General features: G+C 70.1%; 54 protein-coding genes and 4 pseudogenes (2 of these 58 only partly in view). 23 read left to right on the top strand and 35 right to left on the bottom strand.

The genetic code is table 11. The features are described 5' to 3' along the window. Positions 1 to 177: the end of a phosphatidylglycerol lysyltransferase domain-containing protein gene (locus CES90_RS20815; RefSeq protein WP_373313502.1), read on the top strand. It extends 1,692 nt beyond the left edge of the window; only the last 177 of its 1,869 coding nucleotides appear in the window; its start codon lies beyond the left edge, outside the window; its stop codon occupies positions 175 to 177. Positions 178 to 312: 135 nt separating this feature from the next. On the opposite strand, the gene CES90_RS20810 is transcribed toward CES90_RS20815, so the two are convergent. From CES90_RS20810 to dacB, 11 genes are all read right to left on the bottom strand, one after another. Next, the gene (locus CES90_RS20810) at positions 313 to 798 is read right to left on the bottom strand and encodes a DUF3180 domain-containing protein (RefSeq protein WP_189785568.1); all 486 of its coding nucleotides are present in this window, start codon (positions 796 to 798) and stop codon (positions 313 to 315) included. 70 nt (positions 799 to 868) lie between these two features. Next, entirely contained in the window at positions 869 to 1,480 is a 612-nt protein-coding gene (gene folK, locus CES90_RS20805) for a 2-amino-4-hydroxy-6-hydroxymethyldihydropteridine diphosphokinase (RefSeq protein WP_189785567.1), read from the bottom strand. Then, complete coding sequence (folB, locus tag CES90_RS20800) at positions 1,477 to 1,836, bottom strand: dihydroneopterin aldolase (RefSeq protein ID WP_149829232.1); 360 nt, start codon at positions 1,834 to 1,836, stop codon at positions 1,477 to 1,479. Before folB ends, folK begins: the two co-directional genes overlap by 4 nt. Before the next feature lie 249 nt (positions 1,837 to 2,085). Continuing rightward, positions 2,086 to 2,589: a nuclear transport factor 2 family protein gene (locus CES90_RS20795; RefSeq protein WP_189785566.1), complete on the bottom strand. Its 504-nt coding sequence runs from the start codon at positions 2,587 to 2,589 to the stop codon at positions 2,086 to 2,088. Then, a complete protein-coding gene (gene folP, locus CES90_RS20790) occupies positions 2,586 to 3,452 on the bottom strand; it encodes a dihydropteroate synthase (protein WP_189785565.1) in 867 nt (288 codons plus the stop codon). The genes CES90_RS20795 and folP overlap by 4 nt, the downstream gene beginning before the upstream one ends. Positions 3,453 to 3,510: 58 nt before the next feature. Next, positions 3,511 to 4,116, bottom strand: coding sequence for a GTP cyclohydrolase I FolE (gene folE / locus CES90_RS20785; protein ID WP_189785564.1), 606 nt, complete (start codon positions 4,114 to 4,116; stop codon positions 3,511 to 3,513). A gap of 175 nt (positions 4,117 to 4,291) precedes the next feature. Then, a complete protein-coding gene (ftsH, locus tag CES90_RS20775; protein WP_189785624.1) occupies positions 4,292 to 6,310 on the bottom strand; it encodes an ATP-dependent zinc metalloprotease FtsH in 2,019 nt (672 codons plus the stop codon). A 234-nt stretch (positions 6,311 to 6,544) separates the two neighbouring features. Continuing rightward, positions 6,545 to 7,105, bottom strand: coding sequence for a hypoxanthine phosphoribosyltransferase (gene hpt / locus CES90_RS20770; RefSeq protein ID WP_149829228.1), 561 nt, complete (start codon positions 7,103 to 7,105; stop codon positions 6,545 to 6,547). Positions 7,106 to 7,194: 89 nt separating this feature from the next. Further along, the gene (gene tilS / locus CES90_RS20765) at positions 7,195 to 8,388 is read right to left on the bottom strand and encodes a tRNA lysidine(34) synthetase TilS (RefSeq protein ID WP_189785563.1); all 1,194 of its coding nucleotides are present in this window, start codon (positions 8,386 to 8,388) and stop codon (positions 7,195 to 7,197) included. Between the two features lie 192 nt (positions 8,389 to 8,580). Further along, positions 8,581 to 9,705 carry a zinc-dependent metalloprotease gene (locus CES90_RS20760; protein WP_189785562.1) on the bottom strand — a complete coding sequence of 375 codons (1,125 nt, stop codon included), beginning with the start codon at positions 9,703 to 9,705 and terminating at the stop codon, positions 8,581 to 8,583. Positions 9,706 to 9,884: 179 nt separating this feature from the next. After that, complete coding sequence (gene dacB / locus CES90_RS20755) at positions 9,885 to 11,567, bottom strand: D-alanyl-D-alanine carboxypeptidase/D-alanyl-D-alanine endopeptidase (protein WP_189785561.1); 1,683 nt, start codon at positions 11,565 to 11,567, stop codon at positions 9,885 to 9,887. A gap of 79 nt (positions 11,568 to 11,646) precedes the next feature. Between dacB and CES90_RS20750 the strand changes: the two genes are divergently transcribed. Together CES90_RS20750 and CES90_RS20745 are read left to right on the top strand one after the other, a co-directional pair. Next, positions 11,647 to 12,138 (top strand): inorganic diphosphatase, encoded by a 492-nt coding sequence (locus tag CES90_RS20750; RefSeq protein ID WP_055520960.1) that lies wholly within the window; start codon positions 11,647 to 11,649, stop codon positions 12,136 to 12,138. A 164-nt stretch (positions 12,139 to 12,302) separates the two neighbouring features. Beyond that, positions 12,303 to 14,015 carry a threonine/serine exporter family protein gene (locus tag CES90_RS20745; protein ID WP_189785560.1) on the top strand — a complete coding sequence of 571 codons (1,713 nt, stop codon included), beginning with the start codon at positions 12,303 to 12,305 and terminating at the stop codon, positions 14,013 to 14,015. A gap of 132 nt (positions 14,016 to 14,147) precedes the next feature. On the opposite strand, the gene CES90_RS20740 is transcribed toward CES90_RS20745, so the two are convergent. Then, positions 14,148 to 15,065 (bottom strand): DedA family protein, encoded by a 918-nt coding sequence (locus tag CES90_RS20740; protein ID WP_189785559.1) that lies wholly within the window; start codon positions 15,063 to 15,065, stop codon positions 14,148 to 14,150. Positions 15,066 to 15,217: 152 nt separating this feature from the next. Further along, a complete protein-coding gene (locus CES90_RS20735; protein ID WP_189785558.1) occupies positions 15,218 to 15,979 on the bottom strand; it encodes a MerR family transcriptional regulator in 762 nt (253 codons plus the stop codon). 384 nt (positions 15,980 to 16,363) lie between these two features. Between CES90_RS20735 and CES90_RS20730 the strand changes: the two genes are divergently transcribed. Beyond that, positions 16,364 to 16,708: a hypothetical protein gene (locus tag CES90_RS20730; protein WP_189785557.1), complete on the top strand. Its 345-nt coding sequence runs from the start codon at positions 16,364 to 16,366 to the stop codon at positions 16,706 to 16,708. 82 nt (positions 16,709 to 16,790) lie between these two features. On the opposite strand, the gene CES90_RS20725 is transcribed toward CES90_RS20730, so the two are convergent. From CES90_RS20725 to CES90_RS20695, 7 genes and pseudogenes are all read right to left on the bottom strand, one after another. After that, a complete protein-coding gene (locus tag CES90_RS20725) occupies positions 16,791 to 18,764 on the bottom strand; it encodes a helix-turn-helix domain-containing protein (RefSeq protein WP_229914114.1) in 1,974 nt (657 codons plus the stop codon). Positions 18,765 to 18,852: 88 nt separating this feature from the next. Next, on the bottom strand, positions 18,853 to 20,040 hold the full coding sequence (locus CES90_RS20720; RefSeq protein ID WP_189785555.1) for a beta propeller repeat protein: 1,188 nt from the start codon (positions 20,038 to 20,040) through the stop codon (positions 18,853 to 18,855). Positions 20,041 to 20,151: 111 nt separating this feature from the next. Continuing rightward, positions 20,152 to 20,603 (bottom strand): annotated as a pseudogene (locus tag CES90_RS20715) (hypothetical protein). A 98-nt stretch (positions 20,604 to 20,701) separates the two neighbouring features. Beyond that, complete coding sequence (locus tag CES90_RS20710) at positions 20,702 to 21,343, bottom strand: PadR family transcriptional regulator (RefSeq protein ID WP_189785554.1); 642 nt, start codon at positions 21,341 to 21,343, stop codon at positions 20,702 to 20,704. A 311-nt stretch (positions 21,344 to 21,654) separates the two neighbouring features. Further along, positions 21,655 to 21,918 carry a type II toxin-antitoxin system prevent-host-death family antitoxin gene (locus tag CES90_RS20705; RefSeq protein ID WP_189785553.1) on the bottom strand — a complete coding sequence of 88 codons (264 nt, stop codon included), beginning with the start codon at positions 21,916 to 21,918 and terminating at the stop codon, positions 21,655 to 21,657. Positions 21,919 to 21,983: 65 nt separating this feature from the next. After that, a complete protein-coding gene (locus CES90_RS20700) occupies positions 21,984 to 23,444 on the bottom strand; it encodes an aldehyde dehydrogenase family protein (RefSeq protein ID WP_189785552.1) in 1,461 nt (486 codons plus the stop codon). 145 nt (positions 23,445 to 23,589) lie between these two features. Then, positions 23,590 to 24,414, bottom strand: a complete 825-nt coding sequence (locus CES90_RS20695; RefSeq protein ID WP_189785623.1) for a helix-turn-helix domain-containing protein — start codon at positions 24,412 to 24,414, stop codon at positions 23,590 to 23,592. 363 nt (positions 24,415 to 24,777) lie between these two features. On the opposite strand from CES90_RS20695, the gene CES90_RS20690 reads away from it, so the two are divergent. Further along, positions 24,778 to 25,275, top strand: a complete 498-nt coding sequence (locus tag CES90_RS20690) for an ATP-binding protein (RefSeq protein WP_229914113.1) — start codon at positions 24,778 to 24,780, stop codon at positions 25,273 to 25,275. Positions 25,276 to 25,347: 72 nt separating this feature from the next. On the opposite strand, the gene CES90_RS20685 is transcribed toward CES90_RS20690, so the two are convergent. From CES90_RS20685 to rpmG, 5 genes are all read right to left on the bottom strand, one after another. Beyond that, the gene (locus CES90_RS20685; RefSeq protein WP_189785550.1) at positions 25,348 to 25,614 is read right to left on the bottom strand and encodes a DUF397 domain-containing protein; all 267 of its coding nucleotides are present in this window, start codon (positions 25,612 to 25,614) and stop codon (positions 25,348 to 25,350) included. A 403-nt stretch (positions 25,615 to 26,017) separates the two neighbouring features. Next, complete coding sequence (gene rpsR / locus CES90_RS20680; RefSeq protein WP_149829112.1) at positions 26,018 to 26,251, bottom strand: 30S ribosomal protein S18; 234 nt, start codon at positions 26,249 to 26,251, stop codon at positions 26,018 to 26,020. A 6-nt stretch (positions 26,252 to 26,257) separates the two neighbouring features. Next, on the bottom strand, positions 26,258 to 27,511 hold the full coding sequence (locus CES90_RS20675; RefSeq protein ID WP_189785549.1) for a CobW family GTP-binding protein: 1,254 nt from the start codon (positions 27,509 to 27,511) through the stop codon (positions 26,258 to 26,260). A 5-nt stretch (positions 27,512 to 27,516) separates the two neighbouring features. Further along, positions 27,517 to 27,768 carry a type B 50S ribosomal protein L31 gene (locus tag CES90_RS20670; protein ID WP_141570159.1) on the bottom strand — a complete coding sequence of 84 codons (252 nt, stop codon included), beginning with the start codon at positions 27,766 to 27,768 and terminating at the stop codon, positions 27,517 to 27,519. Positions 27,769 to 27,773: 5 nt separating this feature from the next. Then, positions 27,774 to 27,938, bottom strand: coding sequence for a 50S ribosomal protein L33 (gene rpmG / locus CES90_RS20665; protein ID WP_189785548.1), 165 nt, complete (start codon positions 27,936 to 27,938; stop codon positions 27,774 to 27,776). A 62-nt stretch (positions 27,939 to 28,000) separates the two neighbouring features. On the opposite strand from rpmG, the gene rpmB reads away from it, so the two are divergent. The 4 genes from rpmB (at position 28,001) to CES90_RS20645 (ending at position 30,027) form a co-directional block, all read left to right on the top strand. Next, complete coding sequence (rpmB, locus tag CES90_RS20660; protein ID WP_189785547.1) at positions 28,001 to 28,237, top strand: 50S ribosomal protein L28; 237 nt, start codon at positions 28,001 to 28,003, stop codon at positions 28,235 to 28,237. Continuing rightward, positions 28,237 to 28,542 carry a 30S ribosomal protein S14 gene (rpsN, locus tag CES90_RS20655; protein ID WP_189785546.1) on the top strand — a complete coding sequence of 102 codons (306 nt, stop codon included), beginning with the start codon at positions 28,237 to 28,239 and terminating at the stop codon, positions 28,540 to 28,542. The genes rpmB and rpsN overlap by 1 nt, the downstream gene beginning before the upstream one ends. A 233-nt stretch (positions 28,543 to 28,775) precedes the next feature. Then, the gene (locus CES90_RS20650; protein WP_189785545.1) at positions 28,776 to 29,312 is read left to right on the top strand and encodes a hypothetical protein; all 537 of its coding nucleotides are present in this window, start codon (positions 28,776 to 28,778) and stop codon (positions 29,310 to 29,312) included. A gap of 157 nt (positions 29,313 to 29,469) precedes the next feature. Then, positions 29,470 to 30,027: a DUF4232 domain-containing protein gene (locus CES90_RS20645; RefSeq protein ID WP_189785544.1), complete on the top strand. Its 558-nt coding sequence runs from the start codon at positions 29,470 to 29,472 to the stop codon at positions 30,025 to 30,027. Positions 30,028 to 30,040: 13 nt separating this feature from the next. Here CES90_RS20645 and CES90_RS20640 read toward each other — a convergent pair whose 3' ends face one another. Beyond that, complete coding sequence (locus CES90_RS20640; RefSeq protein ID WP_189785543.1) at positions 30,041 to 31,213, bottom strand: DUF2786 domain-containing protein; 1,173 nt, start codon at positions 31,211 to 31,213, stop codon at positions 30,041 to 30,043. Positions 31,214 to 31,446: 233 nt separating this feature from the next. On the opposite strand from CES90_RS20640, the pseudogene CES90_RS20635 reads away from it, so the two are divergent. The 4 genes and pseudogenes from CES90_RS20635 to CES90_RS20625 all read left to right on the top strand — a co-directional run. Beyond that, positions 31,447 to 31,891: pseudogene (locus tag CES90_RS20635) on the top strand (ABC transporter ATP-binding protein); the annotation flags it as partial. Between the two features lie 404 nt (positions 31,892 to 32,295). After that, positions 32,296 to 32,697, top strand: coding sequence for a LysE family translocator (locus CES90_RS51295; protein ID WP_268257037.1), 402 nt, complete (start codon positions 32,296 to 32,298; stop codon positions 32,695 to 32,697). Next, positions 32,694 to 32,945, top strand: a complete 252-nt coding sequence (locus CES90_RS51290; RefSeq protein WP_268257036.1) for a LysE family translocator — start codon at positions 32,694 to 32,696, stop codon at positions 32,943 to 32,945. Before CES90_RS51295 ends, CES90_RS51290 begins: the two co-directional genes overlap by 4 nt. Positions 32,946 to 33,013: 68 nt before the next feature. Then, positions 33,014 to 33,739, top strand: a complete 726-nt coding sequence (locus CES90_RS20625; RefSeq protein ID WP_189785542.1) for a Clp protease N-terminal domain-containing protein — start codon at positions 33,014 to 33,016, stop codon at positions 33,737 to 33,739. Between the two features lie 56 nt (positions 33,740 to 33,795). Here CES90_RS20625 and CES90_RS52000 read toward each other — a convergent pair. Then, positions 33,796 to 33,915, bottom strand: a pseudogene (locus CES90_RS52000) (transposase); the annotation flags it as partial. 48 nt (positions 33,916 to 33,963) lie between these two features. Between CES90_RS52000 and CES90_RS20620 the strand changes: the two are divergent. Beyond that, positions 33,964 to 34,170, top strand: a pseudogene (locus CES90_RS20620) (GP88 family protein); the annotation flags it as partial. 234 nt (positions 34,171 to 34,404) lie between these two features. Here the strand turns inward: CES90_RS20620 and CES90_RS20615 are convergent. Further along, positions 34,405 to 35,892: an alginate lyase family protein gene (locus CES90_RS20615; RefSeq protein ID WP_308437889.1), complete on the bottom strand. Its 1,488-nt coding sequence runs from the start codon at positions 35,890 to 35,892 to the stop codon at positions 34,405 to 34,407. A gap of 351 nt (positions 35,893 to 36,243) precedes the next feature. On the opposite strand from CES90_RS20615, the gene CES90_RS20610 reads away from it, so the two are divergent. Together CES90_RS20610 and CES90_RS20605 are read left to right on the top strand one after the other, a co-directional pair. Next, positions 36,244 to 36,660, top strand: coding sequence for a hypothetical protein (locus tag CES90_RS20610; RefSeq protein WP_189785629.1), 417 nt, complete (start codon positions 36,244 to 36,246; stop codon positions 36,658 to 36,660). 100 nt (positions 36,661 to 36,760) lie between these two features. After that, positions 36,761 to 38,461, top strand: coding sequence for a bifunctional 3'-5' exonuclease/DNA polymerase (locus CES90_RS20605; RefSeq protein ID WP_189785541.1), 1,701 nt, complete (start codon positions 36,761 to 36,763; stop codon positions 38,459 to 38,461). 19 nt (positions 38,462 to 38,480) lie between these two features. Here CES90_RS20605 and CES90_RS20600 read toward each other — a convergent pair whose 3' ends face one another. Together CES90_RS20600 and CES90_RS20595 are read right to left on the bottom strand one after the other, a co-directional pair. Beyond that, complete coding sequence (locus CES90_RS20600) at positions 38,481 to 41,567, bottom strand: AfsR/SARP family transcriptional regulator (protein WP_189785540.1); 3,087 nt, start codon at positions 41,565 to 41,567, stop codon at positions 38,481 to 38,483. Between the two features lie 316 nt (positions 41,568 to 41,883). Next, on the bottom strand, positions 41,884 to 42,792 hold the full coding sequence (locus tag CES90_RS20595; protein WP_189785539.1) for a glycosyltransferase family 2 protein: 909 nt from the start codon (positions 42,790 to 42,792) through the stop codon (positions 41,884 to 41,886). Between the two features lie 166 nt (positions 42,793 to 42,958). Here CES90_RS20595 and CES90_RS49730 point away from each other — a divergent pair, with 166 nt between their 5' ends. After that, entirely contained in the window at positions 42,959 to 43,435 is a 477-nt protein-coding gene (locus tag CES90_RS49730) for a DUF6000 family protein (protein ID WP_189785538.1), read from the top strand. A 118-nt stretch (positions 43,436 to 43,553) separates the two neighbouring features. Further along, on the top strand, positions 43,554 to 44,300 hold the full coding sequence (locus tag CES90_RS20585; protein WP_189785537.1) for a phosphotransferase family protein: 747 nt from the start codon (positions 43,554 to 43,556) through the stop codon (positions 44,298 to 44,300). 75 nt (positions 44,301 to 44,375) lie between these two features. Here CES90_RS20585 and CES90_RS20580 read toward each other — a convergent pair whose 3' ends face one another. Both CES90_RS20580 and CES90_RS20575 read right to left on the bottom strand, forming a co-directional pair. After that, complete coding sequence (locus CES90_RS20580; RefSeq protein WP_229914120.1) at positions 44,376 to 45,239, bottom strand: IS5 family transposase; 864 nt, start codon at positions 45,237 to 45,239, stop codon at positions 44,376 to 44,378. Positions 45,240 to 45,386: 147 nt separating this feature from the next. After that, complete coding sequence (locus CES90_RS20575) at positions 45,387 to 46,559, bottom strand: RNA-guided endonuclease InsQ/TnpB family protein (protein WP_189785536.1); 1,173 nt, start codon at positions 46,557 to 46,559, stop codon at positions 45,387 to 45,389. A gap of 378 nt (positions 46,560 to 46,937) precedes the next feature. Here CES90_RS20575 and CES90_RS49725 point away from each other — a divergent pair, with 378 nt between their 5' ends. Beyond that, positions 46,938 to 47,174, top strand: coding sequence for a DUF6000 family protein (locus CES90_RS49725; protein WP_308437892.1), 237 nt, complete (start codon positions 46,938 to 46,940; stop codon positions 47,172 to 47,174). Between the two features lie 7 nt (positions 47,175 to 47,181). On the opposite strand, the gene CES90_RS20570 is transcribed toward CES90_RS49725, so the two are convergent. Both CES90_RS20570 and CES90_RS20565 read right to left on the bottom strand, forming a co-directional pair. After that, positions 47,182 to 48,600 (bottom strand): Tat pathway signal sequence domain protein, encoded by a 1,419-nt coding sequence (locus CES90_RS20570; protein ID WP_189785535.1) that lies wholly within the window; start codon positions 48,598 to 48,600, stop codon positions 47,182 to 47,184. Positions 48,601 to 48,904: 304 nt separating this feature from the next. Further along, positions 48,905 to 49,795, bottom strand: coding sequence for a carbonic anhydrase (locus CES90_RS20565; protein ID WP_189785534.1), 891 nt, complete (start codon positions 49,793 to 49,795; stop codon positions 48,905 to 48,907). A gap of 348 nt (positions 49,796 to 50,143) precedes the next feature. Between CES90_RS20565 and CES90_RS20560 the strand changes: the two genes are divergently transcribed. From CES90_RS20560 to CES90_RS20540, 4 genes are all read left to right on the top strand, one after another. Then, on the top strand, positions 50,144 to 52,462 hold the full coding sequence (locus CES90_RS20560) for an ATP-binding SpoIIE family protein phosphatase (protein ID WP_229914112.1): 2,319 nt from the start codon (positions 50,144 to 50,146) through the stop codon (positions 52,460 to 52,462). 449 nt (positions 52,463 to 52,911) lie between these two features. Further along, positions 52,912 to 53,823, top strand: a complete 912-nt coding sequence (locus CES90_RS20555) for a LacI family DNA-binding transcriptional regulator (protein ID WP_189785532.1) — start codon at positions 52,912 to 52,914, stop codon at positions 53,821 to 53,823. 88 nt (positions 53,824 to 53,911) lie between these two features. Beyond that, on the top strand, positions 53,912 to 54,028 hold the full coding sequence (locus tag CES90_RS51995; RefSeq protein WP_189785531.1) for a twin-arginine translocation signal domain-containing protein: 117 nt from the start codon (positions 53,912 to 53,914) through the stop codon (positions 54,026 to 54,028). 805 nt (positions 54,029 to 54,833) lie between these two features. Continuing rightward, entirely contained in the window at positions 54,834 to 55,457 is a 624-nt protein-coding gene (locus CES90_RS20540; RefSeq protein ID WP_189785530.1) for a superoxide dismutase family protein, read from the top strand. A gap of 150 nt (positions 55,458 to 55,607) precedes the next feature. Here CES90_RS20540 and CES90_RS20535 read toward each other — a convergent pair whose 3' ends face one another. Then, positions 55,608 to 55,761, bottom strand: the end of a protein-coding gene (locus CES90_RS20535; RefSeq protein WP_332836399.1) for a dihydrofolate reductase family protein. 215 nt of this gene lie beyond the right edge of the window; only the last 154 of its 369 coding nucleotides appear in the window; its start codon lies beyond the right edge, outside the window; it ends in the stop codon at positions 55,608 to 55,610.

The following is a 55,761-nucleotide window of genomic DNA, read 5'->3' as shown; positions in this document are numbered from 1 at the left end:
GTCGTCTACGCCGCCTCCCGCGACCTCCCCCGCATCGGCCTCGCCGCCATGCAGGCCGAGGGCTTCGTCAACCTGACCCTCCCCCGCGCCCTGCGCCGCCGCACAAAATCCCCGGCCCCGTGCACCCACGCACTGCCGGACCACGGCATGAGCGAACACGGGGTACGCGCGGCCTAGCCCGGCCGCACCTGAACAGACCTGAGCGAGGGCCCCACAACTACCCCGTGCCCGGGGCCCTCGCTCAGGTCGAAGACAGTCGTTCGAAGAGCGGCGTGACTCGAAGAACCGACGAACAGCGGTCGCCCGACAGCTCTACGCCGCCCGCGCCGCGCCCCCGTTGTTGTCGTCGTCCTCCGGAAGCTTGCACACCCGCTCCAGGAAGAAGGCGGCCACTATGACGCCGATGCCCGCGACGACGGAGAAGCCGGCGTAGATGGCCTGGTCGCGACGGGCCGGAACCTCCAGGTGCTCCAGGAGGAAGGCGCCGACGCCGCCGTACACCCCGGCGACGAGGGCGGCGACCAGGGCGCTGGCCTGCCCGAACACGACCGCGCGGGCGGCCATCAGGGGGTCGACGCCCTTGGCGTCCGGCCGGCGCTCCCGCTGGGCCTTGAGCCGGGTGCGGATCGACAGTGCCGTGGCCGTGAGGACGGCGGCGATCAGGGCGAGGACGATGGGTGCGGCCAGCGGGACGCTGGGCAGGGTTCCCACCGAGTTCCACAGCCGGGCTCCCGCCCAGGACAGCACCCCGGCCACGACGAACACCGTGGCAAGCGTCCTGATGCGCAGCTCTTTCACGATGCCCCTTCGGTGAGCCAGGCGGTCCGACGGCGTCGGGGGACGACCCCGACCCGGTAGACCTTAACGACTACGCGGGCAGTTGAAGTTCCAGGTCGGCGCGGGGCGACACGCCCGCCCGGGTGACGTCGGCGAGGAGCTCCGCCACGGCGCCTCTCCCGGGAAGCTGTGCCTCGGGCTCCACGTCGTACCAGGGGGCGAGGACGAACGCCCGCTCGTGCGCGCGCGGGTGGGGCAGGGTCAGCACCGGGTCGTCGGAGACCACGTCGGCGTAGGCGACGATGTCCACGTCGAGCGTGCGCGGCCCCCACCGCTCGTCCCGTACGCGGTGGAAGGCCTCCTCGACGGCCTGGGCGCGCTCAAGGAGGGACGACGGCGGCAGTGTGGTCTTCAGGACGACGACCGCGTTGAAGTAGCTCGGCTGGCTGCCGGGCGCGACGCCCCACGGCTCGGTCTCGTACACCGGCGAGACCGACTTGATGCGGAGGCCGGGGGTGTCCTCCAGGGCGTCGATGGCGCCCTGAAGGTTCTCCAGGCGGTTGCCCAGGTTCGAGCCGAGGGAGATCACGGCCCGCCGGGGGTTGTGCAGGGTCGTGTCGGCCTCGTCCACCTTCTGCACGACGGAGGCGGGCACCGGCTGTACGGTCGGGTCGCTCTGACCCTCGGTGAAGAACGCGGTCATACTCGGCTCCGGGTGATGGTGACGGTCACGTCGTCGAAGGGGACCGTGATCGGCGCGTTCGGCTTGTGGACGCTGACCTCGACCTCCTGGACCCCGTCATGCTTCAGACAGGCCTGGGCGATGCGCTCGGCGAGCGTCTCGATGAGGTTCACCGGCTCGCCCTCGACGATCCCCACGACCTCCTCCGCCACGATCCCGTAGTGCACGGTCTTCGCCAGGTCGTCGTCGGCCGCGGCCGGTCGGGTGTCCAGGCCCAGCGTCAGATCCACGACGAAGGTCTGGCCCTCCTCGCGTTCGTGCGGGAACACACCGTGGTACCCACGGGCCCTCAGGCCGCGCAGCGCGACACGATCCACGCGAATCACTCCTGCAATCGTCGGTATCGACCGATGTCTTCCGTGTGCGGGCGGCGCACCGGCCACTCTCGAATCTACCTGCGGGCACTGACAGCACCGCCCACCAAAGGCCTGTGGTGCGCCCCTGTACAGGCAGGGTTCATCGAGCGTTTTCCCCGGGAAACACGGCAGCTCACGGGTCGGATGCCGCGTATACCCGCGGTCCCGTGTTCCCAATCACTTTTCCGCCCGCGAAGAACACCCGCCCCCTCAGGAAGGTGATGCGTCGCCCTCGTCGCTGTCGGATTCGGTCAGTACGGGAGAGGCATGGTGCGACCAGAGTTTCCACCCGTCGGCCGTGCGCCGGAACAGGTTCGTGGCGACGACCAGCTGTCCCACGAGCGGCCCCAGCTCATTGCTGCCGTCCGGTGCCGGGCCACCACTGAGGATGTTCTCGGTACAGGTCACCAGGGCGGTGTCGCCCGTGACCGAGACATGCACGTCGGTCAGGAAGAACTGGATGTACTCGGTGTTCGCCATGATCAACGCGTACGACCGCAGCACCTCGCCACGGCCGGTGAGCACCGGCCAGCCGGGGTGCACGCAGGAGATCACGCCGGTCTCCGCCGGGTCGTGGTACTCCTCGTCGACGCCCAGGTCGGCGGGGTCCAGCCAGAGCGAGGAGAGCGTGTCGAAGTCGCCCTGTTCCAGCGCCTCGTAGAAGGCCGTGTTGGCGAGTTCGACCTGTTCGACGTCGGTGTGGGCCGAGCTCACCGCTCCCGGGCCCCTTCGATCGCGCGGGCGACGCGGACCGCGTCGGCGGTGGCGCGCACCTCGTGCACGCGGACCGCCCAGGCGCCCTGCTGGGCGGCCAGGGCCGATACGGCGGCGGTCGCGGCGTCGCGTTCCCGCGCGGGCGGCGGGGAGCCCTCCGGCCCCGCCAGGACACGGCCGAGGAACCGCTTGCGGGAGGCGGCGACCAGCAAGGGGTGGCCGAGGCCGTGCAGCCGGTCGAGGTGGGCGAGGAGGACGAGGTCGTGCTCGGCGTTCTTGGAGAAGCCGAGACCCGGGTCGACGACGATGCGGTCCGGCGCGACACCGCCCTCGCGAACGGCCTGCACGCGCGCGTGCAGTTCGTCGACGACCTCGCGGACGACATCGTCGTACACACCCTTGACGTTGCCGCCCTCCAGGAAGCCGCGCCAGTGCATGACCACGAAGGGGGCACCGGACGCCGCTACGACGGGGATCATCGCGGGGTCGGCGAGGCCACCGCTGACGTCGTTGACGAGGGCGGCGCCGGCCGCGAGTGCCTGTTCGGCGACGGAGGCGCGCACGGTGTCCACGGAGACGGTGACGCCCTCGGAGGCCAGGCCCTTCACGACGGGGATGACGCGCTTGAGTTCCTCGGACTCGTCGACACGGGTGGCGCCGGGACGGGTCGACTCACCGCCGACGTCCACCAGGTCCGCGCCCTCGCCGACCATGTTCAGCCCGTGCTTGACCGCCGCCGTGGTGTCGAACCAGCGTCCGCCGTCCGAGAACGAGTCCGGGGTGACATTGACGACGCCCATGACCGCGCAACGGTCCCACACGGGCAGCCCAGCCACTTGGCCGCGCCGGTTCTGGTTGCTCATGGACCAAGCCTAGGCCCACTGGTAGTCGTGGTCCGCCGCTCCCGGTGTGCGGGGCAGGTCAGTGGGCCATGATGAGGCTCATCGCCTCGTTACGGGTCGCCGCGTCGCGCAGCTGTCCCCGGACCGCCGACGTTATGGTCTTCGCGCCGGGCTTGCGGATGCCCCGCATCGACATGCACATGTGCTCGCACTCCACGACCACGATCACGCCGCGCGGCTCGAGGATCTCCATCAGCGAGTCGGCGATCTGCGTGGTCAGCCGTTCCTGCACCTGCGGCCGGCGGGCGAAGACGTCCACCAGCCGGGCCAGCTTGGAAAGGCCGGTGATCTTGCCGCTGGTGGACGGGATGTATCCGACGTGAGCGACGCCCCGGAACGGCACCAGATGATGCTCACAGGTGCTGTACACCTCGATGTCCTTCACGAGCACCATTTCGTCGTGCCCGATGTCGAACGTCGTGGTCAGCACGTCCTCCGGCTGCTGCCACAGGCCCGCGAAGATCTCCCGATACGCCCGAGCCACCCGCCCCGGTGTCTCCCTCAGCCCCTCCCGGTCCGGGTCCTCTCCGACCGCGATGAGCAGCTCTCGTACGGCGTTCTCGGCGCGCTTCTCGTCGAACTCGCCGATGGTGCCCTCGCCGTCCAGCGTCACGGGGTCGGTCATGTGGTGCCTCGCTCCTGAGCCTGCGACGCATACGGATTACGCGTCTCGCATACGGCCATACGACAATGCCGCGCCCCCCAGGCTAGAACCAGGGGGGCGCGGCATCCATTCCGGGCCTGGTGAGGCGGCCGGGGCCGAGAGCGGGGGCTCTCGGTGGCCGGATCTCACCGGGGTGTCAGCTCTCGGGACGCTCCTCCGGGACGGCGTCGACGGCGGCGGTGTTGGCGGTGATCGCCGGGGTCGCGCCGTTGGCGCCGTTCGTCAGTGCGAGCTCCTTCGGGGAGAGCACCGGCGGGCGGGTGGAGGGGGTGCGGCGGGAGGAGCCGGTCCAGGCGGGCCGGGGTGGACGCTTGACGATGGGGGCGAAGATCTCGGCGATCTCCTCCTTGCCCAGCGTCTCCTTCTCCAGCAGCTGAAGCACCAGGTTGTCGAGGACGTCGCGGTTCTCGACCAGGATCTCCCAGGCTTCGTTGTGCGCGTTCTCGATGAGCTTCTTGACCTCTTCGTCGACCAGCGCGGCGACCTCTTCCGAGTAGTCGCGCTGGTGGGCCATCTCACGTCCGAGGAACGGCTCGGTGTTGTCGCCGCCGAACTTGATGGCGCCGAGACGCTCGGTCATGCCGTACTGGGTGACCATCGCGCGGGCCAGGTTCGTGGCCTTCTCGATGTCGTTCGCGGCGCCGGTGGTCGGGTCGTGGAAGACCAGTTCCTCGGCGGCGCGGCCACCCAGCATGTAGCCCAGCTGGTCGAGCATCTCGTTGCGGGTGGTCGAGTACTTGTCCTCGTCCGGCAGAACCATGGTGTAGCCGAGGGCGCGACCGCGGGACAAGATCGTGATCTTGTGGACCGGGTCGGAGTTCGGGGAGGCCGCCGCGACCAGGGCGTGACCGCCCTCGTGGTACGCGGTGATCTTCTTCTCCTTGTCCGACATGATCCGGGTCCGCTTCTGCGGGCCCGCGACCACGCGGTCGATCGCCTCGTCCAGCATCTGGTTGTCGATCAGCTTCTTGTCGCTGCGGGCCGTGAGGAGCGCGGCCTCGTTCAGCACGTTGGAGAGATCGGCACCCGTCATGCCGGGGGTGCGGCGGGCGACGGCGGACAGGTCGACGTCGGGCGCGACCGGCTTGCCCTTCTGGTGGACCTTGAGGATCTCCAGACGACCCTGCATGTCCGGGCGGTCGACGGCGATCTGCCGGTCGAAACGGCCGGGACGCAGCAGCGCCGGGTCGAGGATGTCGGGGCGGTTCGTCGCGGCGATGAGGATCACACCGCCCTTGACGTCGAAGCCGTCCATCTCGACAAGGAGCTGGTTCAGGGTCTGCTCCCGCTCGTCGTGACCACCGCCGAGGCCGGCGCCGCGATGGCGGCCGACCGCGTCGATCTCGTCGACGAAGACGATCGCCGGGGCGTTCGCCTTGGCCTGCTCGAACAGGTCACGGACTCGGGAGGCACCGACACCGACGAACATCTCGACGAAGTCGGAACCGGAGATCGAGTAGAAGGGGACACCCGCCTCGCCCGCGACGGCGCGCGCGAGCAGCGTCTTGCCCGTACCGGGCGGGCCGTAGAGCAGCACGCCCTTGGGGATCTTGGCGCCGACCGCCTGGAACTTGGCGGGCTCCTGCAGGAACTCCTTGATCTCGTGGAGTTCCTCGACGGCCTCGTCCGCACCCGCGACGTCGGAGAACGTCGTCTTCGGGGTGTCCTTGGTGATGAGCTTGGCCTTGGACTTCCCGAAGTTCATCACTCGGGAGCCGCCGCCCTGCATCTGGTTCATCAGGAACAGGAAGACGACCACGATGAGGACGAAGGGGAGCAGCGACAGCAGGATGCCGACGAAAGCGTTCTGCTTGGTCGGGGAGACCGTGTAGCCGTCGGGGATCTGCTTGTTCTGGAACTTGTCCTGCAGCGTGTTCGCGAGGGTCACGCCCTGATCGCCGATGTAGCTCGCCTGGATCTTCGAGCTGCCCTCGATCTTCTGACCTTCCTTGAGCTGGACCTTGATGGTCTGCTCTTCACCGGTGGTCAGCTTGGCCTCTTGGACCTTGTTGTCATTGATCGCCTGGACGACCTGGCCCGTGTCCACCGTCTTGTAGCCGCCGGACGAGCCGACGACCTGCATCAACACGACCACGGCAAGGACGGCCAGCACGATCCACATGACCGGCCCACGGAAGTATCGCTTCACGTCCATCCATACGGAGCGGTGCCGCCCCGTCCCTCCTGCCATAGTGAGTTTGATAAAGACTGTTCTTCGGACGGTACCCCAGCATTGTCACCCGAAGCCGCATGGGAGCCGCTCGGGACTGATGGCAATCCCGTCCTCGCATGCTCCAACGGCGCGAAACCCGCTGGGGTTCCCGAGCGTCTTAGGAAGACTGGCCCGTCGTCGTGACGAGGACGACACCTGCCTCGTGACGAGGGTGTTTCAGCCGCCGTAGACGTGGGGCGCGAGCGTACCGACGAACGGGAGGTTGCGGTACTTCTCGGCGTAGTCGAGGCCGTAGCCGACGACGAACTCGTTGGGGATGTCGAAGCCGACCCACTCCACGTCGATGGCGACCTTGGCGGCGTCCGGCTTGCGCAGCAGCGTGCACACCTTGAGGGAGGCGGGCTCGCGGGAGCCGAGGTTGGAGATCAGCCAGGACAGGGTCAGGCCGGAGTCGATGATGTCCTCGACGATCAGGACGTGCTTGCCCTTGATGTCGGTGTCGAGGTCCTTGAGGATCCGCACCACGCCGGAGGACTGGGTGCCCGCGCCGTAGGAGGACACGGCCATCCAGTCCATGGTGACCGGGGTGGACAGCGCCCGGGCGAGGTCCGCCATGACCATCACGGCGCCCTTGAGGACTCCGACGATGAGCAGGTCCTTGCCCGCGTACTCCGCGTCGATCTTCGCGGCCAGCTCGGCCAGCTTCGCGTCGATCTCTTCCTTGGTGATGAGTACCTCTTTGAGGTCGGTACCCATGTCTTTCGCGTCCACCCGCATCACTTTCGGTCGTCCCAGGGCCGCTCCCGGACGCCCGTCCCGCACGAGGGGGCCGGGGGCCCGTGTGAGGGGCCCGTCGGCGTCCGGATTCAGCCTTGCCGAATCACCAGTCTGCCACCCTGGCGCTGGGCGACGACCCGGCCGGGGAGATTGATGGCTCCCTGACCGCGCCAGCCGGTGATAAGACGGTCGACTTCCTCGATGTGCCGGGCGAAGAGGGAACCGGCCGGGGCACCGGCCTCGATGGCGGCGCGGCGCAGAATGCGGCGGCGTACGGCGGGGGGCAGGGCGTAGAGCTTCGCGCACTCCAGGAGGCCGGAGGCGTCCCGGACGGAGGCCTCGGCCTGGCGGGCCCAGGTGTCGAGGGCGTCGGCGTCGTCGCGGGAGAGCTGGGCCGTACGGGCGAGGGCCTCGACGACGCCCTTGCCGAGCGCTTTCTCCAGGGCGGGCAGGCCCTCGTGGCGGAGGCGCGAGCGGGTGTAGGCGCGGTCGACGTTGTGCGGGTCGTCCCAGACGGGCAGGGACTGGGCCATGCAAGCGTTGCGGGCGGTCTGCCGGTCGAGCGCGAGGAAGGGGCGGCGGTAGCGGCCGTCGGACCCCGAGACCGCGGCCATGCCGGACAGGGAGCGGATGCCGGAGCCGCGGGCGAGGCCGAGCAGGACGGTTTCGGCTTGGTCGTCGCGGGTGTGGCCGAGCAGGACGGCGGTGGCCCCGTGGCGTTCGAGGGCGGCGTCCAGGGCGGCGTAGCGGGCGTCGCGGGCGGCGGCCTCGGGGCCACCGTCACGGCCGACGGTCACGGCGACGGACTCGGCCGGGTCCAGGCCGAGTTCGCGCAGGCGCAGCACGACTTCCTCGGCGCGCAGGTCGGAGCCCGACTGCAGGCCGTGGTCGACGGTGATGCCGCCGGCCCGGATGCCGAGCTTGGGCGCCTCGAAGGCGAGGGCGGACGCGAGCGCCATGGAGTCGGCGCCACCGGAGCACGCGACGAGCACGAGCGGCGGGGGAAGCTGCTCGTGCGGGGCGGTTCCGGCGTGCGCGGACTCCGCGGACCCGGATCCGGGGAGCCCAGGGAGCTCAGAGGGGCCGATACCGGCGGACACGGTCGCGGACGGTACGGCCGTGGGGGGTGTGGGCACCGGTTGTGCGCCTGCGACGAAAGGCGCGCCCGGGGTCGCGTAGGCGGGCGTGCGACGGGTGGCGTTGGTGTGGTGTTCGGTGAGGATGTCGTGGAGTACGCGGCGGACCGCCAGGCGTATCGCCGCGACCGCGGGGTGGGGACCCATGTCCGGTTCCCTTCATGAAATTGTCGGGGGGTGAGCCCGAGGTTCGGTCACTCAGAGTGTGTAGATGGTGACAGAACCGGGCCGTTCCCCGAGCATTGCACGCCTACCCATCGCTCACGGTCCCTCGGACGGGTGATTGAAGGGGCGTTTGCCTGCCGTCGGCCGGATTCGTTCACCACGCTCGCGCGCGGCTCACGACTCGGCCTTGCGATGCACCCGCGCGATCCAATCCGCCGGTTTGGCGATCTCCGCCTTGGTCGGCAGGGTGTTCGGGGAGGTCCACACACGGTTGAAACCGTCCATGCCGACCTGTTCGACGACCGCCCGTACGAACCGTTCCCCGTCCCGGTACTGCCTGAGTTTGGCATCCAGACCCAGCAGCTTGCGCAGGGCGAGGTCCAGTCGCGAGGCGCCCTTCGCGCGTCGCTGCTGGAACTTCTCGCGGATCTCGGCGACGGACGGCACGACCGCCGGGCCCACCCCGTCCATGACGAAGTCGGCGTGGCCCTCCAGCAGCGACATGACGGCGGTGAGGCGGCCGAGGATCTCCCGCTGGGCGGGGGTCTGCACCAGCTCCACGATCGAGTGACCGTCGTCGCCCACCTCTCCCTCGGGCCGACCACCCGCGAGTGACTGGGCGGCCTCTCTGATGCGCTCCAGGACGGTCATGGGGTCGACCTCCGTCTCCCCCAAGAACGACTGGATTTCGCCCTCGAGGTGGTCCCGCAGCCAGGGCACCGCCGTGAACTGCGTCCGGTGCGTCTCCTCGTGCAGAGTCACCCAGAGCCGGAAGTCGTGGGGCTGTACGTCGAGCTCGCGCTCCACGTGCACGATGTTCGGCGCGACCAGCAGCAGCCGACCGCCGCCGTTCTCCCCCGCCGGGAGGTCACGGGTCGCCGGGGCGAACGTCTCGTACTGGCCGAGGACCCGGGAGGCCAGGAACGACAGCAGCATCCCCAGCTCCACGCCGGTGACCTTGCCGCCCACCGCGCCCAGCACGGCGCCGCCCGGGGTGCTGCCGCGACGTTCCTGCATCTTGTCCAGCAGAGGTTTCAGCAGCTCACGGAAGCCGGCGACGTTGGCGCGGACCCAGCCGGGACGGTCGACGACGAGCACCGGGGTGTCGTCGGCCGTGTCGGGGAGCATCCGCGTGAACGCGCGGACGTGTTCCTCGGACGCCTTCGCGTGTCGGCGGAGCTCGGCGACGATGGCCCGGGCCTCGTCGCGGCTCACCTCGGGGCCCGGCCGCACGAGCCGGGTCGCGGTCGCCACCGCGAGATTCCAGTCGACCATCTCGGCACCACCGATACGAGTCATGTCGTCAACGGTACGTGAGCGCTGCCGCTTGGGGCAGGCTGTGAGGGGTGGGGGGTGCCTTGGGGGGCTGGGTACGTGCGGGTGGGTGGGGGCTGGTCGCGCCCACGCGGCGGAGCCGCAAATCGACACAGCCCCGCGCCCCTGAAAGCTCGGGGCTGCGCCCCGGCTTTCCCCACAGCTCAGCGGCAGCCGCAAGTCGCCAGTGTTGATGCTGCCGCGTCCAAGGCCCGCTGGGCTCCCGTCGCGTCTGTCGTTTCTGTTGCCAGGAAGGCGAAGGACAGGAGGCGGCCTTCGGCGTCCACCACTGTGCCCGCGAGGGTGTTCACGCCGGTCAGGGTGCCTGTTTTGGCTCGTACTACGCCGGTGCCGGAGGCGTCGGGGGTGTAGCGGGTGGTGAGGGTGCCGGTGAAGCCGGCCACCGGGAGGCCGGTGAGGACGGGGCGGAGTTCGGGGTGGGAGGGGGCGGCGGACTCGGCGAGGAGGGCGGTGAGGAGGGCGGGGGTGAGCTCGTTGCCCCGGCTGAGGCCGCTGCCGTCCGCGAACTCGACTCCGTCGACGGGCAGTTCGAGCTTCTTCAGTTCCTTCTTGATCGCCGCCGCGCCGCCTTCGAAGCTCGGCTGCTCGCCCGTCGCGAGCGCGACCTGGCGGGCCAGGGCCTCCGCGATGTCGTTGTCGCTGTTGGTGAGCATGCGCTCGACGAGGGTGGAGAGGGGCGGGGAGGAGACCGCGGCGAGTTCCTTGGCGTTCTTCGTCGTCTCCCCGAGCCCCTTGATCTTCGTCTTGATGCCCCGGTCCTCCAGGAGGTCGGCGAACTTCGCGGTCGCGTCCGCCGCCGGGTTCTTGCTGCGCTTGGTGGGGCCGCTGGAGGAGTCGTTCAGACGGGCCTCGTCGACCATGAGGGGGGTGACGAGGGCAAGGTTGGGGTTCTCGCCGATCGTGTGCTGCTCGGGTCCGTCGTACAGGGACGTGTCGTAGGTGAGGGTGATCTCGTTCAGGTGACGCTTTTCGAGGGCGGTGGCCGTCTCGTCGGCGAGGCTGCTCAGGCTCGCGTACCCTCCCCCACTCTCGACTTCGCTCGAGCGGGAGGTGCCCCCACGGTCCTTGTCGGCGGTGAGGGTGGGGTCGCCGCCGCCGACGAGGACGACGTCGGCGGAGTCGGGCTCCAGGACCGTACGGGTCTGGATGCGGTGGTCGGGGCCGGCCGCGCTCAGGGCCGCCGCGGCGGTGGCGATCTTGGTGGTGGAGGCGGGGGTGAGGGCGTCGTCGACGCCCTGGGCGTAGAGCAGTTCGCCGGTCGCGACGTCGACGACGGCGGCCGCGCGGCGGGGGCCGAGCGCCGGGGCGTTCAGCAGCGGGTCGAGGGCGGCGGCGAGGGCGTCACCACCGGGCGCGGACCCCGCGCCGGAGGCGCCGCCGAGGCCGGACAGCACAAAGGGGGCGCTCGGCGCGGGCTTGGGCGCCCCCGCGGCCGCACCGGACGACGTACCGGAATTACGTCCGTGATCTGCGCCACCCTCGCCACCGCGCGATGCCGCCCAGTCGCGCTCGGCCGTACGCTGACCGCTGGAGTCCCAGGGACCGGCGGCGGCCACCGCCCCGGCCGTGAGCACCAGCCCCAGGGTTGCCGCGCCGGCGGTGAACTGGAGGGTCGTGAGCTTCTTCGTGCTCCTCGCGAGCTGCGAAGAGCGCGCCGTGACGGCGCTCGCGGCGCGTACGACACCGGGTTTCACGGCCTGTGCGACGCGCGCGGCACCGGGCTTCACGGCGTGTCCGATGCGTACGACACCCGGTTTCACGGCGCGCGCGACCCGCACCACATGCGGTCTCGCGGCCCGCCAGACCTTCGGCTCAGGCACGACCACCAGCCCCTTTCGCGATCACACACCTGCGTGAGGGACACTTAACCATCAGAACTATGTGTTGATCATGGAGGAGCCACCGGTGGAGTTCGACGTCACGATCGAGATTCCGAAGGGTTCGCGGAACAAGTACGAGGTGGACCACGAGACCGGTCGGATCCGCCTGGACCGTCGCCTCTTCACCTCGACCAGCTACCCGGCCGACTACGGCTTCGTCGAGAACACCCTCGGCGAGGACGGCGACCCGCTGGACGCGCTGGTCATCCTGGAGGAGCCGACCTTCCCCGGCTGCCTCATCAAGTGCCGCGCGATCGGCATGTTCCGGATGACCGACGAGGCCGGTGGGGACGACAAGCTGCTGTGCGTTCCGGCGTCCGACCCGCGGGTGGAGCACCTGCGTGACATCCACCACGTGTCGGAGTTCGATCGCCTGGAGATCCAGCACTTCTTCGAGGTCTACAAGGACCTGGAGCCCGGCAAGTCCGTCGAGGGCGCCGACTGGGTGGGCCGCGCCGAGGCCGAGGCCGAGGTCGAGAAGTCGTACAAGCGCTTCAAGGAGCAGGGCGGCCACTGACGCTTGGTTGGTCTCTGGCCTTGTCGGCCGTTGACGTGAACGGGCCGCGTGACCCTTTGAGGGTTGCGTGGCCCGTTCACGTATCAGTTCGCGTGTCAGTGCGTATCGGTGCGCATACTGAGGCGGAGTGAGCGGTGTCGTACAGGGAGCGCGGCGGAGTGGGAGTGACGGAACCCGAGGACGACCGCAAGCCGGTGTCGGACGAGGCGGGCGGTACTTTCGTGCCGGTGGGCCTCGCACCGGTGGTCGACAGCGAGTCGTCGGCGACCTCCGAGTTCGCGATCCCCGCCGGGCTGGACATGCCGGCCGCCGCCACGGAGTCCGAGTCGCAGACGACCTCCGAGTTCGCCCTGCCGGAGGGGCTGGCGCCGCCCGAGCCGGTCTCCCAGGAGCCCGAGGGGTCCGCTTTCAGTCCGCCGCGCACGTACAGCGCCGGCGCGCGGTTCGCGCCGGACGCCTTCACTCCGCCCAGTGGGATCCCGGCCGTCAGCCTGACCAAGGACGTGCCCTGGCAGGACCGGATGCGCACCATGCTGCGGATGCCGGTGGCGGAGCGGCCGGCGCCGGAGCGTCCCGCGCGGACGGGGGACGAGCCGGGGCCCGCCGTGCCGCGTGTGCTCGACCTGACGCTGCGCATCGGCGAACTGCTGCTCGCGGGCGGCGAGGGCGCGGAGGACGTGGAGGCGGCGATGTTCGCCGTCTGCCGGTCCTACGCCCTCGACCGCTGCGAACCCACCGTCACCTTCACCCAGTTGTCGATCACCTACCAGCCGTCGCTCGTGGACGACCCCGTCACGGCGTCCCGGATCGTACGGCGGCGGGCCACGGACTACACCCGGCTCGCGGCCGTGTTCCAGCTGGTGGACGATCTCAGCGACCCGGAGACGGCGATCTCGCTGGAGGAGGCGTACCGGCGGCTCGCCGAGATACGGCGCAACCGGCACCCGTATCCCGGCTGGGTGCTGACCGGGGCGAGCGGGCTGCTCGCGGGCGCCGCGTCCGTGCTGGTCGGCGGTGGGGTCGTCGTCTTCGTCGCCGCCGCACTGGGCGCGATGCTCGGCGACCGGCTGGCGTGGGTGTGCTCGGGGCGGGGGCTGCCGGAGTTCTACCAGTTCCTGGTGGCCGCGATGCCGCCGGCCGCGATCGGGGTGGCCCTGACCGTCGCGCACGTCGACGTGGAGGCTTCCGCCGTCATCACCGGTGGGCTCTTCGCGCTGCTGCCCGGGCGGGCGCTGGTGGCGGGCGTGCAGGACGGGCTGACCGGGTACTACATCACCGCCTCCGCCCGGCTGCTGGAGGTCATGTACCTCTTCGTGGGCATCGTGGTGGGGGTGCTGCTCGTCCTGTACTTCGGCGTGAAGCTGGGCGCCCAGCTCAACCCCGACGCCGCGCTCGGCAGCGCCGAGCGGCCCGTCTGGCAGCTCGTCGCGTCGATGCTGTTGTCGTTGACCTTCGCGGTGCTGCTTCAGCAGGAACGCTCCACCGTGCTGGTCGTGACGTTGAACGGCGGGGTGGCGTGGGCGGTGTACGGGGCCATGCATGACGCGGGTGGGATCTCGCCGGTCGCCTCCACGGCGGTGGCGGCGGGGGTGGTGGGGCTGTTCGGGCAGCTGTTGTCGCGGTATCGGTTCGCTTCGGCGTTGCCGTACACGACCGCGGCGATCGGACCCCTGCTGCCGGGGTCGGCCACGTATTTCGGATTGTTGGCGTTCGCGCAGAATGATGTGGACGCCGGGTTGGTTTCGCTGACCAAGGCCGCGGCGTTGGCCATGGCTATTGCCATCGGGGTGAATCTGGGGTCCGAGTTGTTCCGGTTGTTCTTGCCTGGTGCCGCGCGGGCTGGGCGGAAGGCGGCGAAGCGGACCCGAGGGTTCTAGGGCGCCTGACAGCTCGGGGGACAGTGTCTGTTGGCGGCTGCGGGCCCGTTGTGGCTGATCGCGCCCACGCGGCGGAACCGCAAGTGTCACAGCCCCGCGTCCCTTTGGGGCGCGGGGGTTGCCCGGCGCTGGTCAGTACTGGGGGTGGTCCTGGTTCTGCGGGTACTGCTGCTGTTGCGGGTACTGCTGCTGTTGCGGGTACTGCTGGGCGTACGGCTGCTGCTGGTGGCCGTAGTCCTGGTAGCCCTGGTTGCCGTAGTCCTCGTTTGCGTAGCCCTGGTTGCCGTAGTGCTGGTTGCCGTAGTTCTGGTTCTGGTCGTACGGCTGCTGCTGGGGCTGGTCGTTCGACGGGATGCGGCGGAGTTGGGTCGTGGCGTCGTCCGTGGCGGGCGCCTGCTGATGGTGGGCCGGGGTGGGGGCGGGCCGGTTCTTCTTGGCCTTCCTGGCCTTCCAGAACTCGATGATGATCGGGACCACCGAGAGGAAGACGATCAGGAGCAGCATCGCCTCGATGTTCTTGCGGACGAAGCCGATCTGGCCGAGCCAGGAGCCGAGGAGGGTGACGCCCGCGCCCCAGAGGATGCCGCCGACGATGTTGAAGATCAGGAACGTGCGGTACCGCATGCCGCTGACGCCCGCGATGATCGGCGTGAACGTGCGCACGATGGGCACGAAGCGGGCCAGGATCAGGGACTTCGGGCCGTGCTTCTCGAAGAACTCGTGGGCCTTGGTGACGTTCTCCTGCTTGAACAGGCGGGAGTCGGGCCGCTTGAAGAGGGCGGGGCCGACCTTCTTGCCGAACATGTAGCCCGCCTGATCGCCCAGGATGGCGGAGACGCAGATCAGGACGATGGCCAGCCACAACGGGAAGTCCAGCGTCTTGGCGGTGATCAGCATGCCCGCGGTGAAGAGCAGCGAGTCACCCGGCAGGAAGAAGCCGATGAGGAGCCCGGACTCGGCGAACACGATCAGGAGCAGGCCCCAGATCCCGAACGAGTCGAGCAGATAGTCGGGGTCCAGCCAGCTCGGTCCGAGGGCGATCGTCGTCACGGTTCCGGGCTCCTGGGGGTGAGGAAGAGGGGCAAGCCTGTGGGTGGCACCCACAGGGGTGACCAAAGCTATCAACGCACGGTCACCCCACTAGGTTCCACTGGTTCCTCCAGAGTGCCCTGTGGGCACACTGAGACCAAGCTGTGGGCCGGTCAGCCCCCGTGGCGGGCCGCGTTGGCGACGATGGCGTCCCGCAGGTGTTCGGCGAGGCCTGGGCGCATGGAGTCGTAGAACGCCTTGAAACGCTCGTCGGAGATGTACATCTCCCCCAGGCACTGGTGCGTCTCGTACGGGCAGTCGTAGTACCAGGCGCCGATATGGCGCCGGTGCTCCTCGGCCATGTCCATGGCCCGCTCACCGGCCGGCGGCTCCCCCTCGACCATCAGGGCCGTGTAGCGCTCGGCCCAGTCGTTCGCCTCGGCCATCAGGCGTTTCCAGTCCTCCTTGGTGTACGAGGCGGCCCGGCGCTGCGACTCGGCGTACGCCTCCGTGTTGCCCCAGCGCTGTTCGGCCTCCTCGGCGTACTGCTCGGGGTCCTTGTCCCCGAAGACCTCGAACTTCTCCTCGGGCGTGAGGTTGATGCCCATCTTGCGTGCCTCCATGGCGTGTTCCACGGCCGCGGCCATCTTCTTCAGCTTCTCGATCCGGGCGGTCAGCAGTTCGTGCTGGCGGCGCAGGTGTTCGCGCGGGTCCGCGTCCGGGTCGTCGAGCAGGGTCGCGACCTCGTCGAGGGGGAAGCCGAGCTCTCGGTAGAACAGGATCTGCTGGAGCCGGTCGAGGTCGGCGTCGCCGTAGCGGCGGTGGCCCGCGTGGGTGCGCTCGCTCGGTACGAGCAGGCCGATCTCGTCGTAGTGATGCAGTGTGCGCACCGTGATCCCGGCGAATCCGGCGACCTGCCCCACGGTGTAGCTCATGCTTCCGCTCCCTTGTCCCTTTCTCGGTACGCGCTCCAGGCTGAGTCCTCACGCCACGTGAGGTGCAAGCCGTGCACTTCAGTAAGTCGTCGGAATGTCGAAATGCACTGCGTGGGCGCTGTGGGCGGTTCGCAGTGCACTACGCAAAGCCTCGCCGCGCCGACCGTGCACTTGTGCAATGGCCTGCCTCTGGCGGTCTTCCTAGGGTGAGTCTCGTTCAACCGGAACAGTCCCGTCGTGAGGCAGGGACAACGGCCACTGCTCGATCGGCTGTTTCCGTGGACGAGACGCGTGGCCCGTCACGGGGGTGCGGGCCAACGGATCGTCCAGGGACGGGGGAAGTGACACCTCTCGGGCCTTCGCACCCCCAGGAAAGGAACTTCCTTGACCCAGAGGAACGTCGAGGGTGTCTCGTTCGCCAGCATCAGCACCGCGTTGAAGGGGGTGGACGGCTCGCAGCTGTCGATCGTGCCCCTCTTCGCGGGCGACGGCGGCAGGTTCACCGCTCACCTGGTGGTGTGGCCGCCCGACTCGGAGAGCCACGAATGCCTGCACGAGGACTTCTCCGAGGCCGCCCACATCGTCGCGGGCAGCATCGTCGACGAGGACGGCAGGGAGCATCGGGCGGGCGAGTTGTGGATGCGGCCGGCGAACCATGTTCACCATCCGCGCGCCGGAGCCGAGGGCGCTCGTCTCGTCCTGTGGCGGGTGAACAAGCCGGCCTCGTGAGCCGGCCACCGGGACAACCGTGAGCGTCAGGACCGCCTGCGCATGTGTTGGGGCACGTGCGGAGGCTCACCCCGGCGGAGGGTCAGGGGCGGATCGGTTGGGTCAGGGCGGGGCGGCCGAGCAGGACATGCAGGGCGAGTGCGATGTCTGCCACGGTCACGACGTCGGTGTCATGGACTCCGACCATCTTCGTGGAGAAGTCCATGCCGAGGAGGGCGGCCGCGTCCCGCGTGTGGTTACGGATGGTGGCTTCGGACAGGGCCAGGGCGCGGGCCGCCTGCTTGGTGCTGAGGTTGTGTTCCAGCCATACGCAGAGGGTCTCGACGAGATCCCGCTGATCGGCCTGTACGGGGCGAAGCCGCTCCTCCGCCCAGGACTTGACCGTGCCGTCAGCGGCTCCCCTCATCATCAGGGCGGCGAAGTCGGGGGCGTTGATCGGGGACGGCGCATTGTCGTCCGTGCCGTCGTCCGTGTTCGGCAGGGCCAGTATGTCGAGGGCGAGGAGGACCAGGATGCGGTCGTTGGCCGAGCCGCGGAGGTCGAGGGAGAGGATCTTGCCCGCTCTGTTCAGCCGCTGGGTGACCGTGTTCCGGTGGACACCGAGGCCGCCCGCGGCTTCGGTGTGCTTGAAACTCAAGGCGGTCGGGAGGGTTTCGAGCAGCATCTTCTGCTCGTCGCCCCGGCCCGGGAAGGCGTCGAGCAGCGGGGCCATGAGGTCGGCGGCCCAGGCTCTGGCCTCTCTCCTGGGCAGCAGCGGGGCGAACTTCGCCTCGGATCCGCCCAGGCTGATCCGGTGCGGGGTCATGGCCGCGTCGGCCACCGCGGTCAGCGCCTCCCGATAGCCGTTCGCTATCTCGGGGAGACGGTGGGATCGGCTCTGGCCCAGCAGATGGCCCTGGCGTGCCGCGATCAGGTCTCTCAGGACCGTCTCCACACGATCGTTCTCGTGTGTCGGGTCGAAGGAGTCGAGGGGGCCGACGGGTTCGAGAACGAGGATGTGCTTCGGCTTGCCCGGGCAGGGTGCCACGAGGGCTTGTTCGGCCAGGGTTGTCTCACACCACCGCAGGGTGGCCTCTCGGTCCTGTGGTCCCGTGTCGACCACGAAGACACGGGCGGTGTCTGTGTCCAGCAGCGCTTGCGCGGCCCCCGTGTAGACGACCTGGGCCAGAACCGTCTCGCCGCGCATGAGCAGTTGGAACGCGGCGTGCCGTACCGATCGCGGTGTTTCGACCATGGCCTGGTGTTCCCGGCGGGCCTGGTCGCACAGCCCCAGGAGTTTCGCCGCGTGCTGGATCAGCGCGGCGGCCGCCGTGTCGAAGGCGTTGTGGGAGGCGATGGCCAGGCGCGCCTCGTCATCGGCGCCGGGAGAGCCGGGGCTGAGGGACACGATCCGGGTGTGCATGGTGCCGGCCGGGACGCCCGGCGCCGGGGCTGTGGCCGTGTGGGTCCCGGTGATGACGGCGTGGGCCAGCCCGGCCGGTGCGCTGTCCGGCGCGGCCGCGAGTACACCGCGCCGGGCCGAGGTGACGAGGACCTCGGCGTCCAGGGCCTCGGAGAGCCAGTCGACGATGCGCCGCATCGCGGTGGGGTCGGCGAGCCTGGTCGGCAGACGGTTGAGGAGACCGTCGAGGTGCTCGACCTGCCGCTCCGCGAACTCGGCGCGCCGCAGCCGCAGTTCCTCGTTGACGCGGGCCCACGCGGTGGTGTCCGCGGAGGTCGTCAGCAGGGGGAGCCCAAGGCTGTTGGCGACCGCCAGAGTGGCCTCCGGGAAGGGCTGGAGATTGTGCCCGGGAGTGCCCAGCACGAGCCCAGCCGCCTTGCGCCGGGCCAGAAGCCGGATCAGGTGCTCGATGGTCCGGTCCGTGGCCCGTGACGGATGGGGCGAGTCCAAGGAGACCAGCAACAGCGTCCCGTTCTCGATCGAGGAGTCCGTGAGCGCGTGCGGAAGGTCGCTCACCGGCCGTACGACGACCTCGGTGACCCTGGTCCCGCCAAAGCGTGAGCTGTGGCCGGGCTGAAGGAACCGCAGCCGCAGCCGAGGGCTGTCATTGATCAAGTACTCAAGGGTGGGCAACTTCGCCTTCCCTTCCGCTCTGGTGCCTGTGGACCCCCTGGGGCACATTAGCCGCATCAAGAGGGCAGCCTCAGTCCTGGTCCTTGCCGATGTGGAAGTCCTGCCAGTGGATTCCGTCGGCCGATATTCGGCAGTGGCCGCCCCCGTAGCTGTCGCACCAGAGCCAGCCGATCGGGGTCTGCTCGACGGAGCCCGCCGGGCCTCGGGACCGGGTGACGGGGTGGAACGTGCGGGCCCGGTCGGCGCTGAGCCAGGTGCCGGACTCGCCGTACACGGTGAGGCTGCCGTCGTCGGCGGCGAGGAGACTCAGGGCCGACAGGGGCTCGACTCCCTTGCGGTAGCGCCAGATCCGGGTCCAGGTGTCTCCCCCGTCGGCGCTGGCGTGGATGGCCAGCAGACCGTTCTTCACGCCCTCGTGGCTGGGCAGTTGGCCGGACTGAACCGCGTACAGCTCGCCCCCACCCGCCACCACCCAAGGGTTCCAGCCGTCCTTGGCGGCGCCGGCCATTCGGGTCGTGCGCCAGGTGCGGCCCCGGTCCTCGCTGAGGGCGAGGGTGGGCAGGCCGGAGTCGGGGGTCTCACCCGCCACGAACAGGGTGTCCGACCCGCCCGGCACGAGCGCGAGGTCACCGGCGGGGTGTACGAGGCCCTTCAGGGATGGTCGGCTGTCCAGGACTCGGTGTTCGCCCGTGTCCGGCATGACGACGAGCAGTCTGTTGCGGAGACACGAGTTGACGTCGGCAGGGTCCGGCTGCACGCATTCCTCTGCCAGGGCCGCGCCCTTCGGCACGGTCGCTGTCGTGCCCGTCGGCTTCGTCGTACCGGACTTCCAGGTGCGGCCGCCGTCGGCGGTGAACCAGGTGCGGTCGGGCCCGCCGCGGAATGCCCTGCCCTCCTCTATCAGGGCGCGATCCGGGCCCAGTACGGTCAGGCCCGCGGTGATGCCGAGGTCGCCCGTGATGTCCGGCAGCGGGGAGGTGACCCGGCGCCACTCCCCCGCGTCGGCGTCGAGCACGGCGACGTGCTGTCGGCAGCGGGTCCGGGTGCACTCGGCCCGGAGGGTGAAGCCGCTGCCGTCCGCCGCGAAGGCGACGGTGTGGGAGGCGCCGGGGAGGACGGTGGCGGAGGGAATGCGGAGCAGAGGTGGGTTCGAGCCCGACCTCTGATGCGATGGCTCGCTCGTGCCGCATGCCGACACGACGAGAAGGACCATCAGCGCCACTACGGCCAAGGCGCACTGCAATCGACGTACGTTCATGGATCCCCCGATCCGCGATGACCTGCACTATTTCTGGTACACCGCTCACCGGCTTCGGGTTCCACTCCCGCCCGCACGGATTTTCCGGGCTCGATGCGCACCCCCGCCGTACTACTTGCTCAGCCGCGCGAACCGCCGTACCGCCAGTGGGAAGAGGACGGCCAGCAGGGCCAGGGGCCAGGCAATGGCGGCCCAGGCGTGGCCGGGTTCGCCGCCTTGGGCGCCGAAGAGGTCCCGGACGGCCGTGGCGGTGTGGGACATCGGATTCCACTCGACCCCCACGGCTCCGAGGAAGGGGCCCGGCCCGTCGTGCGCGCGCCGGCCGAGCGCGTACGCGACGCCGATGAGGACGGCGAGGCCCGGCGCCGACCGGGCGACGCCGATGAGGACGGCGAGGCCCGGCGCCGACCGGAGCACGTCCGCGATCGATCGGCCACGAGCCTGGGTGACGGCGAGCAGGATGCCCTCCAGGCCCGACGAGCAACCGCACCGGTTGGCGTGCCCAGTGGGCGAGTTCGCGGCGGGTCATGGGTCCAGGAATCGGTCAGCGCGTATGCGGTCATGCGCGTATGCGGTTATGCGCGTATGCGGTTATGCGCGTATGCGGTTATGCGCGTATGCGGTTATGCGCGTATGCGGTTATGCGCGTGCGGCTACGCTCTCAGCGCTTGTCCTCCGGATGCCGCTCTCCCGTCGCGTACGGGTTCTCCTGGCCCTCCCCCAGGACGCCGATGAAGGGCTCGCCCTCGCCTGCGAAGGTGTAGGCGCCGCCGCGGATGCGTTCGATGAGGCCGCGGGTCCACTGGGCACCGGTGTCGGCGGAGGTGACCCAGAAGTTCATGATCTCGCCGATGTGGCCGAGCTCGGCGGGGCCCTCCTCGGGCGTGTAGTACTCGGTGACGGACTTGCGCCACTCCTCGATGGTCCGCACGCGCTCTTCGAGGAGTTCGAGGACCTCCTCACGGTCGAGGTCGACCATGAAGCCGAGCGCGGCGGAGAGCACGTCCGGCTTCTGGTCGTAGGCGGTGAGGGACTCGCGCAGCAGCTTGCGGAACTCCTCGGTGCCCTGCTCCGTGATCTCGTACTCGGTGCGGGGTGGTCCGCCGGCGGTGGACGGGGCGATCTCGTGCGCGTGCAGCAGGCCCTGTTTCGCCATCTGTTTCAGGGCGTGGTAGATCGAGCCGGGCTTGGCGTTGGACCACTCGTGCGCGCCCCAGTACTCCAGGTCGTTGCGCACCTGGTAGCCGTGGGCCCGCCCGTGCTGGCGCACGGCGCCGAGCACGAGGAGACGGATCGCTGACATGGGGTCCAGGTTAGGCCGCGAACCCATGTCCCGGCGCGCCGCCCCAGGTCGCAGCCAGGCCCAGGTCAAGCGCCGGTACGGCCGACGTGCTCGATGTGCAAGGTGCGCGCATCCGGATCGAGTCGGTTGAGGATGCGCCAGGGGCCGTAATGAAGGCGGCGATGTTCGGCACCCCAGGCACGGGATCCGTCAGGCCGTTCGTCTTCCGCCAGTTGGTCAGTGGCCCGCAGCAGCTCATCGACGCTCCGCGGATCGTCTTTGAGGTGCCCCGCGGCCGCGTTGAGCGCCGCGGGCTCCCACGGCGCGCCAGGTCACTCGCTCCTCCCCGCCGCGTCGAGCAGCGCGCGGCGGGCCTCGTCATGCGGTAGGGGAGTCCCAGCCCGCCCAAGGGCGCGATCACGCTCCAGGCGGGCGAGCGCGAGAGCGTCCTCAAGGTCCTCCAACTCGGCGGGAGAGACGATGACGGCAGCCGGAACGCCGCGATCGGTCAACGTGATGTGCTCGTGCTGAGCAGCCCGGCGAGCGAGTTCACCGAGCTTGCCCCGCGCCTCCGCAATGGGACACGTGGCAGACATGCATCTCGTGTGCAGCCAGATGCATGTCCGTTTTCGAGCTCGCCTCGTCCGGGCCGGGACGGCCGTCAGAACGGGAAGAAGCTGCGGCCGTGCTGGACCGAGATCCACTTCTGGGTGGTGAAGGCGTCGACCGTGGTGTCGCCGTTCAGGCGGCCGATGCCGGAGTGCTTCTCCCCGCCGAAGGGGACGAGGGGCTCGTCGTGGACGGTGCCGTCGTTGACGTGGAACATGCCGGTGTCGATCTGCTTGGCGAAGTTGACGCCGCGCTCGATGTCACCGGTGTGGACCGCGCCGCTGAGGCCGTACGGGGTGTCGTTGACGATGCGGACGGCCTCCTCCTCCCCGTCGAAGGGGATGAGGAAGGCGACGGGACCGAAGATTTCCTGCTTGAGGAGGGCGGAGTCGGCCGGGACGTCGATGAGGACGGACGGCTCGACCAGGTTGTCGGTGGTCGTGCCGTGGACGAGTGCCGTGGCGCCCTCCGCGATCGCCTGCTCGACCACGGCCGAGACGGATTCGGCCTGGGAGGAGTTGATGACCGGGCCGATGACCGTCTGCGGGTCGCGCGGGTCGCCGACCTTCAGGGTCTTCACCTTGGCCACGAACTTCTCGGTGAACTCTGCCTGGATCGACCGGTCGACCAGGACCCGGTTGGCGGCCATGCAGACCTGGCCCTGGTCGACGTACCGCGAGAAGACGGCGGCGTCGACGGCGTAGTCGACGTCCGCGTCGTCCAGGACCACCAGCGCGCTGTTGCCGCCCAGTTCGAGGATCGAGCGCTTGAAGTGCGAGGCGCAGACGGTGGCGACGTGGCGGCCGACCTTGTCGGAGCCGGTGAAGGAGATCAGCTTGGGGACCGGGTGCTCGAGGAAGACGTCGCCGATCTCGGCGATGTCGGTGATGACGACGTTGAGGAGGCCGCCCGGCAGGCCCGCCTCCTCGAAGATCTTCGCGACGAGCGAGCCGCCGGTGATCGGGGTGTTCTGGTGCGGCTTCAGCACCACGCCGTTGCCGAGGGCGAGAGCCGGGGCGACCGACTTGAGGGAGAGGAGAAAGGGGAAGTTGAAGGGGCTGATGACTCCCACGACGCCGACCGGCACCCGGTAGAGGCGGTTCTCCTTGCCGTCGATCGGCGAGGGGATGATCCGGCCCTCGGGGCGCAACGCCAGCTGGACCGACTCGCGCAGGAACTCCTTGGCGAGGTTCAGCTCGAAGCCGGCCTTGAGGTGCGTGCCGCCGAGCTCGGCGATGATCACCTCGGCGAGCTCCTGCTCTCGCTCCTCGAAGATGCGCAGGGCCTTCTCGAAGACCGCGCGACGCGCGTAGGCGTTGACCTTGGCCCATTCCTTCTGGGCCCGCTCGGCGGCGCGGTAGGCCTGATCGACTTCCTCCACCGTGGCTATGGTGATCGCGGCCAGCTTCTCGCCGTCGTACGGGTTGACGTCGATGATCTCCCAGGACCCCGTACCCGGGCGCCACTCGCCGTCGATGTACTGCTGGGCCAGGTCGGTGAAGTAGGACGCCATGTGATCCTCAATCAGTCGGCATCGATCAGCGATTGATCACCCGTCATCGTACTTGCGGCCAAAGGGAGCCGGAGAGTAACCGGGGGGACTCCGTGAAGACTCACAGGGCGTTCGGCGATCTTCAGGACAGCTGTCCGGAACGCCTTCAGGACAGCTGCAGCAGCCCCCTGAGCAGATCCCGGCTCTCCGCCGGGGACGGGCTGTCGTCCTGAAGTCGCTCGATCGCCCGTTCGTACTGGGTGATGTCTTCCTTCTTGTCCAGGTACAGCGCGCTGGTGAGCTGTTCGAGGTAGACGACGTCGGAGAGGTCGGACTCCGGGAAGCTCAGCACCGTGAAGGCGCCGCTCTCGCCGGAGTGGCCGCCGAAGCCGAACGGCATGACCTGGAGCCGTACGTTCGGGCGCTCCGAGATGTCGATCAGATACTGGAGCTGACCCCGCATCACTTCACGGTCACCGTACGGGCGGCGCAGCGCGGCCTCGTCGAGGACACAGTGGAACTCGGGGGCGCTCTCGGCCACCAGATACTTCTGGCGCTCCATGCGCACGGCCACCCGCTTGTCGATCTCGGCGTCGCTCGCGCTCTTCATGCCCCGGGCGACGACGGCGTGCGCGTACGCCTCGGTCTGCAACAGGCCGTGCACGAACTGGACTTCGTACGACCGGATGAGGTGTGCGGCGGCCTCCAGGCCGACGTAGGTGGGGAACCAGCTGGGCAGCACGTCCGAATAGCTGTGCCACCAGCCGGCGACGTTCGCCTCCTTGACGAGGGAGAGCAGCGAGGTGCGCTCGGACTCGTCGGTGACGCCGTAGAGGGTCAACAGGTCCTCCACGTCACGGGTCTTGAAGCTGACCCGGCCGAGTTCCATACGACTGATCTTCGACTCGGAGGCGCGGATCGAGTACCCGGCCTTCTCCCGGGTGATCCCCTGCGCCTCGCGCAGCCGCCTGAGATGCGAGCCCAGCAGCATCCGCCTCACCACCGACCCGCTCGATTCACCGGCGCCCACGTTCGTCCAGCCTCCCCAACTTCTTCAAGGGCCGAAGTCTGCCACTAATCCACTCCGATCCGCACTCGCCCGGTTACAGAAATGGAAAGCCTTCAACAAGTGAGGCGTGAGTGGCGACGAGTCAATGCCCAGCCCGCGGAAGAAGGTGACAGAAGAAATGTTCAGGAAGCGGTATGTGCGTGTCCATTTCGGGCGCGTGCACGTGCATCTGCCCTTGCATCTGCTCTACGCATCGGAAACCATGGTCCCGCGACACCGCTGCTGCCTCGCAACGACCGCGATCGATCACGGGGAGTGCCTCGCATGGGGACGAATGGATCGACCATGCTCGAACCCTTACGGCAGGGACTTCCGCCACTCGATCCCGCGACCGTGTCCAACGCCGCGTCCTGCGCGCTGCCGCCCCGCTACGAAGCGGTGCGGGAGGCAAGACGGTTCACCCGGGGCACGCTCGACCAGTGGCAGATGGGCGACCGCTTCGACGACGTCTGTCTCGTGGTCTCGGAACTCGTCACCAATGCCCTGCGGCACGGCCTGCCCCCCATGAGCGGCCTCGTCCAGGACCCGCCGGTGCGGCTGCATCTGATGCGCTGGACCGAGCGGTTGGTGTGCGCGGTGCGCGACCCCAGCCACGACACCCCGGTCGCTCGCGACTCGGACGACTTCTCGGCGGAGTCGGGGCGCGGGCTGTTCCTGGTCGACTCGTTCGCGGACAGCTGGGGCTGGCACCCGCTGGCCGGCACGCTCAGCGGCAAGGTGGTGTGGGCGCTGTTCCAGGTGCCTCCGGTGCCACCGGCTCCGGGCAACGCCTCGACCCGCTGATGAACTGCGGCGCTTTTCGGCGCTGCGGTTCTACGCGTGTCACCTCGCCAACGCCCCGAGGGCGAGCGGGCGTTATGCGATGAGGTGGTCGAACTCGCCGTCCTTGACGCCCAGGAGCATCGCCTCTATCTCGGCGCGCGTGTAGACCAGCGCCGGGCCGTCCGGGAAGCGCGAGTTCCGCACCGCCACGTCACCGCCGGGCAGCCGCGCGAACTCCACGCAGTTCCCCTGCGAGTTGCTGTGCCGGCTCTTCCGCCAGACCACCGCGTGGAGCTCGCTGAGCTCCGTCGCGGCCATGCCGTTGTACACGTCATCCACGCCGTACACGTCGTGGTCCACAGGTCGCTCCCCGGGTGGTGCATTGGTGTGCGTCGGTGCGCGTCGGTGCGCATTTGCTGTGCGTTGATGCGCGCTGGCTCTGATGTGGCCGTTGATGCAGTGGTCAACTGCCACGGATCATAGCCCCGTTCACATGCCAATGCGTGAGCACATGCATGGGCATGTGCACGAGCAGATGCACGTGCACGAGGAGTGTTCCCGCGGTTACCGCACTGGTGAGACGTACAGGGCGGCTTTCCTGTTCCATCGGTGTCCGGAAGTTGGCGGAAAGCGTTCGGCCCCGGGGAGGCGGTGGGACCTCCCCGGGGCCGGGTGGGGGGTGGTGAGGGGGTGGTGAGGGGGTGGTGCGGAGGTGGTGCGGAGGTGTTACTGGAGCGGTACGGGGTGCCTGCGACGGGGCCGGTCAGCGGGAGGAGTACGGCAGAAGGGCCATCTCCCGGGCGTTCTTGATGGCGCGGGCGAGCTGTCGCTGCTGCTGGGCGGAGACCCGGGTGACCCGGCGGCTGCGGATCTTGCCGCGGTCGGAGATGAACCGGCGCAGCAGGTCGGTGTCCTTGTAGTCGATGTACGTGATCTTGGCCTGGTCCAGCGGATTGGGGCGGGACTTGGCGGGCTTGCGCTCCGGCTTGCGGGCCATGGTGGGTCAGACCTCCAGGAAGGTGTCGAAGGGGCGCGGCAGCCGTTCCCAGGCGTCGCGTCCGGCGGCGTACTCGGCGTCGGTGAGCAGGCAGGACTCCAGGAGTTGTTCGAGTCCGTCGCGGTCCAGGCCGGGCGAGGTGAAGACCAGGTGCTGGCAGCGGTCGCCGTGTTCCGGATGCCAGTCGAGGGCAGCCGCGGCCCGGCGTACCGGCGGGACCATGTCCCAGGCCGCGTCCGGCAGAGAGGCGAGCCAGGGGCCGACCGACTCCACGCAGAGGGCGCCGCCGGCCGCGTCCCAGTACAGCAGGGTGTCGGGACGTTCGGCCAGCCAGAAGCGGCCGCGGCTGCGGGCGGCGGCGCAACAGAGGTCTTCCAGCGCGGCGTACAGCCGTTCCGGGTGGAAGGGGCGGTGGCGGTGCCAGACGAGGGTGGTGACGCCGTGTTCGTCGGCGTCTGTGGGGAGGAGGGCGGAGGCGGGGTGTTGGGCTGCTGCGGCGGCGTCCACGTCGAAACCGGCGAACGCTGCCGCGAGCAGGGCCGGGGAGCGCCGTTGCGGGTGCGGCGCATTGTCGGGTGCGGGTGCGTCGTGGCTGGTCGCGCCCCGCGGCGGAGCCGCAGATGGATACTGCCCCGCGCCCCTTTCAACGCGGGCCCAGCTGCCGATGGGCACCCTCTGCGCCGTCGGATGCAGCTGAGCCAGCAGCGCCCTGTCCTCGTCGTCGGCCTCCTCCGAGTCCAGGACTGCCAGGACCGGGGCGTACTCCAGCTGGCGGGCGAAGGTGTCGGCGACCGTGCGTTGGTCGGTGGTAGCGGCGGCGAGGCCGCGTTCGGCCAGGTCGTCGCCGTTGCCGAGGTAGGGAAGGAGGAGGGCGGGGTCCACGGCCGTGATGACCGAGGTGAGCCGCAGTCCGCTCGCCGCTACCACCTCGGCCATGGCCTTGGGCTCCACCGAGTCCCACAGTTCGACGACGGCGAGGCGGGTGAGGCCCGCGTCCGCGAGCCGTTCCAGCTCGGGGACCAGGTCCTCGCGGAGGGCACAGCACGCGCAGTCGTTGACGAGGGGGGTCTCGCCGGTGGAGATGAGACCCGCCGCGTCCCGTACGGTCCGGACGACCTTGGCGTCGGGGCCGTCGATGGCGGTGGTGAGGTCGTGGTGCAGCGCGACGCTGCCCGGGACCCCGGCGAGCAGCGTCTCGACGGCGGCCCGCCGGGCATCGGCGTGCAGCCCGCCGACGATCGCGACAGACAGCTGGGTCACGTCGGTCAGCCCCGCTTCTTCCCGTACCGCTTCTCGAACTTCTCCACGCGCCCCGCGGTGTCCAACACGCGCGCGGTGCCCGTGTAGAAGGGGTGGCTGACGTTCGAGATCTCGACGTCGACCACGGGGTACGTGTTGCCGTCCTCCCACTCGATCGTCTTCTCGCTCGTCATGGTCGAGCGGGTGAGGAAGGCGTGGTTCGCGGCGCGGTCCCGGAAGACGACGGGCCCGTACGACGGGTGGATGTCCTTCTTCATCGCGGTCAGCGCTCCTCTCGGAAGTCGACGTGGCGGCCGACCATCGGGTCGAACTTGCGCAGCACCAGGCGGTCCGGGTCGTTCCGGCGGTTCTTGCGCGTGACGTACGTGTATCCGGTGCCGGCCGTGGACCGGAGCTTGATGACCGGACGGAGTTCGTTGCGTGCCATGCTGGTACCTTACTGAAAACGAATTCCATTTACACAACCGCGGAAGAGAGAGGTACATCACCTTGTCCGCCCACTGCATGCTGACCGGCGCCCAGCCCGGCTTCGGCAACCGCATCTCGCACTCCCACCGGCGCACGTCCCGCCGCTTCGACCCGAACATCCAGTCAAAGCGCTACTGGCTGCCGAGCGAGAACCGCCACGTACGCCTCCGGCTGAGCGCCAAGGGGATCAAGACCGTGGACGTCATCGGCGTCGAGGCCGCCGTGGCCCGGATCCGGGCGCGAGGGGTGAAGGTCTGATGGCGAAGAAGAGCAAGATCGCGAAGAACGAGAAGCGGCAGGAGATCGTCGCGCGGTACGCCGAGCGGCGGGCCGAGCTGAAGGAGATCATCCGGCGCCCGTCCTCCACGGACGCCGAACGTGCCACCGCCCAGCGGGAGCTGAGCCGGCAGCCGCGTGACGCCAGCGCCACCCGCGTACGCAACCGGGACCAGGTCGACGGGCGGCCCCGCGGTTACTTCCGCACGTTCGGGCTGTCCCGGGTGAGTCTGCGGGAGCAGGCGCACGCCGGATTCCTTCCAGGGGTGCGCAAGTCGTCCTGGTAGGAACGCGCGAGTCTCTGGTCGTCGTGAGTCGTCGTCAGTCGCTGTAAGTCGTCGTCAGTCGCCGTAAGTCGCCGTAAGTCGTCGTCAGTGGTCGTCACGGTTCCCGTGGGTGGTCCTCACAGTTCCTGACAGTTCCCGGCCGTCTTTCGCAGAGCTACTCCTGGTAGCTTGCCGCTGTCGCCCCGGCGACCGGATCCGGCCAGACCTTTGGGAGACTTCCAGTGACTACGGCGATGACGGCAAGGACCGCGACGCGGGCGACCTCGGCCCGCCGGCGCATGCGCGTCGCGGCCGCGGCGGCCGGGCTGGCGGCCGCACTCGTGCTGACCGGATGCAGCAGCGGTGACGAGGCCGACTCCGACGCCAAGGAGTCGTCGGCCGCCCCGACGGCGACGGAGAGCGCGGAGGGCGACGGCGGCTCCTCCGGCGCCGAGACCGAACTGCAGGGCAACTGGCTGGCCACGACCGGCGGCAAGGCGGTCGGCCTGTTCGTCAACGGCGACGAGGCCGCGGTCTTCGTCGCGGGCGGCTCGGTGTGCAGCGGCAAGGTCTCCGACTCGGGGAACATGCAGATGATCAGCCTCAAGTGCACCGACGGCAACGACGACCGCGCCTCCGGCATGGTCGACTCCGTCGACGCCAAGTCCCTCACGGTCACGTGGGAGGGCGGCGTCGGCAAGGAGACGTTCCAGAAGGCGGAGGGGACGCTGCCCTCGGGGCTGCCGACGGACCTGACGGCGGATCTGCCGACGGCGAGCGCCGGGTCGTAGATGTCGTAGATCATGCCTACGGCGAGCCGCGGATCGTAGATCATGTGTCGGGCGGGCCGCGGAACCTCCGGGTTCCGCGGCCCGTTCGCACTTTCACACCATCACCGGCTGTCACACCACCACGCGCTGCGACAGCCACGAACCTCACGGGAACCCCATGCGCACCGCTCCGACCGCCTTCGCCGCCGCCCTCCTCGCGGCCCTCACGCTGACCGCCTGTAGCAGTGGTGACGGGGACGGCGGGGGTGACGACAGCAAGACCAGTGCCGCCCCGACCACCGAGAGTGGGAACGCCTGTACGGCCGCGCAGGCCGACTTCGAGGTCGGGCCCAGCAGCGCCGCCCCGGCCGCCGGTGACGAGGGTGCCGTGCCGGTCACCGTCACCAACAAGAGCGGCGCCGCCTGCACGCTGAAGGGCATCGCCGGTGTCGAACTGACCGCCGGTGACTCCTCCTGGACGCTCCAGCCGCAGGAGGGCGCGTCGCGGGACACGGAGCTGACGCTGGAGGCTGATCAGTCGATGACCTTCACGATCTCGTACGTACGCGGGGCCGCGGACGACGCGGAGAAGAGCGCCGCGGTGGACCAGTTGAAGTTCGCCCTGCCCGGAGACAGCAAGGTGAACAGCTTCAAGTGGCCGGACCCCGAGGTCGCGCTCAAGTCCGCGGACGAGTTGGACGCGACAGTGGGGCCCTTCCTTCCCGCAGGCGACTGACCGCCTCAGCGGCTCACGGCAGCCTCGGCCGGACCCCCACCTGGGCCCGGTCCGCCGCCTCCGCGCCCTGTCGCCAGCCGGCGGCGTCGGTGACGCCTCGTACGCGGGTGGTGACGGTGTCCGGGAACATATGGGTGAAGTGGTCACGTACGGCTACGTCGCGGGCGGCGAGGACGGGGAGCAGGTCGCCCGCGTCCTCTGCACCGGTTGCGGCGGCTTCGGCGGTTTCGGCCACCTGGGCCTCGGCGACCTCCGCCAACCGATCGCCGATCCGGTGGGCGTAGGCGGCCAGGAACGACTGCCGGAAGGTCTTGGTCCGCTTGCGTCCCCCCTTGCGCTGGGCCGCCTCCGCCTTGGTCATCGCGGTGGTGGCCTGGACGAGGAGTGAGGTGAAGAGGAGTTCGACCGCCTCCAGGTCGGGCTCGAAACCGACGACCGTGGAGAAGCCGAGGGGCTCGTTCCAGACGGCCTCGCAGCGGTTGGCCCGGGCGACCGCGTCGAGGAGTACCGCCTTGGCCGTCTCGTACGGCGGGTCGACGCCGATACGGCAGGCGCCGGGCGCGTCCTTGGCGTGGGTACGGGCGGCGAGCAGCGCCTCGTCGATGCTGTGCCGCGCCATCAGCTCCTGCGCCTTCGCGCTGAGCGCCTCCGCCTCCTCCGGGAAGTCCGTGGCCTCCGCCTTGGCGAGGAGGCCACGGATACGGGTGAGCATGCGGGACTCGGGGTGGTGGGCCGTGGTGGCGGGGCCCTGTGGGCGGTCCAGGGGTTCGAGGGTGGGCAGGCGCAGGAGCAGGCGGTACAGCTCCAGGGCGGCGGTGGCGTGGGAGAACCGGTCGGTGCGCGGCGCGGTGTCCGGCTCGTGCAGTGCCCTGACCTCGTCGAGCTGCGCGGCCCAGCGGGGGCTCGGCGACGGCTGCTCGGTGGCTCGCTCGGTCTCCTCGACGATGAGCCGCGCGAGGAGTCGTACGTGTGCGTCTTCCAGCTCGCGCCGTACGAACCGTACGACGTCGGCGGGCTGCCAGCCGCGCCGCCAGGCCCCGGCGACGAACTCCCGCCCCCGCCGGGCGAGTTCCGCGTCGGCCGCCGGGTCGGCGGCGAGCAGCGAGGCGCCCGTGTCCAGGGCGGCGTCGGTGTCGGCGTAGAGGGCCGCCTCGAAGGCGCGGTCCACCGTGCTGGTCGTACTCACGTGTTCGATCGTGTCATGGGTGAGCGGGGCGGTAGAGGGTGCTTTGAAAGTCCTGTGCGGTGCCCGCGCCCGCCGCGGCAGCGGCTGGTGTCACAGCCGGTGCGTGGCCTCGGCGTGCCGGGCGCCGTGGGTGCTGTGCGGGACTTTCAAAGCACCCCCTAGGGCTGGGCATACCCCCGAGACGCCCGCCAGTGGTCGTGTGCGGGCGGGCCGGGGGCGGTTCGCTGGTGGGCATGACCAGGACAGAGGTGGATGAGGCGGCCGGGTTCGCGGCCGTGCGTGTGCGGGGACTGCGGCGTTCGTACGGGGATGTCGTCGCCCTCGACGGAGTGGATCTCGACTGCGTGGCCGGGACGTTCACGGCGGTGATGGGGGCCCTCGGGGTCGGGGAAGTCGACGCTGTTGCAGTGTGCGGCCGCGCTGGACCGGCCGTCGGGCCAGACGGTGTGCGTCGACGGGGTCGAGCTGGGCGGGATGAGTGAGGGGCGGCTGACGCTGTTGCGCCGGGAGCGGATCGGTCTCGTGTTCCAGGCCTTCAATCTGCTCCCCTCCCTGACCGCCGCGCAGAACGTCGCCCTGCCGCTGCGCCTCGCCGGCCGGCGGCCCTCGCGCGGGGCGGTGGGGCAGGCGCCGGCCCGGGTGGGGCCGGCCGAGCGGGCCGGGCACCGCCCGGGGCGAACCGGCCGGGTACGGGGGCGCGGACGCGGCTCGGGTTCTTCGTGGTGCTGGGTATCGCCCTTGTGTATGCCGGGATTTCGCCGGCCGGGACGTTGCTCATGGCCACGTCCGCGCGGGGCGCGGAGCTGCGGTCACCGCGGCTGGCGGGGGCTACGCAGGGGCGGGTGCTGCGGGTTGTGGTCGGTGAGGCCTCGTTGGGCGTTGTGGTGGGGGTCGTGTTGGGTGCGGCGGTGACTTTCGTGAATCTGGCGGGGGTGGTGGGGGCGTTGGGGCTTTTGGGGGTGTGAGGGTGAGCGGCGGAGCCGCAGATTGGTACATCCCCGTACCCGGAAACACCCCAACAGGCGTTTTGGTGGGTGAATTTGGGTTGCCCCCTCTGGGCGGGGCGGCCAAGCATGGCCTTCATGGTCGATGCACATCTCTACGTAGCGTTTCTCGTCGCAGCCTTCGCTCTCTGTGCCACTCCGGGGCCCGACATGATGTTCATCGTGGCCGTCGGGGGGCGGGGTGGGCCGGCGGCCGGGGTGATGGCCGCGGCGGGTGTGGCGGGCGCCATGCTCGTGCACTCGGTGGCCGCGATGCTGGGGCTTTCGGCGCTGTTCGAGACGTTGCCGGTGCTCTATTACGTGCTGCGGTGGCTGGGGGCGGCGTATCTGCTGTACCTCGCGGTGAAGGCGTTCCGGGACCGCTCCGGGCTGGGTGAGGAGAGCGTGGGCGCGAGGACGGGGGGTGTGGCGGAGAGCCGGCAGGGGCTGCGGCGGCGTTCTGGCAGGGCGCGGTCACCAATCTGCTCAACCCCAAGGTGATCCTCTTCAACGTGGCGTTCCTGCCGCAGTTCGTGGATCCGTCCCTCGGGCGTGTGCCGGGGCAGCTCCTCGTCCTCGGCGTCACCATCGTGGTGATGGGCTTCCTGTGGGACGGCACGATCGGGTTGCTCTCCGGCCGCCTGTCCCAGCTGCTGCGTCGCAGTCGGCGGGTGGCCCGGGGGCTGAACATCTTCACGGGGACGGTGTTCGCGGGGTTGGCGGTGCGGTTGGCTACGGCGCCGAAGTAAGGCGCGCTCACACCGCGGGGCGTCAACCCGGGGTTGACGATGGAGGGCTGTCAACCTACGGTTGACACATGACGACGAACCCACGAGTTTCGGCTTCCGTGCGTCTCGACGACCTCATCGAAGCCATCAAGAAGGTCCATCCGGAACCGCTCGACCAGCTTCAGGACGCGGTGATCGCCGCGGACCACCTCGGTGACGTGGCCGACCATCTGATCGGCCACTTCGTGGACCAGGCGCGGCGGTCGGGCGCGTCCTGGACGGAGATCGGCAAGAGCATGGGGGTGACTCGGCAGGCGGCACAGAAGCGGTTCGTGTCGAAGGCCGAGAACGATCTCGACCCCAACCAGGGGTTCGCCCGTTACACCCCGCGGGCCCGCAACGTGGTCATGGCCGCGCACAACGAGGGCAAGGACGCGGGCAACGCCGAAGGGGTGCCGGCACATCTGGTTCTCGGGCTGCTCGCCGAGCCGGAGGGGCTCGGGGCCAAGGCGATCGTGGCGCAGGGGGTTTCGCTGGATGCGGTGCGGGAGGCGGCGCTGGGGGAGTTGCCGGCGACTGTCGCCGAGGTGCCCGAGCTCATTCCGTACGGGGCCGATGCGAAGAAGGTCCTCGAACTCACCTTCCGTGAGGCGCTTCGACTCGGGCACAACTACATCGGCACCGAGCACATCCTTCTCGCCCTCCTTGAGTTCGAGAACGGGGAGGGAGTGCTCAGTGGGCTGGGTGTGACCAAGGAGGCCACCGAGGCGAACGTGGCGGAGGCGTTGCGGTCGTTGACGGAGGGACAGGCGTAACAGGGTTTCGCCCCACCGTGCCGCCTCGGCATCATCGCGTCCATCAGCCACTCGAAGACGCCCGCATCCCGCCACTGCAAAAACCGGTGGTAAACGGCCTGCCAGGCACCGCGCTCGGCCGGCATGTCCCGCCAAGGGCTGCCGGTGCGGAACCGCCAGATCCGCAGGCCCGCCACGGCCGCCCAGCGGTGCCGAAACCGCGGCAGTGCGGCAGCGGAGGACAGTCCCTTGCCGACCTGGAGGCGGCCGGACACTCCTCGCAGGCCGCCTCCGACCTCTTGGCCGTACACGGCCCGCCCCGCGTCGGCAGGACCGCCAACCGCTACCGCAAGGACCTGACCGCATCATGCGGCGATCTGCAGCGGCAACAGCACGCCGAGGCCACCGCCCGACGCAGCCGCCGGCGGTCCAAGGCCCGCACCTCCCGCTGACGCCGACCCGCCCCAGAGCCCGCCCTGCGCCGTCACCCGACCAGGGCGGGCCCGCCGTGTTCCCCATGCCGCGACGCCCCGAGGCCTTCTGTGTGAGCGAGAAAAAGGGCAGCGCGATTCGGCGGACGACAACAGGCGGGGGCAGGAGGCATGTTCAACCGCCCGCCCCACTGGAGGAGTTGTTCGTGACAGCCGACCGGTGACGGCCGAGCAGCCGGCACCGGTCCGCGGTTGTCACTCCGCGTCGCGGCGGGTCTGGCCGCGGCGGCGGAGCAGCAGGAGGCCGCCGGCGACCGCGGTGACGCCGGTCGCGGCCGTCCACAGAGCGAGGTCCGAGGCACCGGTGGCGGCCAGGTCCTTGTCGCTCTTTCCGCCCTGGGCGCCGACGTCCCCGGAGGACTGCCCGGCCGAGGACTTGGACGAACCGGATGTTCCGGAGGTACCGGACTTGGCGGCCGGCGACTTCGGCGGAGACGGTGAGGCCGCCGCCTCGGCCGCAGTGGCCTTGTCCCGGGTGAACGCCAGTGTGCCGAAGCCGAGTTCGTCGAATCCGCCGCTGTTCGGGCCGTAGTGGCCGCCGCCTCCCTCGGGCCCGCTGCGGGCCAACATCTCGCGGGTGTTCGGCATGGCCATGCCGCGCCTGTTGGCGTAGTGGTTGTAGACCCGCGCCCAGACCGGGCGCCCACCGCCACGGCCGCCTTCGGAGATGGCGTTCTGCACCGTTTCCACGCAGTGCACGCCGTTTTTCCAGGTGTAGGCGGTGTAGGGCACCTCGTGGCCGAGGTTGTACCGGGCGACGTACTCGCATGCCTTGCGGAACCTGGAGTCGTCCGCGCCGTAGAGGTCGACGCCCTGGTTCCAGGCCATCTCGCAGATGGTGCCCATCAGGCCGATGCCCATCAGGGTGTGGCCCTGGTCGCGCCCGCTCTCCTGCCACTGGGCCAGGCCCACGTCGTTGTAGACGTAGGGGATCGCCTTGTCCAGCGCGCCGTTGCCTTCGCCGTTGTAGAAGTAGTCCACCACCTCGTCGAACTTGGCCCGGTCGTCGCAGAGGATCCCGATGGCCATGGTCGAGGCCATGGTGCACAGGTCCCAGTTCGCCCAGTAGTGGCCGATGCAATTGGTCTTGCGGTACATCATGTGGCGGTTCATCGGATAGAAGTGCTTGACCATCATGTCCTGGAAACGGGCCAGGTCGAAGCCGGGGTAGCCGCGCATGAGCTCGCCGACGTTGGCGAACTGGTACCCGTAGATGCCCGCCAGAAGCACGACTTCGGAGCCTCCGCCGATGCCCTTCAGCGTCCCCGACCAGGCGTTGCAGATGTCCCGCGCGGTGTCGGCGTGTGCGGTGTCGCCGGTGATCTTCCAGCGCAGCGCGTTCTGGTAGGCGGCGTGGACGTCGTTGTAGAGGGCCCCGTAGTTCTGGACGTCGCTCCCTCCCCGGGCCACGGTCGCCTGCGGGTTGGGCCGCCATGCGCTCTGCGAGTGGCGGCCGGCGGTGAGCTTGGCGAAACCCGCCGTGTAGGGGGCGGCGCCCGCCTTCACCTTGGCGGCCATGCGCTCGAGATCGGCCCGGGTGTGGAGCATCCCGGGGTGTGCGAAGGACGTGCTCGCCGCCGTCGCGGGGGAGGCGGCCACGCCCGTGCCGATACCGATGGCGACCGCGCCGGTCGCCGCTCCAGCGGCCTTGAGCATGCTGCGTCGGCTGATCCGATGTGTCACTGCTTCGTTCCTCGGCTCTCGTGGGGACAGTGCCTGCGTAGGGGAGACGTGATACGGAGCGGGCGATAACAAAAAGGTGGGCGCCACCGCTGAAAGGCAGGTGGTCGCCACCGCTGAAAGGCAGGTGGTCGCCACCGCTGAAAGGCAGGTGGTCGCCACTTCGGCCACGTCCACACTTCGGGGGCGGCCCGTCCTCCGGCCGCTACGGGCGGAGCGCACCGGGATGGCAGGCAAGCAAGACGCACGGCGCGTGCAGGGGGACTCGAACCCCCTCGTGGCACCGGAGGCCGGTGATCGTGGCAGTTCGACGGGACCCCGCCACCATCGCCGTACGGCCTCAAGTCACCACCCATGAACAACGCCGGCGGCCTGATGGGGGTCGAGGAGGCGGCCGTACCGGAACCGCCGCGTGAGGCGCGCTTGTTGCCCTGGTCCGGCGCCGAGGGCAAGCCCTGCTTCCTGATCGGCGACGAACAGGGCGGGCCGGTGACCTGCCTGGCCGACGCCACCGAGTCCATCCAGCTCGGTATGGGGGCGGAGGCTGCGGCAGCTGAACTGAGCCGACAGGCACTCGGCATTTGGCAGTTTTGTCTCATCTGGTCCAGCGGCACGCCTCGCTTCACGGCGTGTCGCCGAGACGGAACTGCCAAACGGCACCTGCGGGCTCGATTCGCCAGCCGGACCAGACCACCGGCCCAGGGGCGCGGGGAACTGCGCGAGCAACCGAAAACAACCGTCACGGACAAACGCACCCCAGCCACCCCATAGGCCCCCAGTGGGGGTCTGGGGGCGGCAGCCCTCAGGGAAGGGACGGGTAGTGCGGGGGCGAGGAAAGGGCGTTGTCAGACCCTCCTGGCACACTCCCCTCATGAGCGACCGTTGGGCTCTCGCGCCCGCTGAGGAGGGTGGGGTGGATGTCGTACCCCTCGGCGATGGCGGGCTGCCCGCCGGGCCGGTGCGGCGGGAGGCGGATCCGATCGCGGCCGTGCGGAGTCGGCCCGAGGTCACGCGGTGGGTTTGGGGGGCCACCGCCGAGGTGTATCCGCGTCTGCTCGCCGCGGGGGTGCGAGTGGAGCGGTGTTATGACGTCGAGGTCGCGGAGACGTTGTTGCTGGGGCACGAGGGGCGGCTCGGGGAGCCCCGGTCGGCGGCGGCCGCAGTGGCGAGGCTGCGCAACATCCCCGTACCGCCGGATCCGCCGCAGCGGTCCGCCGAGCCGGGCTCGCAGGCGTCGCTGTTCGAGCCGCGCCCCATCCACGTGCCCCTGACCGACCTCCTCGACGTGTACGCGGAGCAGCAGCGGCGGCACGACGCGACGGCCCGCCCGGACCGTATGCGGCTGCTGACCGCCGCCGAGTCCGCGGGCACCCTCGTCGCCGCCGAGATGAACCGGGCGGGGATGCCGTGGCGGGCCGATGTGCACCGGGAGGTGCTGCAGGAGCTCCTCGGGGAGCGGTACGCGGGCGGTGGGGAACCCAGGCGGCTGGCCGAGCTCGCGGACGAGGTGTCCCAGGCCTTCGGGCGGCGGGTGCGGCCCGATCTGCCCGCCGATGTCGTCAAGGCGTTCGGTCAGGCGGGGATCAAGGTGCGGTCCACCCGGAGGTGGGAGATCGAGAGCGTCGATCACCCCGCTGTGCGGCCGCTTCTCGAGTACAAGCGGCTGTATCGGATCTGGGTCGCCCATGGGTGGTCCTGGCTGCAGGACTGGGTGCGGGACGGGCGCTTCCGGCCCGAGTTCCTGTCCGGGGGGACCGTCACGGGGAGGTGGGTGACCAATGGCGGGGGCGCGCTGCAGATTCCGAAAGTGATCCGGCGGGCCGCCGTGGCCGACCCCGGCTGGCGGCTCGTCGTCGCCGACGCCGACCAGATGGAGCCCCGGGTGCTTGCGGCCATCTCCCGCGACCCGGGGCTCATGGAGGTCGCCGGGCGCGGCAGCGACCTCTACCAGGCCGTCTCCGACCGGGCCTTCGCCGGTGACCGGGCGCAGGCGAAGCTCGCCGTGCTCGGCGCCGTCTATGGGCAGACCTCCGGCGACGGGCTGAAGAACCTCGCCGCGCTGCGCCGCCGGTTCCCGAAGGCCGTCGCGTACGTCGACGACGCCGCCCGCGCGGGCGAGGAGGGGCGGCTCGTACGGACCTGGCTGGGGCGTACGTGCCCACCGGCCGTCGGGAGGACGGCGGACCCGGCGGAGGAAGCGGGCATTCCGCAGGAGGAACCGGCCGACTCCCCCGCCGCACAGGACACACAGGACTGGACCCCCGGCTATGCCTCCGCCAACTCCCGCGCCCGCGGCCGCTTCGCCCGTAACTTCGTCGTCCAGGGCAGCGCCGCCGACTGGACCCTGCTGCTCCTCGCCGCCCTCCGCCGCGCCCTCGCCGACATGGCCGCCGAGCTGGTCTTCTTCCAGCACGACGAGGTGATCGTGCACTGTCCGCGGGAGGAGGCGGAGGCGGTGGTCGCGGCCATCCGGGAGGCGTCGGAGCTGTCGGGACGGCTGACGTTCGGGGAGACGCCGGTGCGGTTTCCGTTCACCACGGCGGTGGTGGAGTGTTACGCGGATGCGAAATGACCGACGTGAGCATCTTCGTTCAGTGGTCGGCCAGTAGTTTCCGCAGCTCCCCCGCTACCGCCGAGTCCGTGCCGTCCAGGACCGTCAGTGCGCGTGTCCATTCGCGGCGCGCCTCCTCTGTCCGGCCCCGTGCCCCCAGCAGCAGGCCCCGCTGGTGGCGGGCGAGGCCGGCCACGTACTGGTCGGCGCGGCGTTCGGCGAGGTCGAGGAGGATCGAGCAGTCGCGGTCCGCGCGGTCGGTGTGGCCCAGCTCCCGCAGGGCACGTACGAGGCCGAGCCGGGTCTGGGCCTCGCCCTGCCAGTCCTCGTCGTCGCCGAGGACCCGCAGGCTCTTTTCGAAGCTGCGTACGGCGGCGGCCGGTTCGCCGAGTCGGAGGTGGGCGTAGCCGATGTTGCAGTGCGCGGTGTGCCGTACGACGACGCTGTCGGCGACCTCGCCGAGGGCCAGGCTCCGTTCGTGGTGGGCGATGGCGGCCCGCGCGTCGGTGTGCTTGTACAGGTTGCCGAGGTGGCTGAAGGTCACCGCCTCGCCGTACGGGTCGCCGAGTTGCCGGGACAGCTCCAGGCTCTGCCGCAGTGTCTCCTCGCACTCCTCGTACCGGCCGAGGCTCTCCAGTACGAGCCCCCGGTTGTTCAGACACCGCCGGACGCAGGACACGACCCCGAGCTTCCGCCACAGCGTCAGGCCCTGGTCGTTGAGGTCGAGCGCCTCCGAGGTCCGGCCGGACATGAAGTGCAGCCCGGCCCGGTCGGTCAGCGCGAACGCCTCCGCCTCGTCGTCGCCCAGCGACCGCGCGACCTCCAGGGCGATCCGCCCGAGGACGTCCAGCTCGGCGAGCCGGCCGCCACGGTGCAGATACGGGAAGAGGTGCCGGACGAGGGCGGGGACGTGGGCCGCCGCCGCGCTGTCCGCGCGGGCGCAGCGGTCCACCAGGGCGACGATGCCGGGGAGTTCGCGGTCGCCCCAGGCGAAGGCCTCCTCGGCTGTGGCGAAGGGGGCGTCCAGGGTCACCGGCTCCGCCATGGTGGTCGTGCCGAGTCGTTCGTCGCGTTCGTAGCCCGGGGGGAGCAGCACCAGCAGGCTCTGGCGGGCGCGCTCGGCGTACCAGCGCAGGGCTTGTTCGACGGCCTCCGCGGCCTCGGCCGGTCCGGCCGTGTCGGCGAGTTCGCGGGCGAAGTCGCGTACGAGGTCGTGGGGTTCGTAGCGGCCGTACGTCGACTCCTCCAGCAGGGCCACGTCGACGAGGCGGTCGAGCGCGGCCTCGGCGCGGGGCTCGTCGGTGCCGGCCAGGCGGGCGAGGAGGGGGGCGCCGTACGCGGGCAGGTCGAGGGCGCCGATGAGGCGCAGGGCCTCGGCCGCGTCGCGGTCGGTGTCGCGGCCGGAGGCGCGCAGGGCGTCGTGGGCGACGGCGAGGGAACGGCGGACGCTCAGGTCGTCGTATTCGAGATGGCGCAACCGGCCTTCCGTGGCGGCCAGTTGACCGGCCAGGGCGTCGGGGGTGAGTGCCCGGCGGGCGGCGAGACGGGCCGCGACCACGCGCAGGGCGAGCGGGAGGCGGCCGGTGAGGTCGACGAGCGGGTGCGCGGCGTCGAGCCCGGCCGCCCTCCCCGACGCGGCCCGCAGCAGCGCCGCGCTCTCGTCGTCCGACAGCGGGGCGAGCGGGAAGCGGTGGGCGCCGTCCAGCGCGGTGAGCGGCGAACGGCTCGTCACGATCACCACGCAGCCGGCGCCGGCCGGGAGCAGGGGGCGGACCTGGGCGGCGTGTGCGGCGTCGTCCAGGACCAGCAGGGTGCGGGTCGGTGCGAGGGTCGAGCGGAGCAGGGCGGCTGCCGCGTCGGGATGTTCGGGGATGCGGCGGGGGTCCGTGCCGAGGTCTCGCAGGAGCGAGGCGAGGGCTTGGACGGGGGTGAGGGGGGTCATGCCCGGGGTGGCGCCGTGCAGGTTGATGTACAGCTGACCGTCCGGGAAGTGGTCGGCGAGTTCGTGGGCGAGGTGGAGCGCGAGGGCGCTTTTGCCTACGCCGGGCATGCCGCTCAGTACGACCGTGGTGTTTGGGTGCCTGAGAGCTCGGGGGGTGCTGTTGGTCGGCGGGTGCGGGTTGTTGGTGGCTTGTCGCGCCCGCGCGGCGGTAGCCGCAGGTTCATTGCTGCCCCGCGCCCCTGAGTTGGCGAGGTCGTCGTTGACTCCCAGCGCACGGCGCAGTTGTGACAGCACGTCCTCACGCCCGGTGAAATGGGCAGGCGGAGGAGGTAGTTGGGCCGGGCGGGGTGGATCTACGGGCGGCGCGTCGTCGAGCGTCTCCGGTTGATCTCCCTGCGCCCCTTGCTCCCGGAGAATCGCCAGGTGCGCTTCTCTCACCGCCTGGCCCGGTTCCACGCCCAGTTCGTCCAGGAGGCGGGCCCGTAGGTCGCGGTGTACCGCCAGGGCCTCCGCCTGGCGGCCCGTGCGGTGGAGGGTGAGCATCAGCAGCCGGTGGAAGGCCTCGCGCAGCGGGTGCTCGGCGACGAGGGCGGCGAGTTCGGGGGCGAGGGCGGCGAGGGTGTCGGTTCCCTCAGGGCCCTGTGCGAGGTGGAGTTCGGCGTCGTAGCGCCGTTCCAGGAGGAGCAGGCGTGCCTCCTCCAGGCGTTGTACGAACGCCTGGGCGCCGAAGTCGGCCACCGGCAGGCCGCTCAGCGGCGTTCCCCGCCACAGGGCGAGCGCGGCGGTGGACTCGTGTACCGTCCGCGCCCAGTCCCGCGCGGCGTGCGCGGCGTGCGCGGCCACGGCGTGCGCCTCGAAGACGCGGACGTCCAACTCGCCCTCGTCGACCCGGAGCAGATAGCCCGGGGGTACCGCGCGCAGCCGCTCGGGGTCGTCCAACAGGCGGCGCAGCCGGGTGACATGGTTCTGCAGGGAGGCGTGTGCGGACGGGGGCGGTTCCGCGTCCCACAGCACGTCCTTCAGGGCGTCCACCGAGACGACCCGCCCGGGTTCGAGCAGCAGCGCGACGAACAGGGCTCGCATCTTGCCGCTGCCGACCGGGCGTACGCCGGCGCTGTCGGCCTCGGCATCCGCGCCGTACAGAACCGGCGGACCCAGCAGTCCGAACCGCAGCCCGTCCCGCATAGAACCCGCCGCTGCCTTCCCGCACCGTCGAACCGGGCCCGCCCCGCGGCGACTTGCCGCCGCCTCCCGTACGGCTCCCCGTGGAACCGTTGGGCTCATGTTAGCGATCCGTTGGCGGGACCTGATGTGATCACTTCATCGGATCCGGCGCCGACGGCGCACGCGTACTACGCGTAGCTCGGGGGAGTGCCGCCGCCGCTGCCGGATCCGGAAACCGCACAAAGCGCTGTGCCCCGGTCGGTGGAGGTGAACGACCGGGGCACTCGTGTGCAGGGGAGAAGTCTCTGTCGACTCAGAGGTTCAGAGGATCAGAGGATCAGAGGATCGGCGGTCGGCCCAGCCGTGCGAGTCGCCATACCGTGCGCCAGCGCATGGGCCGGCGCTCGCCGCCCGACTCGCGCCAGCCCTCCATGAAGCCGCCGAACCACGCCCGCAGTCCGCCCGTCGACCGGTTCCGCAGCAGGGTGATGAGCACCCATACCCCCAGGTGTACGGGGATGAGGGGCAGCGGAAGCCGGCGGCGGGCGAGCCAGACGCGGTTGCGGGCGTTGACGCGGTAGTAGATGGCGTGGCGGGCGGGTGAGGTCTTCGGGTGCTGGAGGAGGAGTTCGGGCGCGTAGAGCACGGTCCATCCGGCGTCGACGGCCCGCCACGCGAGGTCGGTCTCCTCGTGCGCGAAGAAGAACTCGGCGGCCCAGTCGCCCGTTTCGGCGAGCATGGCCATGGAGAGGGCGTGTCCGCCGCCGAGGAAGCCGGTGACCGGGCCGCCCCGCATCGGGTCCTTGGCGCCGACCCTGGGCACGTGCCGCCGCTGGGTCTCGCCGTGTTCGTCGGCGATGCGGAACCCGACGATCCCGAGCCGGGGGTCGGCGGCGTACAGCTCCCGTACCCGGCGCAGCACATCGGGATCGACGAGCAGGCCGTCGTCGTCCAGCTCGACGACGACGTCGATGTCCCCGAACTCCCGCAGCCGCTCGATGGCCACGTTGCGGCCGCCGGGGCAGCCGAGGTTCTCGTCCACCTCGACGGTCGTGACCTCGCCGGGCAGACCGAGCCGTTCCGCGAACTCGGGCAGCGGGCAGCCGTTGCCCACGATCACGATCCGCTCGGGCGCCACGTCCTGCTTGGCCACGGAGGTGAGCAGCGCGTCCACCTCGGCGGGCCGGTTGCCCATGGTCACCACGGCGACAGCGACCCGAGGACCCGCCTCCAGCACGACACCCACCCCATCCACGACCGGTTACGGCGGGGATGCTAGTCGTTCATGTCAAGGACTACTTAAGGACTCTTCAAGTACGCCGCTGGGGACGGCGATTCGCCCGGCCGGGGACTGCGCCGGCCGGGAACTGGGCCAGCCGGGAACTGCGCTCGCCGGGATCTACGCTTTCGCCATGACCGCCCGGAGAGAACCGCACACGTCGAGTGGGCTGCTCGGGACCCCGGAGGAGGAGGCCGCGTACTGGCAGGCCGTACGGCGCTACGTCCTCCCCCGCGCCGAACGACGGAGCATCGGCCGCTACGGCGAGTTGCTGAGCGGCCGTTACCGCCGATTCGAGGGGGCCACCCGCAGGCGCTTCCTGCGCCCTCTGCTCGTCGACGCCTCGTCGATCACGGACGCCGACCTGGACATCCTGCTCTCCGTCGGCTGGCGGCCCCGCCTCACGGCCGCCTGGCTGATCGGCGTGTCCCGGCGGACCTCGCACCGGACCCGGATCGGCGAACTGCTGCTCGACAGCGAGGTGGTGTACGCGGGCCTGGGCTACTGCTTCGCCCTGGCCCGTTTCGGGACCGACGAGGACGCCGAGATCCTCACCGCCTACGTCAACTACCCGTCGCTAAGGGGTCCTAACAAAAGTGGGTGGACTTGACCTGGTCAGAGGTCGGTGTCGTGCACGAGGCCGCTGGGTATCGGGACGCGGTCAGCTGCGTAGTCGCACGCGATAAACCTGGCGACGTCGGCGGTCATCCCCGGGATACTGGTCGCCCATGGATGAGGTCAAAGTCGTTGTCGCCCATTCTGAGCGCGCGACTCTGCGCGTCGGCGACGTGTTCCTGAAGGTGGACGCCGATCAGGCGCGCATCGATGTCGAGGTCGAGGCGATGGCCCTGGCGCCGGTCCCGACCCCGGAGGTCCTGTGGTGTAAGCCGTCCGTGCTCGCGATGGCGGCACTCCCGGGGACGACGCTTGGGCGCCTCGGCGGGCCATCGACCGGGTCGCCGGCGGCGTGGGCCGCGGCGGGCGCCGCCATCCGGAAGCTGCACGACGCGCCACTGCCGCCCCGACCCGGTGGGGCCGGCCGGAGCATCGTCGCGCTGGCGGCGGAACTCGACGACGAGTGCGAGTTGCTCATGATGAACGGCGTCCTGCCCGCTGACCTGGTCACCCGCAACCGCCAGGTCGCCGAGGCCGCGCTCCGGCCGTGGACTGCGGCGTTCACGCACGGCGACCTGCAGATCGCGCACGTCTTCGTCGACGGCGACGAGGTCACGGGCATCATCGACTGGTCAGAAGCGGGCCAGGGTGATGCCCTGTACGACCTCGCCACCTTCACGCTCGGACACGAGGAGCACCTCGACGACGTCATCGCCGGCTATGGCACCGACATCGACCTCGACGTGATCCACGCGTGGTGGTCGTTGCGAAGCCTGCTGGCAGTTCGCTGGCTGATCGAGCACGGCTTCGACCCGTTCGCGCCGGGCTGTGAGGTCGACGTGCTGAGATCCCAGATGTGAGGCTGCGCGGGCCCGACTGCTACGAATGCGTTCCGACGCATCGAGCAGGCCATCCTCTGGGGCGATCGCCCGCCCTTACTTTCGACAAAGTGCGGTGCGCAGTCGTCGCCAGCAGATGACGGCGCAGCCGAGGGTGACGAACGCGTGGTGGATGTCGTCGCGTATCTCCCAGCGGATGCGCAGGCGGCGGAACCAGTGCAGTAGCGCGATCGCTCCTTCCACGACCCAGCGGTACACGCCCAGGCCGGAGCCGTGCCCGGTGCCGCGCCGGGCGATGTGCGGGGTGATCTGGAACCGGCGGACCTTGTCTCGGTAGACCTCGTGGTCATAGCCGCGGTCGGCGTACAGGTGCTTGGGGCGGCGCCGCGGCTGGCCGCGCTTGCCGCGGATCAGTGGGACGGCCTGGATCAGCGGGATCAGTTGGGTGACGTCGTTGCGGTTGCCGCCGGTGGTGATTGCCGCGAGCGGGATGCCGTGCGCCTCGACGATCAGGTGGTGCTTGCTGCCGGCCTTGCCCCGGTCCACCGGGGACGGACCGGTGGCCGGCCCGCCCTTCATCGCGCGGATGTGGCTGGAGTCGACCGCTGCGCGGGAGAAGTCCAGCAGGTCTGCGGCCCGCAGCTCGGAGAGCAGCAGCTCGTGCAGGTTCTGCCAGACCCCGGCTTCGTTCCAGTCCCGCAGCCGTCGCCAGCAGGTCATCCCCGAGCCGAAGCCCAGCTCCTGGGGCAGAAACTCCCAGCGGATCCCGGTGTACAGCACAAACAGGATCCCGCACAGCACCCTGCGACTATCCAGACGCTTACGACCTGGACGCCGCGGATTACGCGGGACGACCGGCAGCAACGGCTCGATCCGCGCCCACAACTCGTCGTCGATCTCCCAAGGTCTGGCAGCGGTCTCCCTCGTCTCGACTGGCTCGCACCCCCCTTCGGCCAGCATCAACGAGAACTGACACCACGTCATTCCTGAAGGTCCACAAGCCTCATTTTGTTAGGAGTCGTAAAGCCACGGGCTTGCTGCTCGGGTTCACCGATGGCTTCGGTGGTCCCGGCTGCGTCCAGCTCTCACACTCGATGGTGTCGCCGGTCAGGCGATGAGGGTGAGGGCAAAGGCCTGTGACTCGGCCCCGCGGACCCACGCGTACCAGCCGCGGTGGCTGATGTTGTGGGACGCGTTACGGTCGGCGTGCTCAGCGAAGCCGCACGACCGGCAGACGAACACGGCCTGGGAGGGCCGGTTGGCCTTCTCGATGTGGTGACAGCGGGAGCATTCCCGGCTGGTGTACGCCGGATCTACGTACACCACCGGGACCCCGGCGCGTTTCGCCTTGTAGGCGATGAACGCGTCGAGCTGGTGAAACGACCAGGAGTGCAGCGTGACGCGCTGGGGCTTTCTCAGCCGTGCCCGTTCGCGGATGCCCGTCAGGTCTTCCAGGGCGATTCCGCGACCGGTGCGTTGAGCCTCCACCACGATGCGCTTGCTGATCTTGTGGTTGATGTCGCGGGCCCGGCGTTTCTCCTTGCCCGTGTGCTTCCTCGCCCGCCGCTTGGCGGACTTGGTGTTCTGCTGCTGCAGCTTGGTGCGCAGCTCCCGGTCTGCTTCACGGCGCCGGTTCAGGCGGCGTCCGCTGTACCGCTTGCCGGTGGAGGTGGTGGCGATGTTGACGATGCCCAGGTCCACCCCGACGAACCCCACCGGGTGTGCGTTCCCCTCGGCCTCGGCGATGTCGCAGGTCACCAGCAGATACCACTGCTCGCCCCGGCACAGCAGATCGGACTCACCTTTGCGGTGCGCGGCCACCACCGCCAGCTGCCCTGGCTCGCCGGTGAACGCGACGTTCTTCATCCGCCCGGCCGTGGTCCAGATCGACACCGTGCGCTGCTTGTGCTGCCAGGACAGCATCCGGTCGTCATAAGGCTGCGCGGCGTCCGCGCGGAAGGTGACCGGCTTGCCGGCCGCCCTCTCGTACCGCTTGGAGCCGGGCTTGCCGTAGTTTCCGTTACGGAGGTTGGCGCGCAGCGTGGTGTAGGCGTCGCAGGTCTTCTTGATCGCGTGCTGGGCGGCCTGCGCACCCAGATTCCACCGGGTCTTGATCTGCTGATAGGTGTGCTTGCGCAGGGCCAGGGGTTTGGCCGCCTTCTCCTCGAAGGCGACGTGGGCGGCCCAGGTGGCGGCCTCGTTGCAGGCATGCAGGGTCGCCTCAAGTGCCGCCGCCTGCACGGGCGTCGGCAGGAGTTTGACCCGCACCACCAGCTTCATGACCATGAACGTACACACCCGTACGAGCGGCCACCGTGTGTTCCGCTCCCCTCACCCGAACGAGCGACCAGCCCCCATCCCCGGCCACAGAGCCAGGCACGGCCCGGCTCCGCCGGGAAGTCACCTGGCCGCTTCGCGGCCCTGTCGCCTCCGGCCCGATTCCGCGGTGCTCCGCACCGCCACCACCAGATGCGATTCCGCCCGGGCGTGAACGACTCCGTTGGGAAAGGGACGAACCGGCGGCCGGAGGATCACCTCCACTCGCGAACTCGCAGGTCGCGTGGTCCACTTCTGGCCGATGGGCGAGCTGTGATGTCCCCCCTGTCCTTTCCTCAACGGAGTCGTGAACGCCCGGGGTTCCTCGCAAGAACATGCTGAATCGCTACCTGCCCCGCACCGACCTCCACTACGCCCGTCGCCCTGGGTGCCCTCCTGCGCCTCGACAGCCTCCTCGGTACGGCCCACGCGGCGCCCTTCACGGAACCCGGCGGCCTCTTCGACCGCTGGGTGGACGGCGTCGTACGCAAGGGCTACCCCTCGTACTCACCGGCCCAGGAGCAGGCCGTCATGGACGAACTGTGCGACTTCGCCGACGGCTGGTCGCTGCCGGAGTGAGGCGCTGTCAGGCCCGTAGCGGGTTCGCCCGTACCGCCGCCATCAGGTACCAGGCCGTCGCGCCGGTGTGCCGGTACGGGTAGTAGCCGAAGCCGAAGCCGGTGTCGAGGGGGCTGGTGGCGGAGACGACGCCGCAGCGTTCGGGCAGGGTGCGGCCGCCCACGGTCTGGCCGGTGCCGAGGAGGTCCTGGGCGCGTTCGATGGAGTCGAGGAGGCGCCGGGCGTGCGCCTCGTCGCCGCGTACGCCCCGGTCGCGCAGGGCGAGCGCGAGGTGGGCGGTGCCCTCGAACCACACGCCGTTGCGGTTCGGCTTCGGCTGGAACTCGGCGATCGGCGCGTCCTCGTTCGCGACGAGACTGGCCGAGCTGAAGGTGACACCCTCGTACGACTGCCCGGCCGGCACCGTGCTGTTGCGCCGCTCGGCGTGGTCCAGGACGGCCAGTTCGGTGGCCGCCCAGTCCAAGGACCTGCAGTAACGGTTCGAGTCGAGGGCGAGGTGCGTCCAGGTCTGGGTGTCCTCGGGAACGGGGTACTTGTTGATGGTCACCCCATCGTTGGTGCCCGTGTAGAAGAAGCCTCCCGAGGCGCCCTGGGCCGAGTCCCCGGCCGGCTCCCACATGCCCTTCACGAAGGCCTCCGCCCGCGCGCGCCGCTCCCACCACACCCGGTCCCCGGTGAGCCGGGCGAGCCGTCCGAACAGGCAGATCAGGTCGGTGTTGTGCTCGGTCGAGGTGAACGGCAGCTTCTCGTTCGCCCCGTTGACGCCGAACTTGTAGCCGCCGAGGGGCTCGTCCGTGCGGCCGGTCCGCTCGATCCACTCCCCGATCCGCACCGCCGCCGTGAGGAAGCGCCGGGCCCCGGTCCGCCGGGCCAGCGCGCTCAGCGCGATCCCCGCCCAGGCCATGTCCCCGACCGCCGTACCCGTGAAGCCGAACTGGGTGCCGACGTTGGCCGTCCCGTCCGCCCGCACGAACCCGTCCGGCTGCGGCACCCCGTCGAAGAAGACATACGGCCCGACGTTGTACCCCTGGCGCAGCCGGCCGTCGTCGTACGCCGGGTCGTGCTCCTGGGCGTAGATCAGCGCGTCCCCGAGCGCCACGGCCCTGGCCTGCCCGTCCGCCGTCCGTACGGCGAGGTGGGCGAGGATCGCCAGCGCGTTGTCGTACGTGAACGCCGTGCTGAACAGGCCCGCCTGGTCGGTGTAGCTCTGGGTGAGGCGGATGTCGCCGTGGTCCGGGTAGGCGTCCATGGCGGCGGCGAGGAAAGCCTGCCCGCGACGCCGGGCGGAGGCCCCGGCCGCTCGGGGCGCCGCCGCGTGGGCCGGGCCTGAGCCGAGGGCGGTGAGCGCGGTCGCGACGCCGAGGCCGGTGCCGAGAAGCGTGCGGCGGCTGAGCTCCGGGCCTTGTCTGACGGTCCTGCCGGTCATGGGTCTCCCTAGTGTGAGAGCGCTCTCACGCGGATGCGCGCTCATTGTGCTGGTGCTCACAGGGTGGGTCAACGCCCGTGACACTCAAGCAGATTGAAGAGGACTGGTGCGGATGGGAGAGGAGAGGAACGGATGGGAGAGGGGAGGAACGGGCGGAAGGGGGCAGGCACGGAAAAGGAGAGGATGGGGAGACGCGGACGTCCCGCGCACTCTGTCGGTGCGCGGGACGCCGTCCGGGATCCAGGGGCCCCGGCGCACGGACTCCGCGACGCGGACCCGGTACCCCGATCCCGGAGACGCGAGGTCAGTCCTCCACGACACTGACCTCGCGGTCGTTCACCGGCTGCGTCGGCCGGTTGCTCTTGGGGAACAGCTCCTTGTACGCGGCGACCTCGTCCGCTGAGACCAGGACCTCCTCCTTCAGCACGGTCCACTTGACGCCCTCGGCGCAGGACGGGGTCGTCAGGGAGCCGTCGTACTGGTACTGGTCGCGGTCGCCGGGCAGGAACGCGGTGAGGTCGAAGGCCTTGGTGATCTTCTCGGTGGCGCCTTCCTCGGCCGGCAGTTTCGCGAACAGGTCGGCGAAGGCGGACTTGCCCGACTTGGCGTCGTCATCGTCGTCCATCAGCACGCCCACGACGGCGAGCGCGCCGGCCTTGTCGGCGTGCACGAAGTGCACCTCCATCTCCGAGTGCTCGCCGTCCTCGGTGTGCTCACTCGGGAGATGGAAGTGGAACTGCTTGAGGTCGTACGAGGTGCCGTCGATGACGATCCTGCTGCCGGCCAAGACGTTGGCCTGGACGGTGTGGCCGTTGTTCACCAGTTCGGCGGTGACGGGCTGGTAGTCGATGGTGACGGCCTTGTTCACCGGCGCGTCGACGGCCTTGTCGTCGTCCAGGTCGATCGGGGACTGCTCCTTCCCGGCCTCGCACGCCTCGAAGTCCTCGGCGAGGGTCGCCCAGTTCGCGGGTCCGTCGGCACCGTCGTAACCCCAGTGGACGCCCTCTTCCTTCTCCGTCCCCTTCTCCTCTCCGGCCTTGCCGTCGGTCTTCCCGTCGGCCTGGGATGACGCGGACGCGTTCGTCTTGGCCTTCGGCTCCGTACTACTGTCGCTGTTGCCGCAGGACGTGACCGTCAGGACGGTGAGGGCGGCGACGCCGGCTGTCGCGGCCATGCGTATGACTCGGGCAGACATGCTTGTTCCACCTCGCGGACGTCGACTGATCGTGGAGTTCGGTCACCCACCGGGCGCCGGACTCCACTGTTCGATCCCGTCGAACAGCGCTGGGACAAGCGAGGAACAGGGCAGAGCCAAGCAAGGTAAGAGCTCGTACAACATTCGGTCCGTGCCGCCTCACCCTCGCGGGACGAGTCCGACTTGTCCGTTTCATGCACAGCGAGCAGGCTGAGGACTACGAGTGACACACCCGGCGCGAATTGAGCAGGAATGGACACCAGAAGGCCGGTTTTCCCGACAGTATCCGGTCGCTATGCGTACTCGGTCGATGCGGCTACGGCCACGATCAGCCCCGAAGGCGTCGTCATGGGCTGGAGCGAGGGCGCGCGACGGCTGCTGGGCCACCGTGCCGCGGAGGTCGTGGGCCGGCCGGCGGCCGATCTGCTCGTCCCGGTGGAGCGCGCCGGCCCGGCCGGGTCCTCCCTGATCGATCTGCGGGACTCCCCCGAGTGGAGCGGTACGACGGCCCTCCGGCACCGGGACGGTCACGGCGTAGAGGTGGCGCTGCGGGCGTATCCGTCGCTGGACGGGGAGGGCGGGGTGCAGGGGTACGTGGTGACCGCGACGACCACCGCCGCCTCGGCCGACTCCCGGAGCTCTGCTGTCGCCCCCGCTCTCGTGGAGTGGTCGCACGCACAGTCGCCACTGGCCATGTCCCTGTTCACGTGGGGGCCGCAGGGGTGGCGGCTGGACGAGGCCACGTGGGGAGAGCCTCCGGAGGAGGCCGCCGAGGAGAGCTTCCTGCGGCTCGTCCGGCAGGTGGCCGACGAGGGCAGGCCCATGCGCTACGAGCGCACCGCCCCGGGACCCTTCTCCTCCCGTCAGCAGGCCTGGTTCACCGAGATGTGGCCGGTCAGGGACCCGGACACCGGCCAGGTGTGCGGGGTGGGCACGGCGACCTTCGACAGCAGCGAGGAGCACTGGGCCCGGCAGCGGCTGGCCCTGCTGAACGAGGCCGGCGCCCGTATCGGCACCACCCTGAACGTGTCCCGCACCGCCCAGGAACTGGCCGATGTGGCGGTCCCCCGGCTCGCCGACTTCGTCAGCGTGGACCTGCTCGACTCCGTGCTCCAGGGCGAGGAACCGGCGCCGGGGCCGCTCGACTCAGCGGTGCGGTTGCGCCGGGTCGCGCACCAGTCGACGTACGAGGGAGTGCCGGAGGCGGCGGTGGCTCTGGGCGCGCTGGACGCGTATCCCCCGTTCTCGCCGCCCGCCCGCGCGCTGGCCACCGGGAAACCGCTGCTCAGCGGCCTGGACGACCCGGACTATCTGCGATGGGTCGAGGCGGACGGGATACGGATCGAGCGCGTACGGCGGTTCGGGTTCCACTCGGCCATGGCCACGCCGCTGCGGGCCCGTGGGATCACGCTCGGGGTGGTGTTCCTCGCGCGCAGGGAGGGCTCGAAACCGTTCGCGCGGGACGATCTGGTGCTCGCCGAGGAACTCGCGGGCCGGGCGGCCGTGGGCATGGACAACGCGCGCCGGTACACCCGCGAGCGGACCAACGCGCTGACCCTCCAGCGCAGCCTCCTGCCCCGCGATCTGCCCAAGCAGGCGGCGGTCGAGGTGGCGTACCGCTATCTGCCGGCCGGGGCGGGGGCGGGAGTGGGCGGCGACTGGTTCGACGTGGTGCCGCTGTCGGGTACGCGGGTCGCCCTGGTCGTCGGGGACGTGGTCGGGCACGGGCTGCACGCCTCCGCCACCATGGGGCGGCTGCGTACGGCGGTGCGCACCCTCGCCGACGTCGATCTGCCGCCGGACGAGCTCCTCACCCACCTCGACGACCTGGTCACGCATCTGACCTGGAACAACGAGACCTTCCCCAACCAGCTGAAGATGCCGTACACCGGTGAGATCGGCTCGACCTGTCTGTACGCCGTCTACGACCCGGTCTCGCGGGTCTGCACCATCGCCAGCGCCGGGCATCCGCCGCCCGCCGTGCTGTATCCGGACGGCACGGTCAGCATGGTGCGGCTGTCGCCGGGGCCGCTGCTGGGGGTCGGTGGGCTGCCGTTCGAGGCGACCGAGGTGGAACTGCCCGAGGGCAGCCTGCTCGCGTTCTACACCGACGGTCTTATCGAGGCCCGCAACCACGACATCGGTATCGGCATGGAACGGCTGTGCGAGGCGCTCGCCTCTCCCGTGCCCTCCCTGGAGGGCACCTGCGACACCGTGCTCAAGGCGCTGCTTCCGCAGTCGCCCGCCGACGACGTGGCCCTGCTCCTCGCCCGTACCCGCGCGCTGCACACCGACCAGGTCGCGGCCTGGTCGCTGCCGTCCGACCCGGCGATCGTCGCGGACGCCCGCGCGCAGGCGTCCCGCCAACTGGCCGTGTGGGGGCTCGAGGAGGCCGCGTACGTCACGGAACTCGTGGTGAGCGAGCTGGTCACCAACGCCATCCGCTACGGCGCCGTACCCATCGGGCTGCGCCTCATCCGCGACCGCACCCTCATCTGCGAGGTCTCCGACGCCAGCAGCACCGCCCCCCACCTGCGCCGCGCCCGCGCCTACGACGAGGGCGGCCGCGGCCTGCACATGGTCGCCCAGCTCACCCAGGGCTGGGGCACCCGCCAGACCGCCACCGGCAAAACCATCTGGACCGAACAACCCCTCCCGGCCACCTGACGATGCCCCCATACCTCCCCCCGCCCCCAGCCCCGCCCGCGATCGCGCCGGGTGCGGGAAGGGGTGGGGCCGGGGTGGGCAGTGGTGCAGCGGGTCAGCGCGCCCGGGCGAGTGACGGTGCGTCGGCGGACAGAGGGTCAACTGCTGCTGAGCGCTCCGCCGGCTGTGTCGACATGCGGCTCCGCCGCGGGGCCGCGATGTGCCGTCGATCGCCCGCGGGTCCGTCGTGGCTGGTCGCTCCCCCACTCAAGGGGGTTCCCCATCGCGGCGGAGCCGCAGACGGATACCGCCCCGCGCCCCTTTGGTTCGCTGCCGAACCGCATCGGACTTCACCGAACCCGCTCGGTGACCCGACAGCCGCGGGGAGCCCCGCTGCCTCACCCGCCCGGGCGGTCACCGGTTCCCCCGCCCCCGTCCCCGCCCCCGGCGGCGGCACCCGCACCCTCGGGTTGGTCTATCCGCCCGCTGGGCGGGGGCGTGACTACACCGGGACGCAGTTGGCGTTCGTCGGGGGTGTGGCCGAGGCGGCTACCACGTACGACTACGACCTGTTGCTCTCGCCCGCGGAACGAGCGGGGGAGGCCTCGTTCCGGCGGATGGTGGATGGGGGGCGGGTGGACGGGATCATCGTGATGGAGATCATGTTGGAGGACGACCGGGTCGAGTATCTGGCGCGGAGCGGGTTTCCGTTCGTGACGATCGGCAGGAACAGCAGGGCGGAGGAGACCAGCTGGGTCGACCTTGACTTCGCGGGGCTGGCCCGCGGCTGCGTGTACCACCTCGCCGATCTGGGCCATCGCAGGATCGCCTTCGTGAACAGGTCAGAGCAGCTCTTCCAGAGCGGCTACGGCTTCGCCCACCTCGGCCTGGAGGGCTACACCAAGGCCATGGCGGAGCAGGTGCTCACCCCCCACGCGTACCTCTGCGACGACGAGGTCACCGCGGGGGAGGCGGTCCTGGAGCGGATCCTGCTGGACGACCCGGCGACCACCTCGCTCGTCACCATGAACGAGGCCGCGCTGGAGGGCCTCTACCGCGGTCTGACTCGACTCGGCCGCAGTGTCCCCCGCGACTTCTCGGTCGTCGGTGTGGCCGCCGGCCGCTGGGCGGAGCAGGTGAACCCGCAGCTCACCGCGGCCGAGATCCCCGTCAAGGAGATGAGCCGGGTGGCCGTCGAGCTGATGATGCGCCGCCTCGACGAACCGGAGGCACCACCCCGGCACGTCCTCCTCAAACCCCTGATCTCGCTCCGGGAGAGCACCGGCCCCTGCCGCCCGGTCCCCGGATCGGAACCCGAACGGGAATTCCCCGACCTCGACCAGTTCCCCGGCCTCCCGGACCTGCCGGGTTCCGATTTCTGAGCCCCGCCACACACCCTTACGAGCCCCCCACTCCCCCATCCCCCACACCCCGACACCCCGACACCCCGACACCCCCAGGGAGCAGAGCGTGTCCCACCCCGTCGACCGCCGTCGTTTCCTGCGCGCCGCCGGCGCCGGTGCCGCCGCCCTCGGTCCCTCGCCCTCTTCGCCGCCGACGCCACCCTCACGCTGCCCTCCGTGGTGATCGTGCTGCGTCCCGTACTGCGGGGCGTGCCGAGGGAGTTGGAGGAGGCGGCCCTGGTCGACGGCTGCGGCCCGGTGGGCGTACTGCTCCGGGTGGTCCTCCCATCATGGCCCCCGGCGCCTGGTCGCGGTCGCCGGGCTCTCCTTCCTCATCGCCTGGGGCGAGTTCGTCTTCGGCCTCACCCTCGCCGCCGAGCCCGCCGTCCAGCCCTTCACCGTCCTCCTCAACGCCTTCGTAGGCACCCACGGCACCGCCTGGGGCGCCCTGATGGCCACCGCCACCGTCATCAGCCTCCCGGTCGCCTGCGTCTTCGCCACCTTCCAACGCTTCATCGTGGGCGGCCTCACGGCGGGGACGGTCAAGGGGTGACGCCGGGGCAACGTTGGCGCCATGGCGGAGGCAAGGTCCAGGCGGCGCGGAACGGCAGGCGAGTTGCCCCGACCGTGGGCGACCGCCGCTTCGGCCAGGGCCTGTTACGAAAGTGGCCTCGTCGCCCGGCGCCCCGCCGACGCACCGGCACCGGCACCGGCACCGGATCCCACGCGCCGTCACCATCCCTCAATGGCCGACATCTTGCTCTGTGCGTGCCCTCGGCGTGGCCCGCCTGAGCTGTGTCCCGAGGCCTCCACAAGGTTTCCCCAGTACCCATCGGTAGCAGCCCAGGGGTGGCCTATCCGCTGTTATACGGTGCTGATCCAAACGCCGGGCGCTCTCAAATCTTCGTCAAAAGCCTGGCCTTGGCCCTGTTCGCCATTCCTCGACAGGTGCCTTACCCCCCCACTTTGCGCTCATTGGAGAGACAGTCATGCCCAGACACAAGTTCACCAAAATGAACAAGGGAGTCCTGGTCGCAGTCGCCGGCGTACTCGCGGTCGCCACCACGGCCGGTGTGATGGCGACCGCGGGCGCCACCGAGTCCCAGCATGTGAAGGCTCCGGTGCCGAAGCTGGTCGTCTGGAGCGTTTTCGCCCCGGTGAGCGCGGCACCGTGGGCGCAGGCGGTGACCTACAACACCGAGCTGGTTCCGGTGGGCAGCAGGGTCCAGGTCAAGGAGGAACTGCGCCGCGACGGCGGGACGCGTATCGAGCTGCGCGTGAGGGACCTCGTTGCCAACCGCGTCTATGGCGCTCATGTCCACACCAAGCCGTGCGGCAAGCTGCCCGCGGACGCCGGGCCGCACTACCAGGACCAGCTGGACCCGACGCAGCCCTCGGTCGACCCCGAGTACGCCAACCCGGACAACGAGGTGTGGCTTGACCTGACCGCCAACAAGAACGGCTCGGCCCGTTCCACAGCCATCGTGGACTGGCGCTTCCGCGAGGGTGGGGCTCGTTCCGTGGTGCTGCACGAGATGGCCACCTCCACGCATGAGGGGCATGCCGGAACGGCTGGTGCCCGGCTGGCCTGCGTGAATGTTCCGTTCATCTAGCCCAGTGCCGTGACCGCGTAGGCTCGCCGGGTTAGTGGTGCTGGGCGGTTGGATGTGCGGTGACGTCCATTCGACCGGTGGAGGCGCGGTGGCCGAGCCTGTCCGTCTGGCAACGCACGCGGCGGCCACCGCGCCAGTCCCCGACCGCACTCAGCCGTCGAGGCCGTGGGTGGGTGTTCCGCCGCTGGGCGTGTTGCGGGCATACGTGACGTGGAATCGCAGATGCGTGACGTGCGGTGAGGCGAGGATTCTGGTCCGTTCCAGCTCGATGTGTTCCGTCCCCAGGTGATCGAACAGCCGACGG

Origin of the sequence: Streptomyces capitiformicae, from assembly GCF_002214185.1 — a bacterium.
Classification (GTDB): Bacteria; Actinomycetota; Actinomycetes; order Streptomycetales; family Streptomycetaceae; genus Streptomyces; species Streptomyces capitiformicae.
Note: the sequence above shows the minus strand (reverse complement) of the source record. Positions and strands in the feature narration are given on the sequence as shown.

Bases quoted from the DNA above. Each gene is read 5' to 3' on its own strand.
- folK (WP_189785567.1), bottom strand. From the start codon at position 1,480: ATGACCGCGTTCTTCACCGAGGGTCAGAGCGACCCGACCGTACAGCCG.
- folP (WP_189785565.1), bottom strand. From the start codon at position 3,452: ATGAGCAACCAGAACCGGCGCGGCCAAGTGGCTGGGCTGCCCGTGTGG.
- folE (WP_189785564.1), bottom strand. From the start codon at position 4,116: ATGACCGACCCCGTGACGCTGGACGGCGAGGGCACCATCGGCGAGTTC.
- ftsH (WP_189785624.1), bottom strand. From the start codon at position 6,310: ATGGACGTGAAGCGATACTTCCGTGGGCCGGTCATGTGGATCGTGCTG.
- hpt (WP_149829228.1), bottom strand. From the start codon at position 7,105: ATGCGGGTGGACGCGAAAGACATGGGTACCGACCTCAAAGAGGTACTC.
- tilS (WP_189785563.1), bottom strand. From the start codon at position 8,388: ATGGGTCCCCACCCCGCGGTCGCGGCGATACGCCTGGCGGTCCGCCGC.
- CES90_RS20760 (WP_189785562.1), bottom strand. From the start codon at position 9,705: ATGACTCGTATCGGTGGTGCCGAGATGGTCGACTGGAATCTCGCGGTG.
- CES90_RS20735 (WP_189785558.1), bottom strand. From the start codon at position 15,979: ATGAGCTACACCGTGGGGCAGGTCGCCGGATTCGCCGGGATCACGGTG.
- CES90_RS20720 (WP_189785555.1), bottom strand. From the start codon at position 20,040: ATGAACGTACGTCGATTGCAGTGCGCCTTGGCCGTAGTGGCGCTGATG.
- CES90_RS20710 (WP_189785554.1), bottom strand. From the start codon at position 21,343: ATGTCAGCGATCCGTCTCCTCGTGCTCGGCGCCGTGCGCCAGCACGGG.
- CES90_RS20705 (WP_189785553.1), bottom strand. From the start codon at position 21,918: ATGTCTGCCACGTGTCCCATTGCGGAGGCGCGGGGCAAGCTCGGTGAA.
- CES90_RS20700 (WP_189785552.1), bottom strand. From the start codon at position 23,444: ATGGCGTCCTACTTCACCGACCTGGCCCAGCAGTACATCGACGGCGAG.
- CES90_RS20695 (WP_189785623.1), bottom strand. From the start codon at position 24,414: ATGCTGCTGGGCTCGCATCTCAGGCGGCTGCGCGAGGCGCAGGGGATC.
- CES90_RS20690 (WP_229914113.1), top strand. From the start codon at position 24,778: ATGCTCGAACCCTTACGGCAGGGACTTCCGCCACTCGATCCCGCGACC.
- rpsR (WP_149829112.1), bottom strand. From the start codon at position 26,251: ATGGCCCGCAAGCCGGAGCGCAAGCCCGCCAAGTCCCGCCCCAATCCG.
- CES90_RS20670 (WP_141570159.1), bottom strand. From the start codon at position 27,768: ATGAAGAAGGACATCCACCCGTCGTACGGGCCCGTCGTCTTCCGGGAC.
- rpmG (WP_189785548.1), bottom strand. From the start codon at position 27,938: ATGGCACGCAACGAACTCCGTCCGGTCATCAAGCTCCGGTCCACGGCC.
- rpsN (WP_189785546.1), top strand. From the start codon at position 28,237: ATGGCGAAGAAGAGCAAGATCGCGAAGAACGAGAAGCGGCAGGAGATC.
- CES90_RS20650 (WP_189785545.1), top strand. From the start codon at position 28,776: ATGACGGCAAGGACCGCGACGCGGGCGACCTCGGCCCGCCGGCGCATG.
- CES90_RS20645 (WP_189785544.1), top strand. From the start codon at position 29,470: ATGCGCACCGCTCCGACCGCCTTCGCCGCCGCCCTCCTCGCGGCCCTC.
- CES90_RS51295 (WP_268257037.1), top strand. From the start codon at position 32,296: ATGGTCGATGCACATCTCTACGTAGCGTTTCTCGTCGCAGCCTTCGCT.
- CES90_RS20625 (WP_189785542.1), top strand. From the start codon at position 33,014: ATGACGACGAACCCACGAGTTTCGGCTTCCGTGCGTCTCGACGACCTC.
- CES90_RS20610 (WP_189785629.1), top strand. From the start codon at position 36,244: ATGAACAACGCCGGCGGCCTGATGGGGGTCGAGGAGGCGGCCGTACCG.
- CES90_RS20605 (WP_189785541.1), top strand. From the start codon at position 36,761: ATGAGCGACCGTTGGGCTCTCGCGCCCGCTGAGGAGGGTGGGGTGGAT.
- CES90_RS20600 (WP_189785540.1), bottom strand. From the start codon at position 41,567: ATGCGGGACGGGCTGCGGTTCGGACTGCTGGGTCCGCCGGTTCTGTAC.
- CES90_RS49730 (WP_189785538.1), top strand. From the start codon at position 42,959: ATGACCGCCCGGAGAGAACCGCACACGTCGAGTGGGCTGCTCGGGACC.
- CES90_RS20585 (WP_189785537.1), top strand. From the start codon at position 43,554: ATGGATGAGGTCAAAGTCGTTGTCGCCCATTCTGAGCGCGCGACTCTG.
- CES90_RS20580 (WP_229914120.1), bottom strand. From the start codon at position 45,239: ATGCTGGCCGAAGGGGGGTGCGAGCCAGTCGAGACGAGGGAGACCGCT.
- CES90_RS20575 (WP_189785536.1), bottom strand. From the start codon at position 46,559: ATGAAGCTGGTGGTGCGGGTCAAACTCCTGCCGACGCCCGTGCAGGCG.
- CES90_RS20570 (WP_189785535.1), bottom strand. From the start codon at position 48,600: ATGACCGGCAGGACCGTCAGACAAGGCCCGGAGCTCAGCCGCCGCACG.
- CES90_RS20565 (WP_189785534.1), bottom strand. From the start codon at position 49,795: ATGTCTGCCCGAGTCATACGCATGGCCGCGACAGCCGGCGTCGCCGCC.
- CES90_RS20560 (WP_229914112.1), top strand. From the start codon at position 50,144: ATGGGCTGGAGCGAGGGCGCGCGACGGCTGCTGGGCCACCGTGCCGCG.
- CES90_RS20540 (WP_189785530.1), top strand. From the start codon at position 54,834: ATGCCCAGACACAAGTTCACCAAAATGAACAAGGGAGTCCTGGTCGCA.